At 44.4% G+C, this 57,671-nt stretch carries 41 protein-coding genes and 2 tRNA genes (2 of these 43 running past the window's edge); 20 read left to right on the top strand and 23 right to left on the bottom strand.

Annotated elements, in window-relative coordinates:
• The 7 genes from GJV22_RS16455 to GJV22_RS16425 all read right to left on the bottom strand — a co-directional run.
• A protein-coding gene (locus GJV22_RS16455) for a hypothetical protein (protein ID WP_163716309.1) crosses the window boundary here: on the bottom strand, nucleotides 1-795 show its 5' portion. It extends 114 nt beyond the left edge of the window; 795 of the gene's 909 nt are visible here — the first part of the coding sequence; the start codon lies at nucleotides 793-795; its stop codon lies off the left edge, out of view.
• Nucleotides 776-2,107, bottom strand: a complete 1,332-nt coding sequence (locus tag GJV22_RS16450; protein ID WP_163716306.1) for a polysaccharide deacetylase family protein — start codon at nucleotides 2,105-2,107, stop codon at nucleotides 776-778. Before GJV22_RS16450 ends, GJV22_RS16455 begins: the two co-directional genes overlap by 20 nt.
• A 7-nt stretch (nucleotides 2,108-2,114) precedes the next feature.
• On the bottom strand, nucleotides 2,115-2,804 hold the full coding sequence (gene radC, locus GJV22_RS16445; protein ID WP_163716302.1) for a RadC family protein: 690 nt from the start codon (nucleotides 2,802-2,804) through the stop codon (nucleotides 2,115-2,117).
• Nucleotides 2,805-2,916: 112 nt separating this feature from the next.
• A complete protein-coding gene (gene rpsT, locus GJV22_RS16440) occupies nucleotides 2,917-3,168 on the bottom strand; it encodes a 30S ribosomal protein S20 (RefSeq protein ID WP_163716298.1) in 252 nt (83 codons plus the stop codon).
• Nucleotides 3,169-3,204: 36 nt separating this feature from the next.
• A tRNA-Glu gene (locus tag GJV22_RS16435) sits at nucleotides 3,205-3,276 on the bottom strand.
• 180 nt (nucleotides 3,277-3,456) lie between these two features.
• Nucleotides 3,457-4,398, bottom strand: coding sequence for a hydrogen peroxide-inducible genes activator (locus tag GJV22_RS16430; protein ID WP_163716295.1), 942 nt, complete (start codon nucleotides 4,396-4,398; stop codon nucleotides 3,457-3,459).
• A gap of 38 nt (nucleotides 4,399-4,436) precedes the next feature.
• Nucleotides 4,437-4,964: a TrmH family RNA methyltransferase gene (locus tag GJV22_RS16425; protein WP_163716293.1), complete on the bottom strand. Its 528-nt coding sequence runs from the start codon at nucleotides 4,962-4,964 to the stop codon at nucleotides 4,437-4,439.
• 68 nt (nucleotides 4,965-5,032) lie between these two features.
• On the opposite strand from GJV22_RS16425, the gene GJV22_RS16420 reads away from it, so the two are divergent.
• Entirely contained in the window at nucleotides 5,033-5,821 is a 789-nt protein-coding gene (locus GJV22_RS16420) for a hypothetical protein (RefSeq protein ID WP_163716290.1), read from the top strand.
• A gap of 4 nt (nucleotides 5,822-5,825) precedes the next feature.
• Here GJV22_RS16420 and ppk1 read toward each other — a convergent pair whose 3' ends face one another.
• The 4 genes from ppk1 to GJV22_RS16400 all read right to left on the bottom strand — a co-directional run bounded on the left by ppk1 (nucleotide 5,826) and on the right by GJV22_RS16400 (nucleotide 10,790).
• Entirely contained in the window at nucleotides 5,826-8,222 is a 2,397-nt protein-coding gene (ppk1, locus tag GJV22_RS16415; RefSeq protein ID WP_163716287.1) for a polyphosphate kinase 1, read from the bottom strand.
• A 64-nt stretch (nucleotides 8,223-8,286) separates the two neighbouring features.
• Nucleotides 8,287-8,889 carry a GNAT family N-acetyltransferase gene (locus GJV22_RS16410; protein ID WP_163716284.1) on the bottom strand — a complete coding sequence of 201 codons (603 nt, stop codon included), beginning with the start codon at nucleotides 8,887-8,889 and terminating at the stop codon, nucleotides 8,287-8,289.
• Nucleotides 8,882-9,971 (bottom strand): peptide chain release factor 2 gene (prfB, locus tag GJV22_RS16405; protein WP_394367552.1). Its coding sequence is split into 2 segments (ribosomal slippage): nucleotides 8,882-9,916 and nucleotides 9,918-9,971, totalling 1,089 coding nucleotides; the frame shifts between segments, so codons are not numbered across the junction. Before prfB ends, GJV22_RS16410 begins: the two co-directional genes overlap by 8 nt.
• Before the next feature lie 132 nt (nucleotides 9,972-10,103).
• Nucleotides 10,104-10,790 (bottom strand): hypothetical protein, encoded by a 687-nt coding sequence (locus GJV22_RS16400; protein WP_163716278.1) that lies wholly within the window; start codon nucleotides 10,788-10,790, stop codon nucleotides 10,104-10,106.
• A gap of 270 nt (nucleotides 10,791-11,060) precedes the next feature.
• Between GJV22_RS16400 and GJV22_RS16395 the strand changes: the two genes are divergently transcribed.
• Nucleotides 11,061-11,618 carry a 30S ribosomal protein S16 gene (locus GJV22_RS16395; protein WP_163716275.1) on the top strand — a complete coding sequence of 186 codons (558 nt, stop codon included), beginning with the start codon at nucleotides 11,061-11,063 and terminating at the stop codon, nucleotides 11,616-11,618.
• A gap of 105 nt (nucleotides 11,619-11,723) precedes the next feature.
• Here GJV22_RS16395 and hflX read toward each other — a convergent pair whose 3' ends face one another.
• The 3 genes from hflX to GJV22_RS16380 form a co-directional block, all read right to left on the bottom strand.
• Entirely contained in the window at nucleotides 11,724-12,947 is a 1,224-nt protein-coding gene (hflX, locus tag GJV22_RS16390; protein WP_163716272.1) for a GTPase HflX, read from the bottom strand.
• Nucleotides 12,948-13,020: 73 nt separating this feature from the next.
• On the bottom strand, nucleotides 13,021-13,707 hold the full coding sequence (locus GJV22_RS16385; protein ID WP_163716270.1) for an energy transducer TonB: 687 nt from the start codon (nucleotides 13,705-13,707) through the stop codon (nucleotides 13,021-13,023).
• A gap of 138 nt (nucleotides 13,708-13,845) precedes the next feature.
• Nucleotides 13,846-14,523, bottom strand: a complete 678-nt coding sequence (locus GJV22_RS16380) for an energy transducer TonB (protein ID WP_163716267.1) — start codon at nucleotides 14,521-14,523, stop codon at nucleotides 13,846-13,848.
• A gap of 120 nt (nucleotides 14,524-14,643) precedes the next feature.
• Here GJV22_RS16380 and GJV22_RS16375 point away from each other — a divergent pair.
• Nucleotides 14,644-14,717, top strand: a tRNA-Ala gene (locus GJV22_RS16375).
• 65 nt (nucleotides 14,718-14,782) lie between these two features.
• Here GJV22_RS16375 and GJV22_RS16370 read toward each other — a convergent pair.
• The 3 genes from GJV22_RS16370 to GJV22_RS16360 are packed head-to-tail and all read right to left on the bottom strand — an operon-like array spanning nucleotide 14,783 to nucleotide 19,123.
• Nucleotides 14,783-16,996 carry an APC family permease gene (locus GJV22_RS16370; protein WP_163716264.1) on the bottom strand — a complete coding sequence of 738 codons (2,214 nt, stop codon included), beginning with the start codon at nucleotides 16,994-16,996 and terminating at the stop codon, nucleotides 14,783-14,785.
• Nucleotides 16,997-17,042: 46 nt separating this feature from the next.
• Nucleotides 17,043-17,684, bottom strand: coding sequence for a DUF3267 domain-containing protein (locus GJV22_RS16365; protein WP_163716261.1), 642 nt, complete (start codon nucleotides 17,682-17,684; stop codon nucleotides 17,043-17,045).
• On the bottom strand, nucleotides 17,681-19,123 hold the full coding sequence (locus GJV22_RS16360; protein ID WP_163716258.1) for an oligosaccharide flippase family protein: 1,443 nt from the start codon (nucleotides 19,121-19,123) through the stop codon (nucleotides 17,681-17,683). The genes GJV22_RS16365 and GJV22_RS16360 overlap by 4 nt, the downstream gene beginning before the upstream one ends.
• A 93-nt stretch (nucleotides 19,124-19,216) precedes the next feature.
• On the opposite strand from GJV22_RS16360, the gene GJV22_RS16355 reads away from it, so the two are divergent.
• Nucleotides 19,217-20,344: a glycosyltransferase family 4 protein gene (locus tag GJV22_RS16355; RefSeq protein WP_163716255.1), complete on the top strand. Its 1,128-nt coding sequence runs from the start codon at nucleotides 19,217-19,219 to the stop codon at nucleotides 20,342-20,344.
• Between the two features lie 116 nt (nucleotides 20,345-20,460).
• On the opposite strand, the gene GJV22_RS16350 is transcribed toward GJV22_RS16355, so the two are convergent.
• Entirely contained in the window at nucleotides 20,461-20,607 is a 147-nt protein-coding gene (locus tag GJV22_RS16350) for a hypothetical protein (RefSeq protein WP_163716252.1), read from the bottom strand.
• Nucleotides 20,608-20,634: 27 nt separating this feature from the next.
• Between GJV22_RS16350 and GJV22_RS16345 the strand changes: the two genes are divergently transcribed.
• Nucleotides 20,635-21,255, top strand: coding sequence for a ribonuclease HII (locus GJV22_RS16345; protein ID WP_205461914.1), 621 nt, complete (start codon nucleotides 20,635-20,637; stop codon nucleotides 21,253-21,255).
• Between the two features lie 99 nt (nucleotides 21,256-21,354).
• Nucleotides 21,355-22,542: a glycine C-acetyltransferase gene (gene kbl, locus GJV22_RS16340; protein WP_163716249.1), complete on the top strand. Its 1,188-nt coding sequence runs from the start codon at nucleotides 21,355-21,357 to the stop codon at nucleotides 22,540-22,542.
• Nucleotides 22,543-22,918: 376 nt separating this feature from the next.
• Here kbl and GJV22_RS16335 read toward each other — a convergent pair whose 3' ends face one another.
• The 5 genes from GJV22_RS16335 to GJV22_RS16315 form a co-directional block, all read right to left on the bottom strand.
• Nucleotides 22,919-24,235, bottom strand: coding sequence for a TolC family protein (locus GJV22_RS16335; RefSeq protein ID WP_163716247.1), 1,317 nt, complete (start codon nucleotides 24,233-24,235; stop codon nucleotides 22,919-22,921).
• A 162-nt stretch (nucleotides 24,236-24,397) separates the two neighbouring features.
• Nucleotides 24,398-25,522 carry an efflux RND transporter periplasmic adaptor subunit gene (locus tag GJV22_RS16330; protein WP_163716245.1) on the bottom strand — a complete coding sequence of 375 codons (1,125 nt, stop codon included), beginning with the start codon at nucleotides 25,520-25,522 and terminating at the stop codon, nucleotides 24,398-24,400.
• Between the two features lie 62 nt (nucleotides 25,523-25,584).
• Nucleotides 25,585-26,847, bottom strand: coding sequence for an ABC transporter permease (locus GJV22_RS16325; protein WP_163716243.1), 1,263 nt, complete (start codon nucleotides 26,845-26,847; stop codon nucleotides 25,585-25,587).
• An 18-nt stretch (nucleotides 26,848-26,865) separates the two neighbouring features.
• Nucleotides 26,866-28,119, bottom strand: a complete 1,254-nt coding sequence (locus tag GJV22_RS16320; RefSeq protein ID WP_163716241.1) for an ABC transporter permease — start codon at nucleotides 28,117-28,119, stop codon at nucleotides 26,866-26,868.
• Nucleotides 28,120-28,129: 10 nt separating this feature from the next.
• Entirely contained in the window at nucleotides 28,130-28,855 is a 726-nt protein-coding gene (locus GJV22_RS16315) for an ABC transporter ATP-binding protein (protein ID WP_163716239.1), read from the bottom strand.
• A 297-nt stretch (nucleotides 28,856-29,152) separates the two neighbouring features.
• Between GJV22_RS16315 and GJV22_RS16310 the strand changes: the two genes are divergently transcribed.
• From GJV22_RS16310 to GJV22_RS16245, 14 genes are all read left to right on the top strand, one after another.
• Nucleotides 29,153-30,157 (top strand): bile acid:sodium symporter family protein, encoded by a 1,005-nt coding sequence (locus GJV22_RS16310; RefSeq protein WP_163716237.1) that lies wholly within the window; start codon nucleotides 29,153-29,155, stop codon nucleotides 30,155-30,157.
• Between the two features lie 69 nt (nucleotides 30,158-30,226).
• The gene (locus GJV22_RS16305) at nucleotides 30,227-34,627 is read left to right on the top strand and encodes a hybrid sensor histidine kinase/response regulator transcription factor (RefSeq protein WP_163716235.1); all 4,401 of its coding nucleotides are present in this window, start codon (nucleotides 30,227-30,229) and stop codon (nucleotides 34,625-34,627) included.
• Nucleotides 34,628-34,890: 263 nt separating this feature from the next.
• Entirely contained in the window at nucleotides 34,891-35,223 is a 333-nt protein-coding gene (locus GJV22_RS16300) for a hypothetical protein (RefSeq protein ID WP_163716233.1), read from the top strand.
• Nucleotides 35,224-35,255: 32 nt separating this feature from the next.
• Entirely contained in the window at nucleotides 35,256-36,467 is a 1,212-nt protein-coding gene (locus GJV22_RS16295; protein ID WP_163716231.1) for an oligogalacturonate lyase family protein, read from the top strand.
• 54 nt (nucleotides 36,468-36,521) lie between these two features.
• Nucleotides 36,522-39,392, top strand: a complete 2,871-nt coding sequence (locus GJV22_RS16290; RefSeq protein ID WP_163716229.1) for a glycosyl hydrolase — start codon at nucleotides 36,522-36,524, stop codon at nucleotides 39,390-39,392.
• Between the two features lies 1 nt (nucleotide 39,393).
• Entirely contained in the window at nucleotides 39,394-41,529 is a 2,136-nt protein-coding gene (locus GJV22_RS16285) for a hypothetical protein (protein WP_163716226.1), read from the top strand.
• A 30-nt stretch (nucleotides 41,530-41,559) separates the two neighbouring features.
• The gene (locus GJV22_RS16280) at nucleotides 41,560-44,475 is read left to right on the top strand and encodes a glycoside hydrolase family 2 protein (protein ID WP_205461913.1); all 2,916 of its coding nucleotides are present in this window, start codon (nucleotides 41,560-41,562) and stop codon (nucleotides 44,473-44,475) included.
• Between the two features lie 133 nt (nucleotides 44,476-44,608).
• Complete coding sequence (locus GJV22_RS16275; protein WP_163716219.1) at nucleotides 44,609-48,211, top strand: DUF4450 domain-containing protein; 3,603 nt, start codon at nucleotides 44,609-44,611, stop codon at nucleotides 48,209-48,211.
• 38 nt (nucleotides 48,212-48,249) lie between these two features.
• Nucleotides 48,250-49,341, top strand: a complete 1,092-nt coding sequence (locus tag GJV22_RS16270) for a glycoside hydrolase family protein (RefSeq protein WP_205461912.1) — start codon at nucleotides 48,250-48,252, stop codon at nucleotides 49,339-49,341.
• A gap of 54 nt (nucleotides 49,342-49,395) precedes the next feature.
• Entirely contained in the window at nucleotides 49,396-50,916 is a 1,521-nt protein-coding gene (locus GJV22_RS16265; protein WP_163716216.1) for a rhamnogalacturonan acetylesterase, read from the top strand.
• 24 nt (nucleotides 50,917-50,940) lie between these two features.
• A complete protein-coding gene (locus tag GJV22_RS16260) occupies nucleotides 50,941-52,887 on the top strand; it encodes a rhamnogalacturonan lyase (RefSeq protein WP_205461911.1) in 1,947 nt (648 codons plus the stop codon).
• 7 nt (nucleotides 52,888-52,894) lie between these two features.
• Complete coding sequence (locus GJV22_RS16255; RefSeq protein ID WP_163716214.1) at nucleotides 52,895-54,229, top strand: rhamnogalacturonan acetylesterase; 1,335 nt, start codon at nucleotides 52,895-52,897, stop codon at nucleotides 54,227-54,229.
• A gap of 43 nt (nucleotides 54,230-54,272) precedes the next feature.
• On the top strand, nucleotides 54,273-55,394 hold the full coding sequence (locus GJV22_RS16250) for a glycoside hydrolase family 88/105 protein (protein ID WP_163716211.1): 1,122 nt from the start codon (nucleotides 54,273-54,275) through the stop codon (nucleotides 55,392-55,394).
• A gap of 122 nt (nucleotides 55,395-55,516) precedes the next feature.
• On the top strand, nucleotides 55,517-57,671 hold the 5' portion of the coding sequence (locus GJV22_RS16245; protein WP_163716209.1) for a glycoside hydrolase family 95 protein. The gene runs 380 nt beyond the window's last position; 2,155 of the gene's 2,535 nt are visible here — the first part of the coding sequence; its start codon is at nucleotides 55,517-55,519; its stop codon lies beyond the right edge, outside the window.

Genomic DNA, 57,671 nt, shown 5'->3' with positions numbered 1-57,671 from the left:
GCCTTCAAAGTCGAGCACATAATCTTTACCGGCATGCATTGCAATAAATTGATCAATCAGAAACTGCATGGCACTCAACTCCTTACCCTCTTTACTACTGGCAGCATTCAGGAAGGTCACCCGCTTTTGATACCGCACAAAAAAAACGGCAGCGCAAAGCTTATTCGTTTTATCATAAACGCCATAAACCTCCCCCAGATTTCTCGACAACGAAAAAGCCAATAGATGATGCAAAATCATCAAATCCTGTTTTTTCAATTTGACGGCCGAGTTCTCCTTCTTAAAATCCAGGTAATCTTTCAACGAAAGGCCGCGAATAAAACTGAGTTTGTAGTGGGAAGCCCTTTTCAGTTTTCGTGTCGTGCTTTGCGAATAGCGCGAAGCCAGATCAGTGTATGGCTCATTAATTTTAAGCAATAAGTTATACCTCACTTCAACCTGCATGCCCTGCGCCGGCAAATTCATGGCATTTAGATGAATCTGTGCGAACGAAAAACGTTTAAGTGCCTCTTGGTAGAAAGCATCAATAATTTCTTTTGTTGGCGTTGGGAATATGCCCAGCTGTTGGCAATAAAGTGGTTGATATAAATAATTAAAACCATATTTCCGCCGAAAGGTCAATGGCATGATGTACTGATAATCACCAATAATCAGCGCATCCCAGACCGGGCAAAGTTTATCCAGATACCACGACTGTGCATACACCAACGCATTGGGTGAATTTGCAAGGCAGAGGTCCCACTTGTCGGTATCAACCTCATCGTATTTTAAGTATTTAATTTTGATGTTGCTCATTTCTAAATGCGATTGCGTCGGCGGTCATCTCCTCAAAAACCATTCGCCATCCTTCCCAACGTTCTTCATCACTCAAACTTTCATTGTGCCATAAACTTATAAAAGTTCCACCGCATTTATTGATTTCAACCATCATTTTTTTGAGAAGTGTCAATGCTTCTTCCGGCGTCTTCCCCATATAATCGCGCAGGCTAATATCCATACTTTGAAATGGAAACACCCGGAGGTTTGTCTTTTGCTCTTCTTTCAGATCATAAAAGAAAAACGGGCTGGCAATTCCTGCCCTGAAACCGATGCACTCCGAATATCCCATGGTGTAATCTTCGCGGATTCCGGCTTTAATCAACCGGCGGTAAGTAACCGGAAGAATGAGCTTCAAATAGTGCTGTCGACTTGAATGAACAGGACTGTCAATAATTTCCTCCAAGACCTTTCGCTCTCTGAACAGTTCTCGTTTGACCCGATTCGAACGAAAAGAAGGATGAATACCAACTTTAAATTCTGACGCCAACTTACGAATGAGTTCCCTCAGCTCTTCGTTCCGGGCCGAAACATTCCGATCGTACCGCCCGGGCTTGCCTAACAAAAAGAAAAATTGGAGAAATTGCTCGTTTTCTTTATAAATATTCCTGATGTAGTCGTAAGTGTCGTAGGGATCGTGGTCAGCTCCCTTCCAAACTTTTAACCGCCGTTGAATCTCGCTGAAGTTTCCACAAAACAAATTTTTCAGACTTGCTCCAACCACGCGTCTCAAACTTTTATGCTTATAGGCCCAGGCGTTGTCAATATCTATTGTCGTCAAAAAGTCAAATTGCGGCTTCGGAACGACAAAAGTAGCATCGTGCTCCTGTAATTTCTGAGCAATCAGACGCGCCCATTGATTCACCACCGGCTGATCGAGCACCTTATTGCGCGATAAAATGCTGTGTTTTGACAGGTACCGACCGTGTTTACCAAACTGACGTTCCAAATATTCTTCGTAACGGGTAACAAGAAAAAATCCGGCAGCAAATGGATCGAACGGTAAAAATGAATCTGCTGAACTTGCGAACACGCATAACTGTTCATTACAAGCAAACGATGACAAATCCTGGTATTCCAAGCCGGTTTGAAAAAGCAATCCATGAGGACGCAAGTCCACTTGCCCAACCTGCATCTTCAGGTTTGAGTAATTTAGCTTGACTGCGGTTTCTTTCTCGAAAATATCGCGCTGACTCGTAAAACTCACGGGCACCTTCAATAATTCTTCAAAATACAGTTCGAAGATGTATCGCAGGCGGTTAGTTACTTTTGTAGAATAAACGATGACCATAATGCTGTTATAACAGTGCTTCGTCAGCGAAACTAAAATACTGATGATGCGCGATAATAATGTGATCGAGCACTGAAATTTCCATCAGTTCAGCCGCATTTTTGATTTTTCGGGTAATATTTCGATCTGCTTCGCTGGGACGAGTGTTCCCCGAAGGATGGTTGTGACACAAAATCATAGCCGACGCCAATTTTTCCAAAGCTGTTTTCAGAATGATGCGCACATCTATAACAGTTCCGGTAAGGCCTCCCTGGCTCACCATAAATTTATCGATAATGGTGTTCGATCGATTTAGAAGCAGAATCCAAAACTCTTCTATGGGCAAGTCCTCCAATAAAGGACGAAAGTAATCGGCAGCATCCTGACTTGTTGTGATTGATAGCTTCTCAGTAGGAGCTTGTTCTTTACGCCGGCGTCCCAATTCAAGAGCCGCCAGAATATTTACGGCTTTGGCTTCTCCAATCCCCTTGAATGCCAAAAAATCTTTTATTTCCTTTTTCCCAAGATCATTTAAATTATTATCGGCGGCCGCCAAAATACGTCGTGCCAGCTCAACCGCTGATTCATCTGCATTTCCCGAACCAATTAATATCGCCATTAATTCAGCATCGGAAAGAGATCGGGTTCCTTTTTGCAGCAGTTTTTCGCGGGGACGATCTTCCACTGCCCACTCTTTGATACTTAGTTTCTTATACATCAGGCTAGTCGTTTGAAACTAAGTTATGAAAATTCTACCAAACCGACTTGCTGAAACAAAAAAAAAGCCTCTTCATTGCTGAAGAGGCTCTCTATGCTGTATAAGTAATTTCTTACAACTTGTTCACATGAGAAGCAATACTAGCCTTTAAGTTTGCAGCTTTATTTCTGTGAATGATATTTTTCTTAGCCAATCTGTCAATCATCGAAGTTACTTTAGGCAACTCTGCAACAGCAGCTTCTTTTTCAGTAGCAGCACGCAATTGTTTCAACGCATTACGCATTGTTTTAGCGTAGTATTTGTTTTCAAGACGTTTCTTGTCGTCTTGTCTAATTCTCTTTTTTGAAGATTGATGATTTGCCATTTTATAATTTCCTCAATGTTTTTCTTTTTTTAAAAGTAGCCCGTAGGGGAATCGAACCCCTGCTACCAGGATGAAAACCTGGCGTCCTAACCGCTAGACGAACGGGCCATCATTTTGTTTTCCCTTAATTTTGGGACTGCAAAAATAGTTGCTTTTTTTTAGTCTCCAAATTTTTTCAGGATTTTTTTCTAAAACCAGCTCCGCTTCGTTTAGCAGCGCCATTTTTGATTTCAGCGATGCAAAGAAATGGAAGATTTTTGAATCTGCAAACAAAAATTCCAAAAAAATTTACTTCCAATCAACAATCGTTCCCCTATCTTTATTTAATAAACTCTGAGGCATTGAGTTAACTATTTCCCGCCAAAGCAATTCAATCAGTTTATTTTTAGCAAAGTGACGGGAATACACCAAACTCACCTCCCGAAGTGGCGTCACATCGTCGAAAGCCCTCACATGCAATGAGCGTTCAGTCGACATTTCGATAGAAGCCAGTTCCGGAATCAATGTAATTCCTCCTTCTTTATCGATAATATTCATCAAAGTCTCCAACGACCCGGCTTCAAAGTGAAAAGGCAGATCCTCATTTATGGAGCCTTTGAACGAGCATAAATTGATGACCTGGTGACGGAAACAATGCCCGTCGCTCAATAACCATATCTCCGGAACCGAAATATCCTTCACTCTCACCTCTTCCTTATTGTGTAACGGGTGGTCCTTGTGAGCATACAACATCATCTCCTCGTAAAAAAGCGGCTTCTCATTGATTCGATCTTCTTTCAACGGAGTAACCAGAATGCCCACGTCTAGAAGGTCACGATGCAAATTATCGACAATTTTCTCGGTCGTCAGCTCTTCAACTTTAATGAGGATATTCGGGTACTTGCGCTTGTAGTTCCCAATAAACAGCGGAAGCAAGTAAGGCGCCAAAGTTGGTATTATGCCGATCTTGAGTTCTCCGGAAATGAGGTTTTTGTGATCCTTGACAATATTGTTGACTTTCTCTGTTTCTTGTAAAATGATTCGCGACTGCTCAATAATCCGCTTGCCCACATCAGTTGGGATCAAAGGCTGTTTGCTCCGATCGAAGATGACCACTTCAAGATCTTCTTCCAATTTTTTGATTTGCATACTGAGTGTCGGCTGGGTAATAAAGCAATGCTCGGCGGCACGGCCAAAATGGCGGAAAGTATCCACAGCAACTATATACTCAAGCTGGGTTAGCGTAATCATGGGTTTTTTGTTTTATTTCTGATAAATATAGAAAAAATCTATTTGCCTGCTGCGGTATCAGAAAATAATTGTTGCCGCTGCCATTCGAATAAGCCAACTGCCAGTGCATGTGATATATTCATCGATTTGCATTTGCCGGTCATTGGGATAAACACAACCCGATCGCAACGCTGGATCAGCGCTTCAGGCAGGCCTCTCATTTCACTCCCCAAAAGAAAAACAATTCGCTTCGGCAAACGAGTTTCAAATAAATTCGTCGCTCCGTCGGATGTTTCAATCGCACACACAGCAAAACCTTCCGGAATTTCAGCAAAAAATTGCTCTGACGATTTATAGTGTAGTTCCACGTTCTTATAACTCAAACCTGCTGTTTTTCGAATCGACGCTTCTCGCTTATCATTCTCATCATCCAGCAAAATCAACTCCTCTCCTCCCAAATTATCAACCAAGCGCATGAGGCTACCCACATTCTGCGGATTTTTCACTTTCCATGCAGCAACGAGTGGTTTAATCGGTAGATCCGGTGTATTTTGTAACTTAAAAAATGCCACTGAATTTGTTTCCATCCTGAAAATTATTCTGTTTCTTTGAGCATTCAGAAACTACGAAAGAAAAGATTTTAAATCATTTGTCCATGAAAGCAACCCGTTTTTTTCTTCTTTTTTTACTGGCCATTCATTTCATATCATGTGGAAAATCGGAAAAAGAGCTTGCAACTGAGAAAATACAACAAGCGGAGCAATACTTTCAGCAGGGAGATACATTGAAAGCATTGCAATCGGCCGACTCAGTGCGAATGTTATACAAAGGAGCCATTCAGCAGATTATTGCTGCCGACCAGTTTAAAAGGAAAGTTTACGGGGAGATGCTTTATCGGGCTCAGGACCAACTCGACACAGTAAAAACTGAAATCGCAGAATTGAGCAAAAACTTCATTCAGGAAAAAACCGAATTTGACCGGTATACGCAATACATTCACAAACGTCAGGATTTTCAGCGACGGTGGAATAAATCGTTTATTCAGATTTACCTGGACGAACGAGGTGAGCTCTACATCTCAAGCAACTACTATGGAGATCAATGGCTCAACCACGTTGCCATTCGGGTATATGACGGGGATGTGCAAGCGAAAACAGATACTGTACCAGTTGATTCCCCCTTGAACTACCACAGCGATTTCATGAATACGAAATGGGAAAAAGTTTCGTACGCTGAGGGAAAAGACAATGGCGTGATAAAGTTTATCGCTGAGCATGCTGATCGCAATCTCAAGGCCGTGTTCCTTGGAAAGCGCTATTATTACATTATCCTTGAAGATTACGACAAACAGGCTTTTGTTCAAGCTTTAGCACTCTCGAAAGCATTAAAACTTCAAACAAAACTGGAAAAAGAAATCAAAAATCTCCAGTCGAAAGTAGGCTAACAAACTAGAGAATTCTATCAATCAGCTCAACCGGCTGAGCCCAAACAGCTTTTTTGCCATTCACCACGATTGGTCGTTTCAACAATTTAGGATTGGCCGACAGGATGCTTATCCATTCATCGTCGCTGATTTCTTTTCCCTTGTAATCAGTCCGATACATTTCTTCTTGCGTACGCACTAATTCAATCGCTGTCAGCCCTGTCAGTTTTAGGATTGAACGAATCTCATCTTCCGAAATCCCATCTTTCATATAGTTAACAATCTCAGTGGAATACCCGTTTTCCTCCAAAAACTGCAGCCCGGCACGACTTTTAGAACAACGTGGATTGTGATATATTTTCATGATAAAGTGGTGTTTTTCTTTTATGTATTGATAAAAATCTTCCTGCGCGCGAAAACGTCCTTCAACCTCGACCCTGCTATAAGTATTCGATAGCGAATTATCCAGAATGCGGGACTTCGTGTTATCGCGCAATTGAATTTTGAGCATCTTCCGCAATTCATCCTTGATTTCGTGATTGTAGATTGGACAAGCCACTTCAATACGACGATTCAAATTACGAGGCATCCAGTCACCGGATGAGATAAAGATTTTTTCGTCGCCGCCATTTCCAAAGATAAACACCCGAGAATGCTCCAGGTACTTATCGACGATACTGACTGCTTCAATATTTTCGCGAATTCCTTCTTCTTCTGTTTTCAAACCGAAAATTCCCCGAATAATCAGACGGATTTTGACACCAGCCCGAGCTGCTTCGTAAATTTTGTCCATCATGTCGGGATCAATCAGGCTATTCATTTTTAGAAGCATATACCCCCGACGTCCCGATTTAACGATTTCGATTTCTTTATCAATCAGTTCACTGAAGAAATCCCGCATCCGAAAAGGACTAACAATAATATGCTTGTATTGATCGTTCCGGTAATTGTGCTTGAAAAAAGAAAATAGTCTCGCGACCTCATCCGCAATTCGGGCATCAGCAGTCAGCAGGCCTTCATCTCCGTATACCCGAGCTGTTCCTTCATGGAAATTACCGGTTCCCACATAGGCGTAGTTCCGGAATGCACCTTTTTCCTTCCGCTTGATCCAGGCAATTTTGGAATGCACTTTCAACCCGGGCACACCATTAATAACATGGGCACCTTCTTCCTGCAATTTGTTCGACCAATAAATATTGGCCTCCTCATCGAACCGAGCTTGCAACTCAATCATAACGGTCACTTTCTTCCCGTTTCGGATTGCATTAAGCAACGCATTCACAACTCGTGAGTTATCGGCCACCCGATAAATGGTAATCCCGATTTCAACAACTTTAGGATCGATGGCTGCCTCGCGAAGCAAATCCAGAAAGTGACTAAAACTTTGATAGGGATAATGTAACATGATGTCACCCTGCCGCAATTTCTTCAGAATACTATCATGTGGTGGCAGATTTTTATGCCGAACCGGAGTCAATCTTTTATAATAGTGATGAGGGGCCCCAATCTCCGGGAAATTCATAAAATCCTTGTGGTTGTGATAACGTCCACCAGGAACAGTATCTTCCGGATCAAGGTGCATTTTGCTAATAATAAAATTCAGAAAATCATCCGGCATATTGATATCGTACAGCAAACGCACCGGAGTACCCAATTTCCGCCGCTTCAAGCCCAATTCCATTTTCTCGATAAAGCTTTTCGAGATATCGTCGTCAAGATCAAGCTCCGCGTCGCGGGTAACTTTTATCGTATAAGCTTCGAACTTATCGTATTTAAACAGCGGAAAAATATCCGGCAGACAATAGCGAATAATATCATCAAGTAAAATCACATATTTTTTCCCGTTGCGCGGTGGCAAAACAAGGAAACGAGTAAGCGAAATACTCGGCACACGCACCAACGCGTACGAAAATTTATCAGGCTTATCGGAACGCGATAACTTTATAGCCAGGTAAACTGAACGGTCGCGTAAATACGGAAATTTATGCTCGTCGCTGAGCATGATCGGAACCAGGTTTTGAAATACCTTCTCATGAAAATAGCGTTTCACAAATACGCCCTGTTCGCTGGTCAATCGGGTTTCATCAACAATGAAGATGTTCTCTGCAGCCATCTCCTCCATGATTTCTTTATAAATAACCTGCGATTTGCGCTGGTGAGCATAAACATCTTCATAGATTTTCTCGTGCAGCTCTTCCGGCGTATAATCACCCAAAATGCTTCCATCGTCACCAAAATCAACCATGCGTCGAACAGAGGCTACCCGAACCCGAAAAAACTCGTCCAGGTTATTAGAGAAAATACCCAGAAAACGAAGTCGTTCGAACAAAGGCACAGTTGGATCTTCCGCCTCCTGCAAAACCCGTGCATTAAACGACAACCAACTAACTTCACGATTAATATAAGAATCCGGTTTCTTCATGATAAAAGCCTTTGCTGAATATTACAAGTAAGCAGATTTTTTTGAAATGCTCAAGGAAAACCGACTAAATCTTCACTAAATCCGCCGCATCCCGCATTATTTTATCCCAAACAATATTATCATCAATATCCTTTAGAAGTACAGGTTCAAGAGGCTTCTCATCGGGATCAGCCAACGCCAATTCCCACCACCCAACCTGGTGCCATTTGTTCATTTTATAGCCTACCTGGTTAAAAACAGCACAGGCCTTGAAGCCCATTCGTTCATGCAACCGGGCGCTCCCCTCGTTCGGCAACGTGACAACGGCTAGCAAATTGCCATAATGCTGCATCCTCAGCATCGCGATCAGCGCTGTATAAAGTGCCGTTCCGATGTTCATCCCTTGAAAATCGGGATTTATGTAGACAGTCACCTCGCGATTCCAACGATAAGAAGCCCGGGTTCGATAAGCTGAAGCATAAGCATAACCAACAATCACCCCGTCGATCTCGCAAACGAGATACGGAGCTTCCTCCAGAACCGTCTTTATTCGCTGCCGAAACTCTTCAACAGTTGGAACAAGCTCTTCGAAAGTAACAACAGTGCCGGTAACAAATGGTCTGTAAATCTCTAAAATATCAGCGGCATCGTCAGGCAATGCCATTCGAATGTCAACCTTTCTATTCATCGCCAAATTGCATCAGGAATGCCTTAATAAAGCCATCGATTTCCCCGTCAAGAACTGCCTGTACATTACCGGTTTCGTGAGCAGTTCGCACATCTTTCACCAACTTATAAGGCTGAAGGACATAAGAACGAATCTGCGACCCCCACTCAATCTTCTTCTTTTGCGATTCAATAGCATCGCTTGTTTCGCGACGTTTACGCAACTCCAGCTCGTACAACTGCGATTTCAACAATCGCATGGCGTTTTCCTTATTACCTAACTGCGAGCGGCTTTCGGTATTTTCAATAATAATTCCTGTTGGGGCATGCCGAAGGCGAACACCGGTTTCCACCTTATTCACATTCTGACCTCCCGCACCTCCGGATCGGAAAGTGTCCCAGGTAATATCGGATGGGTTAATTTCAATTTCGATGGTGTCGTCGACCAAAGGAGCTACAAAAACTGAAGTAAACGACGTCATTCGTTTATTTTGAGCATTGAAAGGCGACAGACGCACCAGGCGGTGAACACCATTCTCGCTCTTCAGGTATCCGTATGCGAAATCACCTTCGAATTCAATCGTACAGTTTTTCACACCAACTTCATCGCCTGCATTAAACTCGGAAACTTTGACCTTGTAACCTTCTTTCTCTCCCCAACGCAGATACATGCGCATAAGCATGTCAGCCCAGTCGTTACTTTCGGTTCCTCCGGCTCCTGCGTTGATCCGCAAGATTGCTCCGAGTTTGTCCTCCTCTTTACGAAGCATGTTTTTTGCTTCCAGTTGCTCAATGTGCTCAAGCGTTTCAACGAACTGCTCGTTCATCTCTTCTTCCGAGACTTCTTCAGCTTCGTAAAACTCAAACAACACCTGCAAATCATCAAGTGATTTTTCAATCTGCTCAAAACCGTCAGTCCAAACCTTTATCGAGCGGATCTCTTTCATCTGCTCCTCTGCCTTCTTGGATTCGGTCCAAAAATCAGGATCCTGCGTTTTGAGTTCTTCTTCTTTTAGTTGTAATAGCTTTGCATCGTAGTCAAAGATGCCTCCTCAGCGCATCCCGGCGCTCAGCAAGCTCTTTAAGCTGCTCCTTTAAAATCATAGTCTTTATTTTAGTGAAAGGCAAAATTAGAAAATACAGGCAGATAATTCAATTAAAAGAACTTTATCCCCTAAAAAAAAGCGGATCAACACCAAGGCTGTCCGCTATTTGTATTCAGCTAAATTATTCGTTTTACTCTTGTCCCCAAACGACATCCTGAGATGTGATAGCCTTTGATTGCAAAAAATCACTGGTACTTCCTTCAAGCTGGAAAACATTCAACTCAACGGAATAGGTTATTCCATCCACCGGAGCATAACCATTAGACCATCCGCTTGAGGTAATATAGGCACTTGATGCAGTCGCTGAAAGCGCACTACTATAGTACACTGCATTTTCATTGGCATCGCGCAAAATAAGAACGGCATAATCAACATCCTCGCTTGGATCCCACGTTACTTCAATCCGATTGTTTGTTGTGCTAAATGCACATTTTGTCATTTCAATCGGTTCTATCGCTTCATTAAGTACCACATCACTATTGGTAACAACGTCTCCTTTATCGGGAGTCACCGTAAACGAATATTCTCCAATCTCGGAAAATTCGCTGTTGTTCAACGTTTCCAAATAATATTCATAGGTATAACCACTGGGTGATTTCAGACTGAAAGTTTCTCCCGACTCTGATTCTACCACAACAGAACTCATTGAAACGTTGGCGTAAGTATAAAAGGCCATCCGATACAAATTTACACCACTAACATTTTCTGTTACGATAAAAGCATCGCTGTATGGTTTTGGGATAACTTCTTCACTTGAGCATGAAACCAAGGTGATCATTGCTGCTGCAACGAACAATTTTGCAATTAATTTCTCCATAGCTTTCTATTAAAATTTTTAAGGTCTTTCCAAAGGTAGATGAGAAATGACTAAAAGGGTTGCGGCCGATCTGTATTTTTTTCCTCCTTAAAGATTAAAAACAACTCATCATCGCACTAATCTCCTGAATTTATGCCTCTTATCAAATAAAGAAAAGATTTTTCAGTTAATATTGTTTCTCAATTTCATTAAAACGCAAAAGACTTTTCGACATATAAAATAAAAGACTATCTTTGCGCCACATTTTTTTATCATTTAAAATTTAATTCAATGCCAGCAAAAATCAGATTGCAGCGACATGGTCGCAAACGTTACGCTTATTATCACATTGTGATAGCTGATAGCAGGGCACCACGAGATGGTCGTTTCATTGAAAGGATTGGATCTTATAATCCAAACACAAATCCTGCTACGATCGATCTTGATTTTGATAAAGCTTTAAACTGGCTTAACAAAGGTGCCCAACCAACTGACACTGTAAGAGCTATTCTTTCTTACAAAGGTGTACTGTACATGAAACACTTACTTGGTGGAGTTGCCAAAGGTTCATTCTCTGAAGAAGAAGCTGAAACTCGCTTTAAAGCATGGGTTGCTGATAAAGAAACAAAAATCCAGGCTAAAAAAGATCGCTTGTCTAAAGAGGACACTGATGCAAAAACTGCCCGCTTGGAAGCTGAAGCAAAAATTAATGCTGAAAGAGCTCAAGCAATTGCCAAGAAAAACGCAGAATTGGCTGCTGAAGCTGAAGCTGCTGTTGCTACTGAAGAAGTTGCAGAAGAAGCTCCTGAAGCTGACGCAACTGCTGAAGGCGAAAACGCAGCAGAGTAAAGCAGGGTCGGCACTGTTTTTAAGATTTGAACTTAATACAGAACGACATAAAAAAAGCGATGGAATTTCCATCGCTTTTTTCTTATCCTCTATTTTGAGTTGAATTTAGTCTTCGTCTTTTTCCGGATCAACAATCCACTCCGGATCATACAGAAAGTCATTGTATGGAAAACGGGTCACGTGAATTTTAAGCACTTCCTCGTACAAGGTCTTTTTAAAATCATCTACGTTTTGCTTTTGCACCGCTGAAATAAACAACGACGGCGTATTTTTCTTACCCATCCAGCTATTCTTCCAGTCTTCCAACGAATAGTTTTCTTTTGTCTTCGGACTTAAATCATCTTCTTCCTTGTGCACATAGTCAAAGGCATCAATCTTATTGAAGACGTAGATAGTGGGCTTATTTCCGGTATCAATTTCACTCAGTGTTTGATTGACCGTATCAATCTGCTCTTCAAACCCCGGATGCGAAATATCAACCACATGAACCAAGAGGTCGGCTTCACGAACCTCATCCAAAGTTGACTTAAAGGACTCAACCAATCCATGGGGAAGTTTCCGAATAAAGCCAACTGTATCTGAAAGCAAGAAAGGAATATTTCCAATAACTACTTTACGAACTGTCGTATCCAGGGTGGCAAACAACTTATTCTCGGCAAAAACTTCCGACTTAGCCATCATGTTCATGATAGTAGATTTGCCAACGTTGGTATAACCGACCAAGGCTACCCGCACCAGCTTTCCCCTGTTTTTGCGCTGTGTCGCCTTCTGCTTGTCAATTTTGATGAGCTGTTCTTTCAACCGGGCAATTTTATCCAAAATAATCCGACGGTCCGTTTCAATCTGTGTTTCACCGGGCCCTCTCATTCCAATCCCCCCACGCTGACGCTCCAAGTGGGTCCACATTCGGGTCAATCGCGGCAACATATATTGATATTGCGCCAACTCAACCTGCGTTTTTGCATGAGCAGTTTGGGCACGCTTCGCAAAAATATCCAAAATAAGGTTCGTCCGGTCCAGCACTTTACACTGCAGTTCGCGTTCGATATTCCGCAATTGGGTCGGACTTAATTCATCATCGAAAATGACGCTGTCAATTTCATGAATCTTGATATAATTCTGAATTTCCTCCAGCTTTCCCGATCCCACAAATGTGGCAAAATTGGGAACATCGAGCCGTTGGAAAAATTGTTTTTTCACAACAGCACCGGCAGTGTCTGCCAAAAATTCCAGCTCGTCCAAATACTCTTGTGCCTGTCTTTCGTCTTGATCTTTATTTATAAGACCAACCAGAACGGCTGTTTCCTGTTGTGGAGAAGTGTCAATCATTCAACTTAAGTTTAAAACACAAAAAACCTGGCCTCGAAAAAACGAAACCAGGATTTTTATATTGAAATGCGATTTACTGCAATACAAAACTGATAGGAACCGTATAAGAAACTCTTACAGGTTTTCCCCTTTGTTGTCCTGGCTTCCATTTCGGAAGGCTGTTAACAACGCGCAATGCTTCTTTATCCAATGAACTGTCAACACCACGTGCAATACGTGCCTGTGTAACAGAGCCATCTTTATCAACGACGAAGTTCACGTAAACTTTACCTTGAACACCGTTTTCCTGAGCAATTACAGGATATTTGATCGCATTGGCAATAAACTTACGAAGTGCCAATTCGCCACCAGGGAATTCCGGCATATTTTCTACAATGAAAAATACTTCGCTTTCTTCTTCTTCTTCAGCTTCTTGTTGAATAACCGGAGCCACGTCAATCACCGTATTATCATCGGCTTCAGTGTCTTCAATATCCAGCTCTTCTTCAATCTCTGTGTCATCATCTACAATCGTCAACACTTCAACCACTTTTGGTGGTGGTGGTGGTGGTGGTGGTTTTACCTCTTCTTGACGGGTGATCGGAATGATCTCATCTTCAACATCTTGCTGTACCATCGTTCCCAGAGAAGCAGCTTGCTCCACCCGGGTAGTCCATTCAAAAGCAAGTAATGTTATCCCAAGAGAGATCACAAGACCGATCTGAACAAAAATATTCCTTTTGCTCTCGAGATCAGCTTTTGGTGATTTCTTCAATTCCATAATTCAGTTTTAGAAGTTTATTCTGTGACAGAAACATTTTTACTTTGAGGGGTTAAAGATAGAAAATATTCGACAAAATCAATATTTAGCCCCTCAAAATATTGTTTCCATTACATTTTCTTTTTTTGAGTTATAATTCTATTGCAAAACGAAATTAATCGGCACTGTATACATGACACGAACCGGCTTACCATTCTGCATTCCGGGCTTCCAGCGAGGCATGTTGTTGACCACCCGAAGTGCTTCCCGATCGAGCGAGGCATCCAAAGATCTGACAACCATGGCGTCGGTAATACTTCCATCGGTGTTGACAACAAACCGAACAAAGACCTTTCCTTGCACTCCGGTCTCCTGCGCTAAAGCCGGATATTTGACGGCGCTCGCAATAAACTTTATCAACGATTGCATTCCGCCAGGAAACTGGGGCATCTGTTCGGCAATCACGACAACAGTTGCTTCTTCCGTTTCAGCAGGTCGATTGGATATCACCGGATTTACTTCAAATAAATCACCGACATTCGCTTCGTCAGAATAATTGTCAAAATTGATTTCCTCTTGCCCTTCCTCCAAATCAACAACAATATCCTTGATCGTTAGAGGAGCGATTTCAACTTTCTCTTCTTCAGGTCTGGTAACAGGAATAATGATTTCTTCGGGCGGGTCCCAATTTACGGATTCCACTTCCGGGGCTGCTTCAAGGGGAGATTTAAAACTGAACGCGGCCAGCACCAGCCCAAGCGAAAGAACTAGCCCGACAAAAAAGAAGGTAGAACGATTCCGTTCCAAATCGGCCTTTGGCGATTTTTTCGTTTTCATAGCTTTGATATTTAGGTTTCTAATTGGGGTGAATCGATGCTACAAAAACAAAAATCAAACCAAGATTAGGTTTTCAGTTGCTGTTTTAAAAATATTATTATATTTGCCGGACAAAATAATGGGGGATTAGCTCAGTTGGCTAGAGCGTTTGACTGGCAGTCAAAAGGTCATCGGTTCGATTCCGATATTCTCCACACAAGTAAAAACGCATTACAGAATTTCTGTAATGCGTTTTTAGTTTACGGCACTTGCTCCACAATTACTCTATCGTCTTTTCATCATGGCTGTTGACGAACAAAACAGCATTACTTTCATATCCTTCGAATATTTTGCGGCCATCGTGTTTCAAATGATCACCACGGAAACCGGTAATCACCAATCCGGCATCTATTGAACGCTGATTGATCATCTCTTTGATGTTCACTCCAGCCTTTTCTTCCAGAATTTCGATATTCTTGAGCGTAATTGGCAAACGTCCTTTAACGATCAACTCCTGCAGCTCAACCTTACTCTTTTCAATATCTTCAAGCTTCGAGACTTCAAAAATCTTGATGTTGGTTTTCTTCCAATCGGGATGAGCTCCAATAATGAAACCCAGTAAAATCATGAGATTGGCGTTGTGCTCGTCGGTTCGTTGCAACCACACATGAATATCGTTCCGGGTATCAATCCGTTTTTTGCCTGTCCGAAGGATCAACACATCAAAATCGCCGGCATTTACCAAGGCATAATTGTCTATGATGCGCGCCAAACTATGCTCGTCTTCTACATCACTGTCAAAAATCAGCATATTATTCTCCATCCCTGCAATTCCCGGTAACTGAATGGCTTGGGCAATGGCTGAAGTAAACGAAGGCGAAATAATGGTATCAACATAAACATGGCTTTCAATCCGGTCGAATTGGCTAATCAAACTAGCCAGGTTTTGCCGGGCTTCCAAATTTGTTGACTTCGAGAAATAGCCCTCCATTAAATGAATATAGGTTCCAAAACCGTACTTGTAGGCCAGCCAGTTTTGTAACCGAAAAGCATGTTTCCGGTCGAAACTGCGATCGCTGATACAAATTGAGCTCGGACGCCATTCTTTGAACGAACTTCGTTTCCTGGCTTTTTGCAAAAAAACTTGCATAGAACGGTTGATCTGGAAGATGGAATTGGTGAAGATGATCTCTAATCCTTTCCGATCTTTGTGAAAATAATCGACGATCATGTAAATCACCGCCATGGATGACAAAGCCACCAATGCATAAACAGTATCGATTTTAAACATCACATAAAGAGATGTCACAAAACCAACGAGCGAGAAGTACCAACGTGAGCGAAAAGATGGGCGATAAGATGGAGATGATCCAAAATGGTTTAAGAACGAAATCAAACAAAGTGAACCATAAGTTACCATGAAAAACATGGATATAATTCGGGCTACAATGTTCACATTACCCAAAGCTACAAATACAAAAGCAATAACAATAGTCACAATAGCCGCTTTCTTTGGCTCTCCCTTTTTATCATTTGCTCCCAAATAGTTGTTCACATGTCTGTTTGGAAAAGACTGATCGACCGCCAAAGCCTGCAAAGTACGTGGTGCAACCAGAATTGAGCCAATAGCCGAAGAGATCGTTGATGCAGCCAATCCGATAGGAACAACAATACTCCCGGCAATCGCGATGTCGCCCATAATCAGTTGCTTGTTTAGCAAATCAACTTCGGACGCAGAGGAAGCCAGTTTCCAGGATATAAAGACGTACACGACCATGCCAACAAGTGTGGCCACTGTTGTTCCGATAGGGATCGATTTAGCCGGATTTTTCAGATCTCCGGATAAACCAACACCTGCAGTCATTCCTGTAAAAGCAGGAAAGATGATAGCAAAAATGAAGAAAAACTGGTCCATGTTTCTGAACTCAGCCTTAAAGACGTTAAAGGTCGAAATATCTGCATATTCAGTCCTCCCCATGAAAAACATGACCAAAGAAACAGCGAGGATCCCAACAATAGCATAAAGAGTTTTGACCCCCATATTGGCACCTTTTCTCAGAATAAGCAATGCCAAAATTCCCATTGCTGGCAGACTCACCACTTGCCGTGGCAAATCCCAGCCATAATTATATTTGACTATGTTAAAAAGTTGTTCAAACGATTCGGTAAACGCAATTACATAGAAAGCAACGCTAATAGCCTGCGAAAGATAAAGAGCAATCCCAATTGTTGCCCCGATATTCAACCCAAAAGAACGGGAAATAATAAAATACTCTCCGCCTCCCTCGACCCGCTTATTGGTTGCCAGTTCCGAAATGGCCAAAGCCGTTGGAACAGTCACCAGGTGACCAACCAAAATGATCAGGATAACTCCCCAAAAACCGAGTGTTCCCACACCAAATCCAAATCGCAAAAAAAGGATCGCACCAAGAATGGTGGAAATTGCCGTAAAAAATACCGGCGCTGTTCCAAATGCTTTTGTTTTATCGCTCATAATATATTCAAACTAAAATACAGCTTGCTTGTTTAAAAGCCTCACATTATGACGCCTTTTTAAGCGTATAGAAAAAAGTTTTCCCCTCGGCCAGATCATCAAAATTATAAATTGTTTTATCAGCATGCCTGTAGTAAAAAGAAAGCATCGCAATATCGCCGGCACAAAAAAGCGAATGCAGACACATTAAACTGAAAAAGAAATAGCAAGCGGGATGTTCCCAAAGCCAAATTCCCGGCATAATCGTCAACAAATTAACAACTAAAAATGGCGCTAAAGCGACTCGCTTAAACACGGTAAAATCGACCACTTGCCGGTCGGCAGCCACATAGAAAATAAACTTCCGCCAAAGGGCTCCTGCCTTCAACTTTTTCACTCCATTTAACCGATAAGCTACCGCATGGAACAGTTCATGCAACACGATTAATACGGAAAACGAAAAAACTAATGCTCCAAGCATCCACCAGAGTGGTTCCATTACTCCACGCGTGGCAGACCATATGGAGATCGCAAGTAAAACAACGTAGAGCACCAACATCGCAATCTGGTAGATACCGTAATAACGCAACAGCTTTGTTGGCTCATAAATCTGTTCGTAAATAAAGGATTTGATCTGCCTCTGGTCGACCACCTTCAACAGTTCAAATTCGGAGTCCTTCGTCAAATCATCAGGAGTGTAGTGCCTCATGTTTTCTCGTTTAATATTTCAAGCAATGCGCGCAAGTTTAATAACTTCACCAACATCGCATAGATAGAGCCAAAGAATAAAACAGAAAACGCCCCCAACAACCAGTTCTCGAAGAACAGACTGATTTTACCGGCCAACACCGTAAACAAACAAAATCCGGCGAAGCGTAAGAGCAAAAGATAATTCAATTTCAGTTTGAAATACTTTAACACTAGCAGTATTTGAGCAACAGCGATGCCCAGTTGTGTCAGCATCGCAACTAATGCCGCACCTTCAGCCTGCATCCTTGGAATTAAGAGACTATTCAACCCGACATTGAAAACCATGAAACCCAGAGCAAGCAAGTTTAAAATTTTCAAATTTCCGTTTGCAGTTAACAAGGTGCCGAAAATATATGTCACCGAGATTCCGCCGAAACCGATCATCAATTTAGCAAACAAACCAGCTGATTCCGCAGTATGTTGATGATAAAGCAATGCCATAATTTCTGCGGAGTAAAAATTTGAGATGACCATAATCAGGATCGTTGGCACCATGATCAGTTCAGTCGAAAAACGCAACAGATGATCGATCTCCTCTTTCTTTTTCAACATTCGCGAAAACATGGGCAACAACAGACCGGCAAACAACAAGCCGATCATGGCAGCTGCATCCTGCAAGCGAAATGCCTGTGCATAAATTCCGGCCTGCACACTTCCATTTTCGGGCAAAAAACGCTCAAGCAACACTGAATCAACGCGGCTGTATACCGACATGAAAAGCACCAACAAGGCAAACGGAAAACTCTGCCTTAAAAACGAGGCGTAGATTCGCCAATTGAATCGCAATCGAAATGCTCCGGAATAAAAAATGACGAAACCCAAACTTGTTAGCATCGCTATCCCATAAGCCAACGTTTGCGCATATACAAACCACTCAATCGAGAAATAGCCTCCCAGCCAATTGGTAAAAAGCAGCATGCTGCACAAAACAATCATCAATGTTCGGTCGAGCACCGATAGGAAGCTGTCGGTACGAAAAAAATGGAGCGCACTGATATTTGAACGCAAGTAGAGGATCAATGAAACAAGGAACTGATTAAAAATCAAGAAGTACAACAAATGAATCTGCCGCTCATTATAACCGACAACGAAAGCCACCAGAAGGCAAATGAAGGCATAGAAAATAGCCAGCAAAAATTTCAAACTAACCAGGTAACTCAGGTACTTTGGCAACAGCTGACGATGCCGGGCAATAGACCGGTTATTGAAATTGGTAATGCCAAGATCGAGGAAAATATTCAACACCAGCGAAAAGTTGAACAAGGAAAAATACATCCCGTAGTCTTCAGCTCCCAAGACATTTTGCACCGTCCGGTCGATGCCTAAAATCCAAAAAGGCTTAATCAACAGATTTAAGGTGAGCAGCAAGAGAAGATTAGTGAAAAACTTTCGCTTCAAGGCCTGTTTGCTTTAGCATATTAATTGCTTAAATGTAAAAAAAATTTGACCAGACTTTGTACATTTGAGATAAAACACCATAACTAACGAACCATGATCATAGCGGTCAATACTCGAACATTACTAAAAGGCAAGCTTGAAGGCATTGGCTGGTTTACCCGTGAAACACTCTACCGAATCACCCGGAACCACCCGGAACACCAGTTCATCTTTATTTTTGACCGGCCCTATGACAAAGAGTTCATCTTCTCGGAAAATGTCACTCCGGTTGTCGTTTCCCCGCCCGCCCGGCATCCGATTCTTTGGTTTATTTGGTTTGAATTGCAAATCCCCCGGGTTCTTCGGAAATATAAAGCCGATCTTTTTCTGTCAACCGATGGCTATTTATCGCTAAACACGCGGGTGAAACAATTGGCAGTTATTCACGACATCAATTTTGCACACCGCCCAAAAGATTTACCGTTTTGGTATGCACGATATTACAACTACTTTTTTCCGCGTTTCGCCAAAAGAGCTAACCGCATTGCAACAGTTTCGTTTTATTCAAAGGAAGATATTGTAAGAACGTACCATGTCGATCCGGACGATATTGATGTGGTTTACAACGGGGTCAATACGCTTTATACCCCAACCAGCGCTGACGAACAGGCCGAAACCCGAAATAAATACACCAACGGAATTCCGTATTTTTTGTACGTCGGTTCACTGCATCCACGGAAAAACATTTGCGGACTGTTACGGGCGTTCGATGCGTACCGAACCTCAACCAGCCGCGACACCAAATTACTGATTACCGGCGATGCCATGTTTAAAACCGATGACATTGTAAAAACACATGAAGGTATGCGCCACCGAAACGACGTGGTGTTCACCGGGCGACTGCCCAATGAAGAATTACACCAGGTTTTGGGTGCTGCAATGGCTCTTACTTTTGTGCCCTTTTTCGAAGGTTTTGGGATTCCGGTTATTGAAGGGATGAGTGCCGGTATCCCGGTCATTTGTTCCAACACCACTTCGCTGCCCGAGGTTGGTGGTCATGCCGTTCTTTATGCCGACCCTTTCGCGGTATCGCAAATTAAAGAAGCGATGATCCGGATTGCCGAGGAAGACGGACTGCGCGAAACACTCATCCTGAAAGGCCAAAAGCAACAGCAAAAGTTTAGTTGGGATAAAACCGCCGAAATACTGTGGGGAAGCATCCAGATTTGTTTAAACAGCTAGCGGTTTTGTCCGAAAGCGTCCAGTACCGGTTTTCCATCCCACCAATAAGGAACAAAGCGCAGCGGAATGCAAAAAATCTCGTTCGATTGCATTTCTCTGAGGATTTTTGCATTCCGCTACGAATTTCTCCGTTTCTCCACGGTTTTCTCCGCTCCTCCGCGGATTTTTCCGTTTTGCGGCGGTTCAGTCGCATTCCGTGTTCGGATTTTGCGTTTCGTCGGCGAAAAACCGATTTCGAAACCGGTTCGAAGCAGTTTACTCATTTCCGTTATCTTTGTGCGAAGCAAAACATGATGAAAACAAGAGCAACACCCCTTCAACTCTACTTGCAGGAAGGCCGGCTTGAAGCCGGATGCGACGAAGCAGGTCGTGGCTGCCTGGCAGGCCCGGTAGTGGCTGCAGCTGTTATTCTACCGCCCGACTTTAAAAACGAACTGCTCAATGACTCCAAAAAATTAAGCGAAAAACATCGTTACCAGCTTCGGCCAATTATCGAAGAACAAGCAGTAGCTTTTGCGGTGGGCATCGTCAGCCATACCGAGATTGATGAAATCAACATTCTGAATGCCTCCTTTTTGGCGATGCACCGGGCAGTCGACCAATTAAATTTAAAACCCGAACATTTACTGATTGATGGCAATCGTTTCAAAGCATACCCCGAGATCAATCACACCTGTGTGATTAAGGGCGACGGCAAATTTTTGCCAATTGCTGCGGCCTCTGTTCTGGCAAAAACCTACCGCGACGATTTAATGAACGGGCTTCACGGCAAATTTCCCCATTACGCCTGGGATCGAAATAAAGGCTACCCAACTGTTGCACATCGCAAAGCCATTGAACAATTTGGTGTTTCGCCCCATCACCGCATGACTTTCCGATTATTGGACGATCAATTAAAGCTGAATCTTTAGCGTTTACAGATTTTAGCCCGCCTGCCTGTTTAAGTGCTTTTTATCACCTTTTCGAAACCGGCATTCCGTTAAATTTGTAGTAACTAAAAAAATCGGACCATGTACGGAAAAATCAAACAAGACCTTCTAAACACACTCGAAGAATTAAAAGAACAAGGTTTGTACAAAACCGAGCGGATTATTACTTCGTCTCAAAGCGCACAAATTAAAGTAGGTGAAGGGCAGGAAGTGCTTAACTTCTGCGCCAATAATTATTTGGGTTTGGCCAGTCATCCGGAAGTTGTAAAAGCCGCTCAAGTAATCATGAACGACTGGGGATTTGGGCTTTCATCCGTACGTTTTATTTGTGGTACCCAAGCCATTCACAAAGAATTGGAAAAAAAGACATCAGCGTTCCTCGGAACAGAAGATACCATCTTATACTGTGCCGCTTTCGATGCCAATGGCGGGGTTTTTGAACCGCTGCTGGGCGACGATTCTGCGATCATCTCAGATGAATTGAACCACGCTTCCATCATCGATGGCGTTCGTTTGTGCAAAGCACAGCGTTTCCGCTACAAGCACTCAAACATGAAAGAACTGGAGCAATGCCTGAAAGACAGTCAATCGGCGAAATACCGGATTGTGGTGACTGACGGGGTTTTCTCGATGGACGGTGACTTAGCCAAACTTCCGGAAATTGTAGCGCTTTGCGAAAAATACGACTCCCTCGTGATGGTCGACGATTCGCATGCCACGGGCTACATCGGAGCAACAGGCCGCGGGACAGCCGAGCATTTTGGATTGTTAGGTAAAATTGACATCATCACCACCACTTTTGGCAAAGCATTGGGAGGTGGAAACGGTGGATGTACTTCAGGTCGTAAAGAAATTATTGAAATGCTGCGCCAGCGTTCCCGTCCCTATTTGTTTTCGAACACTTTGGCTCCGGCAACCGTTGGGGCGACCCTAAAGGTTTTGGAAATGTTGACCAGCTCTTCAGAATTACAAAACAAGACCATGAAAAATGCCGATCACTTCCGTGAGAAAATGGAAGAAGCCGGATTTGATCTGGTAAAAGGCGAAACAGCTATTGTGCCCGTTATGCTTTACGATGCCCCCCTGGCGGTAAAATTTTCAAACTTACTGCTGGAACAAGGAATCTATGTCATCGGATTTGTTTACCCGGTCGTTCCGAAAGGGAAAGCAAGAATTCGTGTTCAGTTGTCGGCCGCACATACCTCAGAACAGATTGATCAGGCCGTAAAAGCATTTATCAAGGTTGGTAAAGAACTGGAAGTAATCTAACTGAAGCAAAGAACAAAAAGAAGGCTGTTCTTTGGGGAGCAGCCTTTTTTGTGCCGGAAAATGGAAAGAGACACCACTTAAGCGGTGCCTCAATACCATAATCAATCATAATAAATAAGCTCCCAATGAATCAATCTAACCAACTTTAGAGAGTCCTACTTATCGAATCCTATATGAAAATCTATCACTCCAATTTACGACCTAGTTGACAAAAAATCACTATGACTTATAAAAGATTTCGAAAACCAGTAAAACTTATCGCGTTTAGCCGCTGACCAATTTCACGGCTACAGCCATCAAATTCCGGCAAAAAAAAGATGACACTTAATTAAGCATCATCTCACATCTATCTCGAAAATATTGTTTCGTCTTCAAATTATAGCCGAATCGGTATCCCGTTGTAGAAATCCAGAATCTTTGTGCGGAAAATATATTCATACTTGGACTGAGCCAAATCGCTTTGAGCTTTTGTCAGCTTATTTTTGGCTTCGTTATATTCCACCGTATTCACCATCCCTACGTTGAACTTTTCTTCGGTATAACGAAAAGCCTCCTGCATTGATTCAACCGCTTTTGAACTGGCCATATACTTTTTCAGCGATGCGATCGCATTGGTATAAGCTTGCTCAATTTCCTGGCGAAGTGCATTTTTCGTGTCCTGAACATCCAATTCTTTGCTCATGACATCCAGCTTGGCGTTGCTAATATCTGTTCGACTTTGAAGCTTATTGAAAATCGGAATACTCAAATTAAGCCCGACACTTTTCCCAATGTTGTTTTTAAACTGATCGTACAGCGATCCGCTATTGTAATCTTTAAACACAGAGTTCAAGTTAGCGCCAAGATACAAGCTCGGATAGAGTGATCCTTTGGCAATTGAAACTGAGGTCTTCGACGCCTCAAGTTGAAACTCTGCACTCTTAACCTCAGGTCTAAATTGAACTGCATTTTTAAATACATCCATCGAATTCATCAAGGAACTATTTGCTGCAACAACCGGCAAAATGGGTTTCTCAATAACAAAACTTTCAGTAGCCGGAAGTTCAAGCATTTGGTATAAATTCAAATAAGCCAATTGCTGCCGGTTTTCAGCCTCAACCAAATTCAATTCTTCATTCGCCAATTGCGCTTCGATTTCGAGCAGACTTCCTTTCGCTAAACTTCCTGCTTTCACCAATTTACCGGTGCGATCAACCTGCGACCGGGTAACATCCATTTGATCTTTAGCCACTTGAACCAGCTCGTCGGAAAATAAGATTTCGAGATAAGCTGCAGCTATATTCAGCATCAAATCGTCTTTCGCTTTTTGTAGATCCTGCAATCGAGCCTGGAGCGTAAAATCCGCCTGTGTCACAGCTCTGTTCAAGCGGAAACCATTCCACAAACTCATATTCAGGTCAACCGATCCGGTGACTGTATTTACATCGAAATTTTCATAGGTCCCATCCAGTAATTGAGAACGACCAAAACTGTAATTTCCCCCGAAGCTACTGCTCACTCCCGGCAACCTGTTATATTTAGCTTGCTTGAGTTCATTCTCATAATATGTGGCGTTGAGTTGTTGCTGTTTGACCTGGATATTGTTTTCCAGGGCATAATCAATACATTTTTGCAAATCCCATTTTTCCTGCGCCTGAACAGTCGTGGAAATGAGCAAAAGAAAAGCAATGGTTAATTGATTGATGAGTTTCATTGTGAACTTATTTATTTGTGTGCTAAATTAACGATTCAATTCGAAATCAGTTGATCTGTTTCCTATATGTTCCAATTTAACGGAAGATATCCCTACCTATTTCATGCAATAAGCTATTTATTTCAAAAGAAACATTGTTTCAACCGACTACAAACCTACAATTTAGCTTTGGTTTTTATCTTCTTTCAGTTTTTTAGGATCGATCTTATCCCCTTTGACTTTTTCGTCTTTCGACAAACCTTCGACAATTTCTATGTTAATACCATCAGAAAGACCGGTTTGCACTTTTCGTTTTTCGTAAGTGCTCTCCTCCTCGTTCGTTAAAACTTCAACATAAGCCGAGTCATTCTCAAATTTCAGCATGCCTTCCGGAATCACCATAACACTGTCCTTGCGTTCGAGCACAATGTTGGCATTCGCACTGTAGCCTGCCCGAATAAACTGGTCTTGTTTCAGATCCACATCTGCCTTTATTTCAAACTGAATGGCACCATTTTCTTCAACTCCCTTAGGAGCAATATATTCCAGAATAGCTGCAAACTTATCTTTTTCAATGGCACCGATTTCTAACTCGATCGGCATCCCTACTTTAATTTTACCCACTTCGGTTTCGTCGACCTTTCCTTCAAAAATCATGTCCTGCATGTCTGCAACAGTAGCGATAGTTGTCCCATCGTTAAATGTGTTCGACTGAATAACTGAGTTTCCGACCTTAATTGGAACATCCAGAACCATCCCGTTGATGGTCGACCGAACCAAGGTATTGGTCGCACTCTCTGCTTTCTTCAGCACCCCGTTCTTCACCAGTTCCAAGTTGTTCTCAGCTGCCGACAACTCTTCTTTCGACGAATCGTAAGCCACCTTGGAACTCATATAATCGGCATAAGAAATCACTTCATTATCGAAGAGTTTTTGCTGACGATCAAAATCAATCTTCGCATCTTCAAAATTAATCCGTGCCCGGTTTAGTCGGGACTCGGCAGAATTCAGAGTCACCATATCGGGAATAATTTTGATGCGGGCAATCACCTGATCCTTTTTCACATTATCGCCGGCCTCAATATATAATTCATCAATAATTCCTGAAATTTGTGGCTTAATTTCGATCTCCTGCCGTGGTACAACCGATCCTGTTGCCACCGTTTTTTTAATGACATTTGATACAAATGGTGTTTTGTTTTCGAAAATATCAGGTTGTTTTTTCGATTTTGTATAGAGAAAGAAAATCGTTCCGCCGAAGATGGCTACGATCACCACGATCCCTAAAATTTTAAAAATCTTTTTCATTTTGCTTGGTTTTTATTGTTCTGTTTTCTTGTGAATTCAATGAATAAATTATGAGTCAGCCATCAGCCTTCATCACGTAAAGCATCAATAGGTTTGATGTTAATAGCCCGCTTGGCCGGTATCAGACCGGCAAACATGCCCGAAATTACCAACACGGCCAAAGCCGAAAGTGCCATCTTTAAATCGACCTGCGGATTTCTGAAAAATAGCTCCTCGCCTCCAGCTTCCAGGGCCATGCTTAGCAGTTCCAGTAAGCCAACGCCAAGCGAAAGTCCGACGTACCCGGCCATGACTGTCAGGAAAACACTTTCAGCGACAATGTGCGTAATGATTTTTCCAGGAGTTGCTCCAATGGCCCGTTGAATTCCGATTTCCTGCGTGCGTTCTTTAATAATAACCAGCATGATGTTACTCACCCCGATGATTCCGGCAAACAAAGTTCCGATTCCAACAATCCAGGTTAGCACCTGAATACCGGTGAACAGAGCATTGAACTTGATAAATTCGGCTTCAATATTGAAGGAGCCAACGGCTTGTAAATCATCTGGTGCAATTTTATGCCGTTCTTTCAAAATCGTTTTCAACTTGTCCTGCAAATCGCTCACACTATGCCCTTTCTTTGCTGTTACCGAGAAAAAATGAATCACGTTGCCGTAATTGTAGGCTGTTTGCATGGTCGTGAACGGGATAATGATGGTCTCTTCCTTTTTACCGCCGCCGATATTAATTTTTGTTTCCGGATGAATGACACCAACCACCTGGAAATAGACACCACTAATCTTGAGGTATTGACCGATCGGATCTTCATCTTTCGCAAACATGACTTCAACCACGCGTTCGCCAATAACACAAACTTTGCGTTTTTCGCGCACGTCTATTTCATTCATCAAGCGCCCTTTTATCGGGGTCCAGCCGTCGATCTTGAAATAATCCGGATAGTCGCCATAAATATTGAAAGCTCCGGTGCGTTCGCCACGCACGGTATTGTCACCATCTTGCTGCCATCCAAAAAGGCGAGGCGACAAGTATTCGACTTCCCTTACATTTTGACGAATATATTCGATGTCCTGATTGTCGTAATCCCAGCGTCTTCCCCGTTGAAATCCCTCAAAAGGAACACTTGTACGCTCGGTCCAAAAGAAAGCAGAGTTCGTCGCAAACGATTTCACGCCTTCCAACACGCCATTCTCCAAAGCACGGCCAGCTCCCGACATAATGATGAGCATAAAAATCCCCCAAAACACACCAAAGGCTGTCATAAAGCTGCGCATGCGATTCTGTTTCAGCGCGCTTAGTATTTCTTTCCAGAGATCAAGGTCAAACATGGTTTGTTATTTTGAGGGTTATTCGTCTCTTAAGGCAACAATAGGTTTAATACTGGCTGCACGTTTTGCAGGAATATATCCGGCAATCGTTCCCGCAACAATCAACAGTACCGTCGACGCAACAGCAACTCCAAAATCAACGGTCGGATTCAGAAAAAGGGTATCGCCTTGTTGCGCTCCAACATCTCCGGCAGACTGCACCATCATGAAATTGATCAACTCCATCAAACCGGTTCCCAGTACTAATCCGATGTAACCAGCGATGGTAGTAATCAGAATAGACTCCAGTAAGATCAGCCCAATAACTGAAGATGGACTTGCACCGATCGCTTTTCGGATGCCAATCTCTTTGGTTCTTTCTTTCACCACAATCAGCATAATATTGCTGACACCAACAATACCGGCAATCAGCGTACCGACACCAATAATCCAGATAAATATTTTTATTGCCTGGAAAATACGCATGGTTTGGATATAGTTCTCCAACTTATTATACATGCCCAAAGCACTATCATCTGTTTTATCGAAACGAAGTTTCCGGGAGAACGTATTCCGAATATTCTCTTCAATTTCCTGGCTTTCCTCCAATGTTTTACCGTTGATGGTAATAGCGAAATTATGAAGCCGGTTCGATCCGTTGAAAATCATTTGTGCAGTGCTAACCGGCATAAACGCATTGCGGTTCCTGGTCGATTCCGGTTCAACACAAACACCAACCACTTTGAAAGGTACGTTGTTGACCTTCACATATTCGCCCAAAGCAGGCTTATCTTTAAATAAGGCTTCTCGAATGTCCTTTCCCAGCACAACCACTTTTCGTTTCTCCTGAATGTCAACCTTGTTAATGTACCGGCCTTCCAGCATCACATTCTGATCCACATCGTTCAATTCCGGATGACAGGTAACCGTGGTATATTCACCCGATTCCTTTCCATAAGAGTACCGGGTATTTCCCATGAAGTAACGGCCCGAAACTGTTTCGACCCCAGGTAAGCTTTGTAAAACATCGTAATCATCGTTGTGAAAACGAATTGGACGCCCCGACTTCAGACCTTGATAAGGAATGGTTGTTTCACCGCTCCAAATCCACATGGCATTAACAGCATCTCCCATGAAGTTTTTAGCCACACCGTTACTCAACCCATTTCCGGAGCCCAACAGAATCATCAGCATAAAGATTCCCCAGGCAACCGAAAAGCCGGTTAAAAAGGTGCGCATTTTATTTTTTTTGATGGTGGCAAGAATTTCCTGCCATTTATCGATATCAAACATGGGAAACGATTTAGACAGGTTGCAGTTCTTTTGAATAGCGTTCACGGAAATCGGCTAGCTCGCCATTGAGAATCACTTCATCGATTCGCCCGTCTTTCAAACGGACGATCTTCTGAGTCATCGAAGCAATATCGTGCTCGTGCGTCACAATAATCACGGTGATTCCTGCATCATTAATTTCTCGGAGAATCTCCATCACTTCGTATGAAGTCGATGTATCCAACGCACCCGTTGGTTCATCAGCCAGAATAATTTGCGGTTTCGAAATCAATGCCCGGGCAATCGCTACACGCTGCTTTTGTCCACCCGACATTTCATTCGGCATGTGTTCAGCCCATGGCTTCAATCCCAACCGATCCAAATATTCCATGGCTATCATATTACGCTTTTTTCGGTTCACCCCTTTGTAATAAAGAGGTAAGGCGACGTTTTCCATGGCATTTTTAAACGAGATTAAATTGAACGACTGGAAGACAAAGCCGACCATTTCGTTACGCAATTGGGCAGCCTTCTTTTCCGTCATATTCGAAATTAATTTACCCCCCAGGTGATAACTTCCCTGATCGTAATTATCTAAAATCCCTAAAATATTCAGTAAGGTTGATTTTCCGGATCCGGATGAACCCATAATCGAGACAAATTCGCCTTGATGGATGTCCAGGTCAATGCCCTTCAAAACATGCAGCTTATTGCTTCCCATCTCGTACGATTTGTGAATGTCGGTTAGTTTAATCATGGCTTATCTGTTAAAGTTTCTGTTTTCTAGCTTCAAAATTCACGATTCTAAAATCGTTTTACAGAACTATTTCGATGAACTGCGGATTTTCTGGCGTGAATAACCTTATAAACATGGTAACTTGGATTACCTAATACCTGCTATCATCAGCCTGTATGATCATACGACGATCTAAATGGCGCGACGTTACACCAAAGAGCAATTATTTTTTCTTCCGTCGCTTTGAATCCAAAACCAGAGCGAGAATCGGCAAATTGCTGAAATTTGACCATCTTTGCCGTCTAATTATTTTCGACCATGTTCAACAAATTCCTTCACGCAATTCGCAAAGTTTTACCGGATGGATTTATTCTGGGAATCCTGGCGATGATCCTGCTAGCTAAAATTATTCCCGGTATCGGTGGCGATGGAAGTCTGCTTGAGCTGTCGGTGATAATCAAAGGCGGAATTGCCTTGCTTTTTTTCTTCTATGGGTTGAAATTAAGCCCGGAGAAACTTAAAAACGACTTGAGCAACTGGCGGCTCCATCTTCTCATTCAAGTTATTACCTTTTTGATATTTCCGCTGTTGTTGCTGCTCTTCTATCCAATATTTAAAGGAAGTGAACAGGAAATCCTTTGGCTTGCGGTTTTCTTTTTGGCAGCCTTGCCAAGCACCGTCTCATCATCTGTCGTGATGGTATCCATCGCTGGAGGAAACATTCCCAGTGCTATTTTCAATGCCAGTGTTTCGGGCGTTATCGGCATCATTCTAACACCTGCATGGATGGGCTTGTTCCTGGATCAACAAGCAGAAGCCTTCGCCTTTGCTGATGTCATCCGTGATTTAGTCATCCAAATTCTCATACCGGTTACTGCAGGATTAATCATGCATCGGTTTTGGGGAAATTGGGCGAACCGAAATAAAAGCAGGATCAGCTTGTTTGACAAATCCGTCATTCTGGCAATCGTTTATCGCAGTTTTAGCGACTCGTTTCTGAACGGCATATTCAGCAGTATTCCGGGTTACTCCCTGCTGATCCTTTCGGCCTGCGTCATTGCGCTGTTTTTCATAGTTTTTGAAGGAACAAAATATATCATCTCCCTGATGAACTTTAACCGGGAAGACCAAATCACCGTTTTATTCTGCGGATCTAAAAAGTCGCTCGTCCACGGCTCAGTAATGGTTGGCGTTTTATTTGCCGGCAGCACCTTAGGAAGTCTTTTTCTGGTTCCTGTAATGATCTACCATGCTTTTCAACTGTTCTTCATTAGCATAATTGCCCGAAAATTCAGTCTGGAATCTCGCGTGAAACATTTATAAGATCAAGCTTCTCAGGCATCTTTATCCAATATTATTTCTATTTTAGCAGGTGCTAATCGACCGATTTCAATGAGGAGATACTTGCTGACAATACTACTTTGTTTTGCGGGCCTTGCCTATGCACAGGAGCGTTTTACCTTTGGGCATCTGGCTACAGAAGATGGCTTGGCCAACAATTCCGTTCGTTCGATGCTGCAGGACAAAGATGGTTATTTGTGGTTTGGAACGCTAAACGGCTTAAGCCGCTATGACGGTCAGCGTTTTGAGAACTTTTTCTACGATCCTTCTGATCCCAATTCCATAAGCAACAATAAAGTTCGGGAAATTTTTCAGGATGGAGCCGGCTATATTTGGACAACAACTTACGATGATATTACACACAGGTATGATCCCCGCACCGAAGAATTCATCAATTTCCCATCAGTGTTTGGAAAGGATTTTTCGGATTTCACCGTACATTTCACTTACGAAAGCTCACCCGGAGTTGTCTGGCTTTACATGGCAGGTCACGGTTGTGTGCGAATAGTCTCATCTCCCGATTCACCATATTACACCTGGACCTGGTTCAACGAAAACAACCTGCTTAAGACGAATAGTCTCAATTTCATGCAACGTTCGATTAACGGCGGACTGTGGATTGGAAGCGAAAGCGGACTCAGCTATTTTGAAAACGACCAGATCGATCCCAACAACAAAGCGGCCGCAACCCACTACTTTGCTGAAGATCAGGTTAGTACAACGCAATTATACGAACATCGGGATACCTGTTGGATTGGATGTAAAACAGGTGAATTTTATGAGCTTACTTCCGGAAAAATGAAACTCATCTGGAAAAGCAATCATTCCAATAGTTCATTCAATCAATTTTGTTTTATAAAGGAAAGTAAAGGCGGATTCATTTACGGTGGCACACGAAACGGGATCCTTCAATACAACCCAAAAACAGGTGAAACAAAACACCTTACAGCGCGAACGAGCGACTTGGGAACAAACTATATTACCGGCTGCTATCAGGATCGCAAAGGAGATTTTTGGCTTATTAGTGCATTGCGTGGCGTCATTTGGTTCAGACCCTCAACGATGCAGTTTAAGCACTTTCCATTAAAACCGGAAATTCGGCAGTCGATTGTTGAAGGTGAAAAACAAATCTTTGTTGAAGACCGGAACGGAACCCTTTGGGTTGGAATATACGGAGGTGGAATTTCCCGATTTAATCGGGAAACAGAAACGTTCCAACAATACCTTCACGAAGAAAACAACCCGGCAAGTCTATCATCGAACCTAGTTCTTTCGTTGTTTGCCGACAACTCGGGAAATATATGGGCAGGAACCTACAAACGGGGACTGGACAAAATTAACCTGATACAGAACCACTTCAACAATCGTTCGAACGACTTCAATCAAAACGTGGACTTCCAAAGCGAAATCCGTGCGGTTTTCGAAGATAGCCGCCGTTGGATTTGGACTGGGAATAAGCGTGGTGAGGTCGTTGTTTATAATCAAAAATTAGAAGTTCTTTTCCGTCTAAACGATATTCTGGGGGAACAGGGAATCTCAACAGGTACCTATTGCTTCGAGGAAGATCAGTCCGGTAACATCTGGGTTGGAACAAAAGGCAATGGTATAATCGTTTTAAAAGGATTGCCTAAAACAGGCAACCGCCTGCAAACAGAGCCGGAGATCGTCAATTATGCCAAATACTCGGGCGACAATACGATTTCGCACAACGATGTTTTCGACCTTTACTCCGATCACTTGGGGCAGATGTGGGTGGCCATGTATCACGGAGGGATCAATGTCATCCGCAATCCGCTAAAAGAGGATCAGGAAATCTTGCGTTACCTGCGAAATACGGATGATAAATTCTCGATAACCGATAACCGGGTTCGTTGTTTTTTGGAAGATCACAATCACAACATGTGGATTGGAACAGCTAACGGATTGAATTTTCTGAATCACGAATACCTTCAAAGCGATAACAAAAAGTTTATTCAGATTCAGCAAACGAACCAACCGGAAAGTATCTCATACAACGATATCATCTGCCTCTTTCAAGATTCTCGTAAAACGATCTGGATCGGTACCTATGGAGGCGGTGTCAACCAATTTTTGGGAACAAGAGACGGCCGCAACTTCAACTTCGCGCAGACAACGACTGCTGACGGACTCTCGAGCGACTTAATTCTTGGATTTGTAGAGGACCGAGACCAAAACCTGTGGATTAGTACTGACTTTGGGTTGGGTAAATTCAACCTGATATCCCGGAAAATCGAGAATTTCTACGAGTCTGACGGGCTGATGGAAAATTCGTTTTCAGAAGGCAAAGGAATCTTTAGCTCCGGTGGTTCAGTTATTTTCGGTCACCTATCCGGCTTCGTGTGGTTTCAGCCTTCACAAATAAAAAAACAGGAACGTCAGGTTCCGGTTGTTCTAACCGATCTGCAAATCAATAACCAAACCGATAAAGCGATACTTCGACAAGCCCGCCAACGTATCGAGGATCCAAGAAAGCCAATCAAGCTAAAATATAAACAAAACTTTATCACGTTTGAGTTTGCAGCACTCGACTTTAAAGCTCCGTCAAAAGTTCAGTACGAATTCAAACTCGAAAATTATGAACGCAGTTGGAATAAAACAGGCAATCTGAATAAAGCCATCTACCGGGAACTTCAGCCCGGCAACTACCTTTTCAGGCTTAAAGCCAGCAACAGCGATGGCTTGTGGGTAAACCCCGAAATTCAGCTACCAATAACGATCAAGTCTCCCCCTTGGGCAACAGCCTGGGCTTATCTGTTTTACATTCTGTTTGCAAGCGGAATCCTTTTTCTTGTTCGCAGATTCACGCTGGAGCGAATCAGGCTGAAACATGAAGTAGAATTTGAGAAACAACTAGCCGACGATAAACTAAAATTTTACACCAGTATCTCACACGAGTTCAAAACACCGCTGGCATTGATTTTGGGCCCCGTTGAAGATTTGCTGGCCGATAAAAGCCTCCCTCCGGGTGTATCAAATCCGTTGCGGATGGTCAAACGCAATACCCGCCGCCTGTTGGAATTGATTGAACAACTGATGGATTTCCGAAAAATTCAAAAAGGATTCCTGAAGAATGAAGTTACTCCCGGCAATGTGGTCTATTTCCTTTCCGAGATTGTTCAGGCTTTCCGTCCACTGGCTGAAAAGAAAAAGATTGAATTCCAATACATTCCTTCTGAAGATCGCCTGGACGTCAACCTTGATTTTAAATCGCTGGAAAAGATCATTTTCAATTTACTTTCTAACGCCTTCAAACACACCGGTGAAGGCCAGCGGGTTGAATTACGACTAGACATGGACAAGGACGACCAGAAAGTTGAAATCGCTGTTATTGATGAGGGTGAAGGAATCCGGGAACAAGAAATTCCTCACCTGTTCGAGCGATTTACGTTTGGCAAACGTTCACGCTGGAAAGATGAATCGAGTACCGGTATTGGACTATCGCTGACGAAAGAACTCATCGAGCTGATGGGAGGAGAGATTCGTGTTGAAAGTACGTTTGGCAAGGGAAGTCGTTTCTGCGTTGTGATACCCTACACCGCAACAGAAACTCCAGTTAACCTGGTTCAGGAACTGGATTATACCAGTCAATTTATTTCAACCGAAGAAGAACCTGAAACAGAAACCCCGGAAGCAACGAATGGAAAACGCATACTCAAAAAACAAACAATCTTAGTTGTCGAAGACAATCCAGACTTGAGAAGCTGGCTGGCCACCCAGTTGGGACAAAAATACACGGTCCTTCAGGCTGAGAACGGCAAGATCGGTGTGGAGATTGCGAAGAATGAAGACCCCGAATTAATTATTTGCGACATCATGATGCCAGAAATGGATGGTATTGAATTGACCAGCATCCTAAAAACTGAGTTCCACACCAGCCATATTCCAATCGTTCTGCTGACTGCCAAATCACTGGAGGAACATAAAATTGAAGGAATTGAAACTGGCGCCGACGACTATATCACGAAACCCTTCAACATGATCTACCTGCAAAAACGGATCGAAAACATTTTGCGTCAACGTAAAAAGCTAAGGGAGCGTTTCAGCCGCGACTTGCTGACTAAAACAGATGAACTCAGTCCGTCAACCGCCGATCAGGAATTTATGGACAAAGTGATCGGACTGATAGAAGAAAATCTGACTGATCAGGAATTCTCTATCGACAATTTATTGCCACATTTCAACTTTGGCCGGACAGTATTTTATAAAAAGATGAAAGGCATATCCGGTTACTCACCGAAAGATTTCGTTAAAATCATCCGAATGAAAAAAGCAGGAGCCCTTCTGTCAGATCCATCAACTTCGGTTAGTGAGGTCGCTTTTGAGATCGGATTCAATGATGCCAATTATTTTAGCCGACAATTTAAAAAGCACTTCGGAGAGAATCCGTCCGACTACCAAAAAAGGCAAAAAGTATCCAGTCCATCCGAATAAATCGCCTCCTGTTTTTCATTTTTGCCAAACTAAAATTTAGCATTCAGATCGCCTAAGTTTGTCATTTCAACAATAAGCTTCAGATTCAATCCTTAATTCTGCCGAAATCTCCAAATCCTGCTATACAACCTATGTTTTCGCCCAAAAAACCAGTTTGTCATGGCATTTGTGTACAAAATTACAGGTTCGAAAAGGGTCAATCTGCGATCTTTGTCATGTGCTTCAAACCAAAAAACCAGCACCAACTAATTTGACTATTTGCTATGCTGAACCAACCGAAATACAAATTGCAAAATTCACCAATCAGAATACACACTGATTTGTCTTCAGCAGCAATTGGCACATCAAATTCGACTACTACAATTATTTATATAGAGGCAACAGAAGATTTGGCACTTTGCCGCAAACTTAACTACACAATTCAAGATAATGTCTCCGGATCCTTCATTGAATCCGGAGACCAGTTGCCCAAGCATTTTAGTTCGACGAAAAACTACTACTACAAATACTACTGCTACTACTACTACTCAATTATTTCTCAAGCTGGACAGAACCGGCAATTGGCCCGGGGAGATCAATCGTCATTGCACGAATGATTTTCCCGGTCAGTGCCAAACCAATAAGAACGATGAAAACAAACTTAATCATTATGCTTCTGCTGGTATTGTTCTTTTCTGCCTGCCAAAGCCAGAAGCTACCGGTTATTGAAACCGGTTCGCAAACACCCATGCCTGACGCATGGATTGATCAGGACACCGGTCATAAAATCATTCACCTTGTTAATCGGGAAGGGGACAACAGAAGCTTCTATTTCCACAATAATCCCTTTCTTCCGGCTACTGAAAAGATCAATGAGAAAATGATTTTTTCGGGAAGAGTTGACGATGGATCACAACTGTTTGCAGTCGATCTAAAAACCAACGAAGCGGATCAGATAACCAATAAAAAAGGAGTTTCCGGCGAAATTTTAGGAACCAAAACCCGCAGTGTCTATTACCAATGCGGCGATAGTGTTTTTGTCTCCCAAGTAGAAACTAAAGAAACCCGGTTAATTTTTGTTTTTCCCGATAGTATTCGCGGGCACATAACAACTGTAAATGCCGATGAAAGCTTATTAGCGGGAGCCATTAGCTCGCCGAAGGAACGTGAATTGTTCCGCCAGAACCCGGAGAAAACAGACTATTTCAACATTATATACGAAGCCAAACTGGAACGTTCACTTTTCACGATTGATGTGCAAACCGGTGAGTTGAAGAAGATATTTTCAGATCATGCCTGGTTGAACCACATTCAGTTTTCACCCACCGACCCGGAATTTTTGATGTTTTGCCATGAAGGCCCCTGGCACAAGGTAGATCGTATTTGGACGATTAACATCAATGGAGGGAATCCCAAGTTGATGCACAAGCGGACAATGGACATGGAAATTGCAGGACACGAGTTTTTCAGTCCCGACGGCAAACGCATATGGTTTGACCTACAAATGCCTCGCAGCAAAATATTTTTCGTAAGCGGCACCGATGTAGCAACCGGAGAGGAAAAACGCTACGAATTAACCCGCAATGAGTGGTCGATTCATTTTACGCTCTCACCCGACCAAACACTTTTTGCCGGAGACGGAGGCGATCCCGGTCAGGTTGCAAAGGCTGAAGACGGCATGTGGATTTATCTTTTTCATCCCGAAGGCGATCATTTTCGCTCCGAGAAATTGGTAAATATGAAACATCACAATTACAAATTGGAACCGAACGTTCATTTTTCGCCCGACGGCAATTGGATTATTTTCAGGGCCAATTTTGAAGGACACAGCGATATTTACGCTGTGGAATTGACAAAGTAAGTCGACCCAATAATTGAAAGAACTTAAATCACCCAACGCATAGATTGCATTGAAATGAAAAAAAAACTAAACCAAAAACTAATTCTGGCACTTAAAACAACAACAGCCTTATTGGCTGTTTTATTTGTGATTTCAGCATGCAGCTCTCGCAAACAGGGTCCTGCACCAAGCTGGCCGGATACAACAAACACAACCCACCCATGGACGAGGTGGTGGTGGCACGGAAGTGCCGTCAACCCTTCGGATCTAACCGCTAATATGGAACAGTTGAAAGAAGCTGGCTTTGGTGGTCTCGAAATTACCCCAATCTATGGCGTTAAAGGCATGGAAGATCAAGACATCAGCTTCCAATCCGATAAGTGGATGGATATGTTCGAACATACCCTGAAAGAAAGCAAACGACTAGGAATTGGCATAGACCTGGCAAACGCTTCGGGCTGGCCTTTTGGTGGCCCCTGGATCCAAGCCGATAATGCCTGCAAATACGTAACCCACAAGCAATATCACCTGAGAAGAGGACAAAAACTAACTGAAAAGATTGAATTTATTCAAAAACCAATCTTGCGCACTGTTGGGACAAAACTGACATTGAAGGACGTAAAATTCCCGATTAGCAGCAATACCAATCTGCAGGATATGGCACTTGATCAGGTCCGCTTCGACAAACCGCTTCCGTTGCAAACGCTGATGGCTTATAGCAGCAAAGGCGAAGTTCTGAATCTAACCGATAAAGTTGATGCCAATGGCCAATTGGATTGGACTGCACCCGATGGAGATTGGGAACTTTACGCTGTATTTCAGGGCTGGCATGGAAAAATGGTTGAACGTGCCGGCAAAGGTGGTGAAGGAAACGTCATTGATCATTTCTCGGAACAAGCTGCCAAACATTTTCTGGCTTTTTACAATTCAACAGCTACCGGCCACGATCTATCAGGTTTGAGAGCTTTCTTCAACGACTCGTACGAAGTTGATGACGCATCCGGTGAATCGGACTGGACTCCGCTTTTCTTCGACGAATTCAAGGCGTTTCGGGGCTATGATTTGAGAGATCACCTTCCTGCTTTATTCGGAATGGCGTCTGAAGAAATGAACAGCCGTGTACTTTGCGACTACCGCGAAACAATTTCTGATTTGTTATTGTACCGTTTCACCAAGGTATGGGCCGACTGGGCCAAAAGTCATAATGCGGGAATCCGTAACCAGGCACATGGCTCACCGGCCAACATTCTCGATTTATACGAAGCGAGCGATATTCCGGAAACTGAAGGAACAAATCCCATGTGCATCAAAATGGCAACTTCGGCAGGTCATGTGAGTGGCAAAAAACTGATCGCCTGCGAGGCCGCCACTTGGTTAAATGACCACTTTCTGGCAACGCTTTCCGAATCAAAGGAAAATTTCGACCGCTACCTGGCCAATGGAGTGAACCACATCGTTTACCACGGAACACCGTATTCACCGATTAACGAAACATATCCCGGCTGGATGTTTTATGCTGCGGTTCATTACGCGCCTACCAATTCCTGGTGGACCGACTTGAAAAGTTTGAACCAATACGTGACCAACAGCCAGTCGTTTATGCAACATTCGGCGCCGGACAACGACATGCTGCTCTACTTCCCAATTTATGACGCATGGTCGCAACATGGTCGCAGTATGCTCCGCCACTTTGGAACACACGGCGAAGAACTAACCCAAGAGTTGAGTGAGATGCTGCTGAAAGCCGGCTACTCATTCGATTATATTTCAGACCGTCAAATTCAAACGCTGAAAGGCGAAAAAGATTTAATCAGATCGAAAGGAGCAACCTATAAAACGATTCTGATCCCAACATGCGAATACATTCCGCTGGAAAGTATGCAAAAGTTGAAAGAATTGGCAGAAGCCGGAGCAACAGTAATTTTCGAAAGCAAATTGCCATTGGATGTTCCTGGTGCGTCGAATCTGAAAGAACGACAACAGACCTACGATGAACTGATTAGTTCCATTGATTTTCAACCGGAAAACAACATGGAAGTTGCCCGTGTTGGCAATGGCTTTTTTGTTTGTTGCTCAGATGTTCCCGACATGCTGAAAAGACGCGCCATATATCCGGAAGAAATGGCCTCACTGGGTTTGTGGTTTAACAGGGTAAACAGGGTCGAAGGCAAATGCTATTTCATTTGCAACTGGACTGACAAAGCTGTTGATCAATGGGTGAAAGTTGAATCATCAGGCGAACAAGCTGCCTGGTTCAACCCCATGAATAAGACAATTGGAAAAGCGGAAATCAAAATGATATCCGATAACCAGTCTGAAGTTTACCTGCAATTGCAACCAGGAGAAACCCTTATCCTGCAATGGTATCCCTACGGCTTCGAGCTGAACAGCTATCCATTGTACAACCAGGAAGTCTCTAAAAACAAGTTGACCGGAGACTGGACTGTTTCCTTCATTAACGGAGGACCAACACTCCCTGAAACGATCACCACGAACGAACTGAAATCGTGGCCTGAAATTTCTAACGAACTAAAAGTTTTCTCGGGAACCGCTTCATACAAAATGCAATTTGCCAAACCAGCTGAAAATGCAGCAGCCTATTTGCTCGAATTGGGTGAAGTTTACCAATCGGCAAAAGTGATCTTGAACGGTGAAGAATTACAGACACTCTACGGACCGGTATATCAACTAAGCATCCCGAGTGAAAAATTCAAAGAAAATAACGAACTGGAGATCAGAGTTTCAAACCTAATGGCCAACCGAATGATCCAAATGGACAAAGAAGGCGGTAAATACAAAAAATTCTACAACATTAACTTTGCCGCTCACGATGCGAAGAATCGCGGTAAGGACGGACTTTTTTCCGCAGTAAATTGGGAACCGCTTCCATCAGGATTGGTAGGTCCGGTGTCGCTCTCTCCTCTTGAACCAAAAAACCTAAACTAACATGAAAATAAAACTATTCGCATTAGGGCTGCTGATCACAGCTTTCGGCTGTAGCAAGCATCAGGTTGAAAAAATTGACCGTCACGCTCTGGTAACCAGAAACAATGTACAAGTCGAAGGTTTTGACTCACTGGCAAGCCTTTCGGTCGGCAACGGCAATTTCGCGTTTACGACTGATCTGACAGGACTTCAATCCTTTTATTCTGAATATGAGAATGGTGTTCCACTCGGAACCCAAAGCAACTGGGGATGGCACACAAATCCAAATACAGAAGGCTACGAGTGGTCAGAAACACTAAAATACTGGGATGTTGAAGAACGCCAGGTTCCTTATCGTCACCAACTAAAAGATAATCCTCGTGCCAATGCTGCCTGCAATTATTTCCGGGAAAACCCTCACCGCTTGCACCTGGGCATGATCGGCCTGAAACTGACAAAAACTGACGGCACACCAGCCGTTCTATCCGATATTAAAAATGCCGATCACGAATTGGACATGTGGACAGGCAAAATCAGTAGTTCATTCGAATTTGAAGGAGAACCGGTTAAAGTTGAAGTTTACTGTCACCAGGACCAGGATCAAATTTCAGCCCATATTGAATCCCCCCTAATTGCCAAAGGCCAGTTAGCGGTACAATGGAAATTTTCGGCGGGAGTAGCTGAAAACACGCATGCCGGATATGACTTCAATTCGCCTGAAAAACACCAGTCGATTCTGAAAGAGAATGAAGAGAATCAGGCTAAAATCCATCGCCAATTGGATGAGGATAGTTATGAAGTCGCGATGAACTGGACAGGTGATGCCAGTTTGGCGGAAGCTGAAGCTCACACTTTTGTTCTTCAACCCAAAACAGGCGAAAGTCTTGAATTTAGTTGCTTGTTTGAACCGCGAGAAGGTGAACAAACAATTGCTGATTTTGGAACAACCAAACAAAACAACGAAACGAAATGGCCGGCATTCTGGCAATCCGGAGGTGCTGTCGATTTTTCAGCATGCACCGACCCTCGTGCCAAAGAACTGGAACGAAGAACTGTGCTGTCACAATACCTGATTCAAATCCAAAGTTCCGGCACATTACCTCCTGCTGAAACAGGTCTCACTTACAACAGCTGGTACGGCAAATTTCACATGGAAATGCACTGGTGGCATATTGCTCATTTTGCGCAATGGGACCGTCCGCAATACATGCTCAAGCAACTAGATTACTACAATCAAATCTCTGACAAAGCAAAACAAACTGCAATCGATCAGGGTTACGAAGGCGTACGCTGGCCAAAAATGATTGGACCCGATGGAGAGAATAGTCCTTCATCAGTTGGTTCGTACCTTATCTGGCAACAACCGCATATCATCTGGTTTGCTGAACAAATGTATCGGGCAAATCCAAGCGAAGAGACTATTAATCGCTACAAGAAATTAGTCTTCGCAACAGCTGATTTTATGGCCGACTTCCCCGTATGGAGCGAAGAACAGCAACAATACAACCTCGAACCACCACTCATTCCGGCCCAGGAACATTGGACGCGCGAAACAACAGAAAATCCGCCTTTCGAACTGACCTATTGGCATTGGGCATTAAGCGTCGCTCAGAAATGGAAAGAACGCGCCAATGAATCCAAAAACGAGAAATGGGAAGATGTTCGTTTAAAACTGGCTAAGCCAGATCAAGCTGATGGCGTGTACCTGGGCGTGCAAGGTGCAACCGATTCTTACACGAACCACGACTTGATGGAAGATCACCCGGTTGTTTTAGGAGCCTATGGAATTCTTCCTGACTGGGACAAAATTGATCCTGAGGTAATGCGCAAAACCATGCATGTTATTGCCGAACGCTGGGATTGGCCGTCAACCTGGGGTTGGGATTACCCAATGGCAGCCATGTCGGCTGTGCGTTTAAGTGAACCCGAGCTGGCACTTGACTTTTTGCTGAAAGATGTACAGAAAAATACTTACCTGAAAAACGGACACAACTACCAGAGCGAGCGTCTGCGTGTTTATCTGCCGGGCAATGGTGGTTTCTTAACAACTATCGGAATGATGTGCGCAGGATGGGAAGGTTGTACCGAAACAAATCCGGGCTTTCCGAAAGACGGAAAATGGAACGTAAAATGGGAGAATCTGGAGCCTATGTTTTAGGTAAAAGCTTTCAAATACAGAACTAGAAACATGAAATTTATAATGATGAACACGAAATTTTTGTTGGCTTTATTGCTACTACTAACCAACTACACTATTGATTTGTCAGCCCAAGACCGGAAAGAAACGATATTTCTTTCCGGTACTGACAATGAAAACACCGTAACATGGGACTTTTACTGCACTGCCGGCCGTAACAGCGGCGTGTGGTCTACAATTGAAGTACCCTCGCATTGGGAGCAACAAGGTTTCGGAGAATACGACTATGGCCGAGACTACCGTACCTACGGCAAAAAGTTTAAGTTTTCGGACGAAACCGGTATCTACAAACACAACTTCACTGTTCCTGCGAACTGGGATGGGAAAGATGTTTTCATTGTTTTTGACGGTTCGATGACCGACACAGAAGTGAAAATTAACGGCGAGTCAGCCGGACCGATTCACCAAGGGGCATTCTATCAGTTTCGTTACAATATTACCGACAAACTGAAGGCCGGCGATAACCAGCTAGAAGTGACGGTTCATAAAAATTCGGCAAACAACTCGGTAAATCGTGCCGAACGCTACGCCGACTACTGGATCTTCGGTGGCATTTTCCGTCCGGTTTATCTAGAAGCTTTTCCAAAAAGTTACATCGAACGGGTAGCAATCGCAGCAAAAGCTGATGGTTCATTCAGTTTGGATGCCTTCCCTGTAAACACTGTGAAAAAGCAAACGATACAAGTCGAAATCATCGATGCTGACGGGACCATCGTTCAAACCTGCGAAAGCAAAATCAGTCCGAAAGATTCACTGGTTACCTTAACCTGCAAGCTAGACAACCCGAAAACATGGACGGCTGAAACGCCTAACTGTTATTCGGTAAAAGTTAGTCTGAAAGAAGGAAATACGACCAAATACACACTGAGCCAAAAATTTGGCTTCCGTACCATCGAGATTCGTCAGGGAGACGGCATCTACCTCAACGGGGTCAAAATAAAAATGAAAGGGATCAACCGTCACGTCTTTTGGCCGGAAACAGGTCGTTGCAGTAACGCAACCATCGATTTGAATGACGTGAAACTCATGAAGGAAATGAACCTGAACGCCGTACGCTGCGCCCACTATCCACCCGACAAAAGCTTCCTGAATATTTGCGACTCTCTGGGGCTTTATGTTTTGGATGAATTGGCCGGTTGGCAAAATGCCTACGACACAGAGGTGGGTAGCAAACTGGTTCACGAAATGGTCATCCTCGATGTCAATCACCCATCAATCATTTTCTGGAGTAACGGGAATGAAGGTGGTACCAACAAAGAACTGGATGACGATTTTGCGATTTACGATCCGTCAATCCGCCCGGTTATTCATGCGCATCACCGCCCGGGCAACGACTACAACGGTATTGATTGCAACCACTACGAAAACTACCACAGCTCCGAAAAAATATTGGATGGCGACTTAATTTTCATGCCGACTGAGTTTCTGCACGCTCAGGATGACGGCGGAGCAGCTGCTGGCTTAGCCGACTTCTGGGACTTGTTCTGGAACTCGAAACGCGGAGCCGGAGGTTTTATTTGGAACTTCTCCGATGAAGGCATCGTTCGTACCGACCTGAATGGCACCATCGATGTAAACCGGGTAAATGCTCCCGACGGAGTTTTGGGGCCACACCGCGAAAAAGAAGGCAGTTTCTATGCTTTACGCGAAATTTACAGCCCTGTCAAAATCGACCTGAATAAATTACCCCCCCATTTTGACGGCACAATTGCTGTCGAAAACCGCTTCAATTTCACCAACCTGAATGAATGCAAATTCAGCTGGGAGCTGGTCAACTTTACGCAACCTGAAGCTCGCGGTGCGGGCCACAACGTAATGGAAACCGGAACCGCAACATCGCCGGATATTGCTCCGGTTGCAAAAGGCGACCTAAAACTGAACTTACCTTCAGACTATAAAAAATACGATGCCCTTTACCTTCGTGCTTTCGATCAAAACGGCGACGAACTGTATTGCTGGAGTTGGAAAACCAACGGAAACAAGAAAGAAGTTTTACGCCTGGTCGAAAAACAATTGAGTTCAGAAGAAAAAGCTCTTTTAGAAGAATTGAAGGCGCAGGGGGTTGAAGAAGACAACATCTTGCCCATTGAGCAACAAAAAGGCGATGCTTCAGGCCTCAGCACAAAAGTTGAAGTAACCGAAGGCGACGACCAAATTACACTGAAAGCATCGGGAATCGGTGTAAGCTTCAGCAAAAAAGATGGCACTATCCAAAAAGTAACCAACGATTTCGGTTTGCCGATTCCATTTGGCAATGGTCCCATATTGGTTAGTGGAAATGCAGAACTAACTAGCCTCAGTCACCACGAAATTGATGGTGCACACGTTTTGGAAATGACCTACAGCGGCGACATCAAAAAATTGAGCTGGACCATGTACAACAGTGGATGGTTGGAACTGAATTACGAATACCAGGTAGCCGACAAGCAGTTGTTTACGGGTATCAGCTTCAGCTTCCCTGAATCAGACATCATCAGCGCGAAATGGTTGGGTGACGGCCCCGCACATGTTTGGAAGAACCGCCTCCAAGGTGGCCAGCTGGATGTGTATGAACGCATGTACAATACCATTCTACCAGCTACAAATAGCTGGGGCGAGCAATTTAAAGGATACTACGCCAATATCAACTGGATGGAATTCAACTCCGTTTATGGCAAGTTTACTGTTGTCGTTCAGGAACCGGATTTGTTTGTCCGACTCTTTGATTTCTACGGCATTTCAGGTCCTGAAAACTACCCGAAACTACCTGTCGGAAATATTAGCTTCCTGGATGGCATTCCGCCGGTAGGATCAAAATTAGCTATGGGTATCAGCAACGATACCTGGAACTACGGTCCTTCCGGTGAATTGAATGTGATGGAAAAACCGGTTAACCGAACGATCTACTTTTATTTCGGATTGAGATAAGTAAAAATTGAATATTGTTTTGAAAATTAGTTTACGAATAGTTTGTTCATCATGGCATAAGCAGCAGTTTCGATTGCTGCTTATTGCCTCTTTTTGCGCGCTGTTCACCCTCAATTGCCAGGCACAAACGCCAATGAGACACTGGTCGGAACAAGAACGCAAAATGCGTTACACACCCGAACATGGTGACTTTGTGATCGTGAACGGTGAAAAGCGTTTCAACCGTGCCCTGTACGGCTCGAACACCGGCTTTCGGGTTGAAGCTGGTGATCTACCTGAATTTAGCTTGTACATGCCCCGGCTGGGAGGTACTTTGCGACTTGGGTTGCAGACCTCAACAAGCTCAAAATGGCTAATTGAATGCGACCACATTGAAGCTCGTTACAACAGCGGCAGCATGCGTTATAAAATCAAGGATGAATTGCTCGCCAGCGAAGAACTAAATTTGAAGTTGCTTGCACTTCCTGACGCTGATGGCATGATTTTACAGATGGAAGGTGAAGATCTTCCCGGTGACCTGAAACTTTTCTGGGCTTTTGGTGGCGCTTCAGATAAACGCTTCTCGCGTGAAGGCGACTTGGGCGCTGATCCTGAATCTGTTTTTTACCTAACCGCAGATAAGTGCGCAACCAACGAATACGTCCTCAACGAAAACAATTTCGATCTGTATTACGGAGCCGAACGCAGCCAGTCCGACAACGAAGTTTATGAGAATGATTACACCCCGACTCCTGAAGAACTGGAAGCAAGCCGACTGAAAAGTAAAAAGAAAATATCCGGTGTATTCCCTGAAGGATGTCGTTTGAGACTGTCGGATGCTGCTCACCAGGAAAGCCCAAACGATTTCTTCAACAGCGATGCGGACGATGCTCCGGCCGTTTGTGGACAGCTTGATTTGAAGGACAAGCAGACCGAATACCTGTTACTGCTCAATCCTGAAACAAAAGAAACACCCAATTACGAGGAGTTGCCGGAGCTTTTTGCCAACGCAGAAGAAGCACGGCTTGAACTGGCAAATCATTTCCGAATGAATACGCCCGATGAATACCTTAACGCGGCAGGAGCTGCTTTGGCAGCAGCGGCAGATGGTGTTTGGGACGGCAAAGCATTCATGCACGGTGCCGTTGCCTGGCGCATGCCACTGAATGGATGGCGCGGAGCCTATGCCGCCGACTGGCTGGGCTGGTCCGAACGTGCAGAAACTCACTTCCGTGGCTATTTCAAAGCCCAATATACCGAGCCGGCAGACCGTCCGAGTTCTGCCGATCCGAAAACCCACCTTGCCCGCCAAAAAGAAGAAGCCGGTACCGAACTATTTTCTGATGGTTACATTAGCCGCAACCCCGGAAAAATAAACAAGCCCCATCACTACGACATGAATCTGGTGTTCATCAGCCAGCTGTTGTGGCACTACCGATGGACAGGCGACACTGCTTTCATTCGCGAGAGCTGGCCGGTTTTGGAACGCCACCTGGCTTGGGAAAAAAGAAATTTTGATGCCAACGACGACGGGCTCTACGATGCCTATTGCTGCATTTGGGCCAGCGATGCTTTACAGTACAGCGGCGGCGGTGTCACCCACTCTTCAGCCTACAACTACCGGGCAAATCAAATGGCTGCCGAACTGGCACCTATTGTTGGTAAAGATCCGGCACCCTACCTGGCCGAAGCCGAAAAAATTAAGTCCGCTGTAAACGCGCAACTTTGGCTGCCTGAAAAAGGTTGGTTTGCCGAATACAAAGATTTGATCGGCCTGCAGCAAGTCCATCCGTCGGCTGCCGTTTGGACCATTTACCATGCGATTGACGAAGGACTTGCCGATCCGTTCCAGGCTTGGCAAAGCACCGAATATGTTGACCACGAAATTCCTCGAATTCCGATTCAGGGAGAAGGTGTTCCGGAAGGCTTTTACACCATTTCAACCACCAACTGGATGCCTTACACCTGGTCGATTAACAATGTTGCGTTGGCGGAAGTATTGCACACGGCCCTCGCCTATTGGAAAAGCGGCCGCAGCAAAGAAGCCTTCCAACTCACCAAAGGAAGTGTTCTCGACTACATGTTTATGGGAAGCAGCCCCGGCAACTACGGGCAATTGTCGTATTACGATACCTTCCGTGGCGAGCTTTACCGCGATTTTGCGGATCCCATCGGCGTAGCATCACGCGTATTTGTAGAAGGATTGTTCGGTTTCGAACCAAATCTGATGCAAAACGAAATTAGTCTGAAGCCGGGATGGCCATCCGAGTGGCAGTTTGCGGAGATGGAAACGCCCTACCTGAAAGTCGACTTTAAACGAAACGGAACAATCGACCGCTATACGATTGAAAATCATTTCAGTAAAGAGCTTCGACTGAACCTGGCATTAACAGCCCGTAGCAGCGAAATTCGTTCCATTAAAGTAAACGGAATGGAAACTGAATGGGGTTGCGATGAAAATGCCATTGGCAAGCCTGTGATCCTGGTAAAAACTGATAAAGCAACCAAGTACAAAATCACGGTGGAATGGGGCGAAGAAAAAATCAAAAAATTATGGACAGATTCGGTCTATGCTGACGGGAGCACAATTACCTTGCAAAGCAAACAAGCCGACATTCTCGCAGTTAAAGATCCACAAGCGGTTTTGAAAAATATTCAGCAGAAAAGCAAGGAACTGAAAGCACAATTAACAGGAGAACATGGCGAACGAACCTTTTTTGTCTTGCTAAAACAGGACAAAATTAGCTGGTGGCAACCCATTGCATTCAACCTACAACCAGCAATAAAATTTGAATACGCCAAGAACCAACCTGAAGGTAAAATCGAATTTTCAGTTCGGAACAACAGCCCAAAGGCCATAAGCGGAATACTGGGCGTGAATGATTTTACGAAGAAAATAACCATTCCCGCTAAATCGAAGTCTGTTTTGATTTCCGTTTCAAAAGGGCATTTGACAGCCGGCAGCAATCCAATTGAATTTCAGACTAACAAGCAACGGTTCACCGATGTAATCATCAACTGGCATATTGCGGAAAAAGGTCATTTCGAAACCGTTGCGATGACGGACTATTTCAACGACCGAATAACCAATATTTTTACCGAGCAATACACGTCGCCACGTTCACCCCATCCCACGTTGTCTCTGCCAATTCAAGGCATTGGAGACTGGTGCTCGTACAAAGAACACGAAGAAATTGATGACAGTGGACTGCGAAAGGTAGCCGGAAACGGACAAGTTGAATCGCCGCAAGGTATTCCTTTTGCAACCCCTTCAACCGAAACGAATAACATCATTTTCACTTCGCAGTGGGACGTTTACCCGGAAAATGCAGAACTTGCGTTAAGCGGGAAAGCCTCACGCGCCTACCTGCTAATGGCCGGATCGGTTCACCACATGCGCATTAACCTGGTCAACGGATTGATAGAGGTAAATTATACCGATGGAAGCAGTGATGTTCTGGAACTCAGAAGCCCCGAAAATTGGTGGCCGATTGAGCAGGATTATTACGAGGATGGCTTTGCATTCAACGTAAATGCCCCACGTCCTCCGCGCTTGTTATTGAAAACCGGAGAATGGCGCATGGAAACCTATCCGTTGTTATCAAAAAACCAAACCATCAAGATTGAAGGTGGAGCGGCCAGCTTGCTCGATTTGCCTCTCAACCCGAAAAAGGAACTGAAAAGCCTTCAGCTTCGTACGCTCTCAAATGACCTGGTGATTGGATTGATGGCGGTGACTTTAAAAAGAGATGAATAACGAAACACGATAAGTGAGTACCGGAATTTGAAACTGACATGAGCACACGACGACAATTTATACAGCGCAGCTTGTTAACCGGAAGCCTTCTGATGGTTCCCGGAGTTTCGCTATGGGCCAGAGATGACGGGAAAACTTACGACAAAAAAGATATTTCAGATTTTTCGAAGCGATTGAAACCACTGAACCGAATCTTGGAATTGGAGGGATATTACGTTTGGGGCTGTAGTCCGATCGTAGACGCTGACGGCAAGTTCCATGTTTTTTTTTCGCGCTGGGATGCTAAAAAAGGAATGGGTGGTTGGATTAAAGGAAGCGAGATAGCTCATGCTGTAGCTGATAAAGCAGAAGGGCCATATGAAAATATTGAAACAATTTTGGCTCCGCGTGGTGAAGGTTTTTGGGATGCGACGACCTGCCACAACCCACACATCAAATTTTCACAGGGGAAATATTGCCTCTTCTACATGGGAAACTCTAACGGACGGACCAATACGAAGCGAATCGGTGTGGCTACTGCCGACTCACTAAACGGCCCGTGGAAAAGATCGGAACAACCGATTTTAGAAGCCGGAGAACCTGGTGCCTGGGATGATCATTGCACCTCCAACCCGTCATTCATTAACTATCCTGATGGCGCCTGCTGGCTCTACTATAAATCGTGGAACACCGAAGAATACGAACACCCGGTTGATCCTAAAATCAGGGGAAACCGCAAGTACGGACTGGCCGTAGCAGAACACCCGGAAGGGCCTTACTCCAAATACAGTAAAAATCCGATTATCGATTACTCCCAATTCGGCAATAACCGCCAATTGGAAGATGGGAATGTATTCATGGAGAATGGTAAGTTTTACATGGTGGCCCGCGACATGGGACGTTTCGACCACGAAGTGGGAATTATCATAGAATCAGTAGACGGCATTCACTGGTCGGAACCAAAGATCAGCTATTTCGGAACAGCTCATTACATGGAACAACCGGAAGCGCCACCACATCTGAAAAAATATGGCCGTTTTGAGCGACCACAAATCCTGATGCAGCAAGGCAAACCCACTCATTTATTCGTAACTTCACAGGGTGGAAAATACCAAACTGCCTCACCTTTTGTATTCAAAATCACAACTTAGATTGAAACTTCAAACAAATAACATTCAGGGCTTAACCCTACAAAACAAACAATCATGATACGTTTATTAACCCTAAGTTTACTCGTACTTTTATTGACAAACTGTCAAAGCAAGCGAGAGAAACAAGAAGAAAGTACCACTACCGGAAAAACCAGTCTTTTCATTATTGGAGACTCGACCGTGAAACATGGCCGGGGTGACGGAGCCACAGGCCGATGGGGCTGGGGCGATCCGATTCAACAATATTTTGACACGGCCAAAATAAACATCGAAAACCACGCTTTAGGTGGAACCAGCAGTCGCTCATTCCGCAGCAAAGGATTGTGGGACGAAGTGTTGCGTAAAATCCAGCCCGGTGATTATGTACTCATGCAATTCGGGCACAACGACAACGGCCCAATTAACGATACCATTCGTGCCCGCGGCACCTTTAAAGGTATCGGCGAGGAAACCGAAGAAATTGACAACATGCTGACAGGCGAGCACGAAATTGTACATTCTTACGGCTGGTACATCCGTCAATATATCACCGAAGCAAAAGCCAAAGGTGCGCACCCAATTGTTGTTGCTCCCATTCCGCGCAACGACTGGAAAGACGGAAAAATGATCCGTAATGATGCTAGCTACGGCAAGTGGGCGAAAGAAATCGCCGAGCTCGAAGAAGTTCCCTTCATCAACCTGAACGAAAAGATGGCTTCTGTACTGGATACGATCGGACAGGAAAAAGTAACCGGAACCTATTTCTATGATTGGGATCATACGCACACCACCGCCAAAGGCGCTTCATTGTCTGCAAACAAAGTGGTCGAAGGTCTTCGTGAACTGGATGACTGCTGGTTGAAAGACTACCTGTTGGACAATCCTGTGATTAATTTCCCGGTAAAAAAGAAAGTCTTCATCATTGGCGACTCAACAGTTGCCAACGGTGATGGAACAATTGTCGGTTGGGGACGTGAACTTCCCGGATTTTTCGACACAACACGCGTTGAGATCATCAATAAAGCTCGTGGTGGCCGCAGTAGCCGCAGCTATCGTTATGAAGGACTGTGGGACGAGGTGTTGTCTCAATTAGGTAAAGACGATTTCCTGCTGATCCAGTTTGGTCACAACGACGGTGGCAATATTGACAAAGCCAAGTTCCGTGGTTCACTGCAAGGAATGGGTGAGGAAACCCAGGAAGTAACCCGCGAAAACGACAGCATCGAAGTCGTTCATACTTATGGTTGGTACATGAAAAACTACATTGCAGAAGCTCAGGCTAAAGGAACTCAGGTTATTGTTATCAGCATGATTCCCCGCAATATCTGGAAAGATGGCAAAGTAGAACGTGCCACCGGATCGTATGGAACATGGGCTGCAGAATCAGCTCAGGCTGAAGGTGCATTCTTCATTAATTTGAATGAAGAAGTAGCCGAAGAATACGAAGCAATGGGGGCTGATATCGTCAAGAAGTTTTTCCCCAAAGACCATACTCATACCAATGAAGCCGGTGCACGTTTAAATGCGCTGACGCTTGCCAAAGAAATCAAAGGGTTAAGAGATTGCCCGCTCTATGGCTACGTAGCCATACCGTAATATTTAGCGCGAAAACCTACTACCATGAAACTACCACTACTCACTTTATTACTCTTTCTATCTGGCGTTGCAGCCCAAGCTCAGCGCCAGATGGAATATTTGTCCCGGGGACTAGTCGCTGTTCAGGTCGGACAAGACAGCGTTTTTGTCAGCTGGCGCCTGCTTCATTCCGATGACGAAAACCTGGCATTCAATGTTTATCGGAAAACAGGAGAAAACAACGTTGTTAAGTTGAATGAAAATCCGTTGACCGACGCAACTTCGATCATGGATGTTGACAACTTGCCCGACGGAACATACACGTACCTGGTAAAACCGGTCGTAAACGGATCAGAAAAGAAAGCGGACGGAACCTATCAGCTGGAAAAATCTGCAGAGGGACATCCTTATTTCACGATTCCCATGCAAACACCGGAGAATTACTCACCGGGAGATGCATCGGCAGCCGATCTGGACGGCGATGGAGACTATGAGCTGGTCGTACACATGACTGGTAGAGGACATGATAACAGCCACAACGGACTGACGGACGAACCCATCTTTCACGCTTACAAATTAGATGGCACCTTGTTATGGTCCATCAACTTAGGCAAAAACGTTCGCGAAGGAGCCCACTATACCCAATTTTTGGTGTACGATTTCAATGGCGACGGTCGTGCAGAAGTGGCTATGAAAACCGCTGATGGAACCACTGACGGAACCGGCAAAGTAATTGGTGATGCCAAAGAGGATCACCGAAACGAAAACGGACACGTCCTTGAAGGCCCCGAATTCCTGACCGTTTTTGACGGAATGACCGGAGCAGCTCTCGCAACTGTCCCATTCGCTCCCGCCCGACATTCTTCAATCGAAAATCCAACTCCCAGAGATTTGAATGAAGTTTGGGGAGATGGGCGTGGTAACCGCTCCGAACGCTACCTGGCTTGCGTTGCCTACCTCGATGGCATCCATCCGTCAATCGTGATGTGCCGCGGGTACTACACGCGCGCTACCTTAGCTGCGTTCGACTGGCAAAATGATAAACTCACGCAACGTTGGCTATTCGACAGCGATGATGGCACTCCCGGCAACCGGGCTTACCACGGTCAAGGAAACCATAGCGTCAGCGTTGGCGATGTAGACGGAGATGGTTGCGATGAAATAATTTATGGCGCTGCTGTTATCAACAACGATGGAACCGGTCTGTACTCAACCCAATTGGGTCACGCCGATGCCTTACATTTCTCGGACCTCGATCCTACCCGCCCCGGCTTGGAAGTATTCAACATTCAGGAACGTTTCGACGATGCCGGAATGAACTTCCGGGATGCCAAAACAGGCGAAATTTTATGGAAAGTGCCTTCAGTTAAAGCTGCCGAGTCCGGTGGAGACAAGGGTGAAGGCCCCGGACGTGGCGTTGCGTTCAATGTTGACCCCCGCTATCCGGGTAATGAATGCTGGGCCTTTGGCGCCGAAATCAGCGGCATGTGGAATGCTCAAGGTGAAAAGATATCAGAAACAACTCCCGGAACCTGCAACTTTGCGGTTTGGTGGGACGGTGATCTGCTTCGGGAATTACTCGACAAAAACAGAGTCATGAAATGGGACTGGGAAAACAAGAAACTCAATACTATCGTCGAAGCAGAGAACTGCTGGAGCAACAACGGCACCAAATCGACTCCTGCACTTAGCGCCGATTTATTTGGCGACTGGCGGGAAGAGGTCGTTCTAAGGACGAGAGACAACCAATCACTCCGCATTTATACCACAACTATTCCGACAGAACATCGGTTCGTTACACTCATGCAAGATCCTATTTACAGGCTAAGCATTGCCTGGCAAAACATTGCCTACAACCAACCTCCTCACCCGGGATTTTACATCGGCGATGAAATGGAAAGACCGTCAAACCCGGAATTGAATCTCATCAAATACCAGCCGAAAAGCGAGAAACAAGCCAACCTTATAATCGAAAATAAAACGATAAAATAGACGACTCATGAAAAGCCAATTAAAAAAACTACTCTTTCTGCTTCCGGCAGGCTTACTCTGCTTTCAGAGTTTAGTTGCCCAGGATGCAGTTTATAAATTCGACTTCGGAAACGGAGAATTAAAGAAAGGCTATACGGCTGTCGACCAAAATACGCTATATACTCCCTGTTCAGGCTTTGGTATTCTTAGCGAAAGCACAGTAGAACAGGGGTCAACAAACGGAAAGGATAAGTTGACCAGTGACTGGATCACATCCGACAAGCCCTTCTATTTCAAGGTTGACTTGCCGGAAGGCCGATACAAAATCACGATCACGTTGGGAAATCCGGAAGAATCAACAGCTACCACAGTAAAAGCGGAATCGCGCCGACTGATGCTGGAAAATATTCAAACAAAGAAAGGCGAAGTGCTTACCAAAACCATTATTGTTGATGTACGCACACCTCGTATCAACGATTCGTTGGAAGTGCGCCGCAAAGCGCGCGAAATGGCCTATCTGAACTGGGACAACAGCCTGACCCTCGAATTTAACGGTCCTAACCCGTGCGTTTCATCCATTGTAATTGAATCTGCCGATAGCCTGCGGGCTATTTTCATTGCCGGAGATTCTACCGTTACAGACCAGGAAAATGAACCATGGGCTTCGTGGGGACAAATGTTTCCGCGATTCCTGAAACAAGATATTGTGGTTGCCAACTACGCCGAATCCGGCGAAACGCTGAAAGCTTTCCGTCGCGAAAATCGCCTGAAAAAAATAATCAGTGTGATGAAACCCAGCGACTATCTGTTTATCGAGTTCGCACACAACGATCAAAAACCGGGAGGCAACCATGTCGATCCGTTTACAACCTACCAGGACCAATTGCGCTATTTCATCAGTGAGGCGCGCAAAAAAGGTGGAAAGCCGGTACTGGTAACCTCAACCAATCGCCGCGCCTTCGACGAAAACGGTAAGATCATCAACACCCTATTGGAATATCCCGACGCAATGCGCCAACTGGCCAAAGAAGAAGATGTTCCCCTGATCGACCTGAATGCTATGACTAAAGTTTTCTACGAAGCACTTGGTGTTGAAAACTCAAAACGGGCTTTGGTACACTATCCGGCAAATACCTACCCCGGACAGGACGAACCGCTGGCCGACAACACCCACTTCAACCCATACGGCGCTTACGAATTGGCCAAGTGTGTCGCTCAAAGCATTCTGGATCAAAAACTGGATTTAGCTCAATATATCGTAGACGATTTCGGGAGCTTCGATCCTTCACAACCGGACTCTTTCGAAGACTTCTTTTGGCCCGAAAGCCCTGCTGCCGATGTAGCAAAACCGGATGGAAATTAGTATCTATGTATCGGATTATTTAATGTTTAAACTTAATTATACGATGAAATCAAAAATCATGATTTATCTGCTTCTGTCGGTGGCTTTTGCATCCTGCCAGGCTAAGCAGGAAACATTTCCCACCAAACAGGAAGTACTGGATAAAATGGTGCTGACCAACCAATACTTTATGGACAAATGGCCGGATACGGGCAAAAGCATCATTACCAACAAAGAACGTCCCAGCAACATCTGGACCCGCGCCGTTTACTACGAGGGACTGATGGCTTTGTACAGCGTCGATCCCGATCAAACTTACCTGGACTATGCGATTTCATGGGGCGAGAATCACCAATGGGGATTGCGCGACGGAATCACAACCCGCAATGCCGACAACCAGTGCTGTGGTCAAACATACATCGATCTGTACAACATCGAACAAGATTCAGTTCGTCTCCATGACATCAAAGCTTCGATTGACTCGATGATGGTGACCGATAAAATTGATGACTGGGACTGGATTGACGCCATCCAGATGGCAATGCCTGTGTTTGCTCAACTAACCGAACTGACCGGTGACACTGCATACTCAGAACGTGCGTACGATATGTACATGGACTCCAAAGTAACGCAAGGACTTTGGAATGAAGAAGACAGTTTGTGGTGGCGCGATGCAGACTTCTTGCCTCCGTATACTGAGCCGAATGGTGAAGACTGCTACTGGTCGCGCGGAAACGGTTGGGTTGTTGCTGCTTTGGTTCGCGTTATAGATATACTACCAAACGATCCACACCGCGACGAATACCAGACCACCTTGCTGAAAATGCTCGAAGCCTTGATTCCTCTTCAGCGCGAAGATGGTTTCTGGAATTGTAGCTTGCACGATCCAAATCATTTTGGCGGAAAAGAAACTTCCGGAACATCCCTGTTTGTCTACGGAATGGCCTGGGCAGTTAACCAAGGCTTAGTTGACGAAGCCACTTACAAACCCATCATTCAAAAAGCATGGAATGCGATGGCCAACGAAGCGGTTCACGAAAACGGATTCTTAGGCTACTTGCAGGGTACCGGTAAAGAACCCAAAGACGGTCAACCGGTAACGTATACCAGTGTTCCCGATTTTGAGGACTATGGCTTGGGTTGTTACCTGTTAGCCGGAAGCGAAGTTTACAAAATGGCTGAATAAAACAAGTCTAAAGAAATACCTGAAAGGGTGAAAAAATGTGGTCACGAAACATTTCTTCACCCTTTTTTATCAAATAGGGCACACCCTACTTCCCATTTTAGTGTATTTTTGGATTCTTATCAATGAAACGAATCATGGTCCAAAAAACCTTCCTTTACTTAACACTTGTCGTATTTCTGTGCGCTTGTCAAGCAAAAACTGAAAAACCCGATTTAAAATTATGGTATAACCAGCCGGCTGGCGAATGGATGGAGGCCTTGCCCGTTGGAAACGGAACGCTTGGCGCCATGGTTTACGGCCGAACCGATACCGAGATTATCAAACTGAACCACGATGAATTTTGGGCCGGTCATCCACGCGACCTCACCAATCCCAATGCTGCGGGCGTTGCCGACCAGGTTGCCCAATTGGTGAAAGAACGCAAGTATGCGGAAGCCAACAAACTAATCCGCAAAATACAAGGCCCCTACAGCGAGCCCTACCAACCTCTTGGCGATCTGCTGCTGGAAACTAATCACCACCATACAGTCAACTACAACCGCTACCTCAACCTGTCCGGCGCTACTGCCGGTGTCAGCTATCAGAACAACGATGTTACCTACACCCGCGAGTTGTTCTCCAGTTTTCCCGACAAAGTGATTGCGATTCGTTTAACCGCTTCCGCAGCCGACTCCCTCAACTTCAAATTAAGCCTGAAAAGCCAGGTTCATTATAAGCTGAAAGCCGATGGCGATGTGTACAAAATGGTCGTTAAAGCAGACAAGGACATTCTGCCCAACTACCGGGTCCAGAATGATGAAGCGAGAGATTACGCTGGCTGGGACGGCGAAGGCATGGAAGCACAGGTTGATGTTCGGCTAATTGCCCCCGGTGCCGACATAACAGTTTCGGATGAGGGCATTCAGCTCGCTAAAGGAAAAGAAGCGCTGATCTTGGTTTCAGCGGCCACCAGCTTCAACGGCCCCTTTAAATCGCCTGCCTTTGAGGGTAAGGATTACGCCGCCATTGCCGACAGCATCATGCAACAGGCAGCCGCTTCAGACTGGACGAAGCTGAAACAAAAACACACCGCCGACTATCAGTCACTGTTCAACCGGGTTTCGCTCGATTTAGGACAGCTACCCGGCACGGATACTATCCCAACGGATCAGCGGATCATCAACTTCCACCAAAACGAAGATCCGGCGATGGTTTCGCTGCTCTTCCAATATGGTCGTTACCTGCTTATTTCCAGCTCGCGGCCCGGATCGCAAGCAGCCAATTTACAAGGAATCTGGAGCCGCGCCGTGCAACCGCCCTGGAATTCGAACTACACCCAAAACATCAATGTGGAAATGAATTATTGGCCGGCCGAGCTCACCAACCTCAGCGAATTGACCGATCCGTTAATGAACCTGATAAAAACCAATGCCGTAAAGGGCGAAGCGGTTGCCAAATCGTACTATAATCTCGATGGCTGGGCCAGTCACCACAACGGCGACATTTGGGGTCATTGTGCTCCTGTAGGCGACAACGGACACGACGATCCGATGTGGGCTAACTGGCCAATGGGTGGCGTTTGGATGCTCAGCCATGCATGGGAACATTACCTGTTTACCGCCGATACCACCTTCCTGTCGGATATGTATCCGCGCCTGAAAGGTGCCGCCCGTTTCCTGATCGGTATGCTAGCCGAAGACCATGAAGGCTACCTGCAAACCCGTTTTGGCACTTCGCCCGAAAACCAGTTTCACGACCCGGTAACCGGAGAGCCGGTATCGGTTTGTGCCGGACCTGCCAGCGACCTGGCCATGACCAACGAACTGCTGAACAACTGTCTGAAAGCAACCAAAATATTGAATAACGATCCGGAGTTCCGGTCCGAACTAGAGAGCCTTATTCCACGCCTGCAACCTTTCCGGGTTAACACCAACGGCGTATTAATGGAGTGGAATGAAGACTTTGAGGAAGTTGATCCTCATCACCGCCACATGAGCCATTTATACGGCTTCCACCCGGCAAACCAAATCAACCTTTGGGATACGCCGGAGTTGTTTACCGCTGTGCAAAACTCACTATTGAGACGAGGCGACGAAGCGACAGGCTGGTCGATGGGCTGGAAAACAAACATGTGGGCCCGCATGCTCGATGGCGACCACGCGCTGAAAATTATAAGCAACCTGTTTACCCCCATCGACTTCGGGCCACAAAAAATACACGGAGGAGGCTTGTACAAGAACATGCTCGATGCACACCCGCCATTTCAAATTGACGGGAACTTTGGCGTTGCAGCCGGTG

Source organism: Mangrovibacterium lignilyticum, assembly GCF_010882175.1.
Classification (GTDB): Bacteria; Bacteroidota; Bacteroidia; order Bacteroidales; family Prolixibacteraceae; genus Mangrovibacterium; species Mangrovibacterium lignilyticum.
This window is presented reverse-complemented; position numbering and strand designations above follow the sequence as displayed.

Coding starts and splice junctions, on each gene's coding strand:
- GJV22_RS16450 (WP_163716306.1), bottom strand. CDS start 2,107: ATGGTCATCGTTTATTCTACAAAAGTAACTAACCGCCTGCGATACATC.
- radC (WP_163716302.1), bottom strand. CDS start 2,804: ATGTATAAGAAACTAAGTATCAAAGAGTGGGCAGTGGAAGATCGTCCC.
- rpsT (WP_163716298.1), bottom strand. CDS start 3,168: ATGGCAAATCATCAATCTTCAAAAAAGAGAATTAGACAAGACGACAAG.
- GJV22_RS16430 (WP_163716295.1), bottom strand. CDS start 4,398: ATGATTACGCTAACCCAGCTTGAGTATATAGTTGCTGTGGATACTTTC.
- GJV22_RS16425 (WP_163716293.1), bottom strand. CDS start 4,964: ATGGAAACAAATTCAGTGGCATTTTTTAAGTTACAAAATACACCGGAT.
- GJV22_RS16420 (WP_163716290.1), top strand. CDS start 5,033: ATGAAAGCAACCCGTTTTTTTCTTCTTTTTTTACTGGCCATTCATTTC.
- ppk1 (WP_163716287.1), bottom strand. CDS start 8,222: ATGAAGAAACCGGATTCTTATATTAATCGTGAAGTTAGTTGGTTGTCG.
- GJV22_RS16410 (WP_163716284.1), bottom strand. CDS start 8,889: ATGAATAGAAAGGTTGACATTCGAATGGCATTGCCTGACGATGCCGCT.
- GJV22_RS16400 (WP_163716278.1), bottom strand. CDS start 10,790: ATGGAGAAATTAATTGCAAAATTGTTCGTTGCAGCAGCAATGATCACC.
- GJV22_RS16395 (WP_163716275.1), top strand. CDS start 11,061: ATGCCAGCAAAAATCAGATTGCAGCGACATGGTCGCAAACGTTACGCT.
- hflX (WP_163716272.1), bottom strand. CDS start 12,947: ATGATTGACACTTCTCCACAACAGGAAACAGCCGTTCTGGTTGGTCTT.
- GJV22_RS16385 (WP_163716270.1), bottom strand. CDS start 13,707: ATGGAATTGAAGAAATCACCAAAAGCTGATCTCGAGAGCAAAAGGAAT.
- GJV22_RS16380 (WP_163716267.1), bottom strand. CDS start 14,523: ATGAAAACGAAAAAATCGCCAAAGGCCGATTTGGAACGGAATCGTTCT.
- GJV22_RS16370 (WP_163716264.1), bottom strand. CDS start 16,996: ATGAGCGATAAAACAAAAGCATTTGGAACAGCGCCGGTATTTTTTACG.
- GJV22_RS16365 (WP_163716261.1), bottom strand. CDS start 17,684: ATGAGGCACTACACTCCTGATGATTTGACGAAGGACTCCGAATTTGAA.
- GJV22_RS16355 (WP_163716255.1), top strand. CDS start 19,217: ATGATCATAGCGGTCAATACTCGAACATTACTAAAAGGCAAGCTTGAA.
- GJV22_RS16350 (WP_163716252.1), bottom strand. CDS start 20,607: ATGAGTAAACTGCTTCGAACCGGTTTCGAAATCGGTTTTTCGCCGACG.
- GJV22_RS16345 (WP_205461914.1), top strand. CDS start 20,635: ATGATGAAAACAAGAGCAACACCCCTTCAACTCTACTTGCAGGAAGGC.
- kbl (WP_163716249.1), top strand. CDS start 21,355: ATGTACGGAAAAATCAAACAAGACCTTCTAAACACACTCGAAGAATTA.
- GJV22_RS16335 (WP_163716247.1), bottom strand. CDS start 24,235: ATGAAACTCATCAATCAATTAACCATTGCTTTTCTTTTGCTCATTTCC.
- GJV22_RS16330 (WP_163716245.1), bottom strand. CDS start 25,522: ATGAAAAAGATTTTTAAAATTTTAGGGATCGTGGTGATCGTAGCCATC.
- GJV22_RS16325 (WP_163716243.1), bottom strand. CDS start 26,847: ATGTTTGACCTTGATCTCTGGAAAGAAATACTAAGCGCGCTGAAACAG.
- GJV22_RS16320 (WP_163716241.1), bottom strand. CDS start 28,119: ATGTTTGATATCGATAAATGGCAGGAAATTCTTGCCACCATCAAAAAA.
- GJV22_RS16315 (WP_163716239.1), bottom strand. CDS start 28,855: ATGATTAAACTAACCGACATTCACAAATCGTACGAGATGGGAAGCAAT.
- GJV22_RS16310 (WP_163716237.1), top strand. CDS start 29,153: ATGTTCAACAAATTCCTTCACGCAATTCGCAAAGTTTTACCGGATGGA.
- GJV22_RS16305 (WP_163716235.1), top strand. CDS start 30,227: ATGAGGAGATACTTGCTGACAATACTACTTTGTTTTGCGGGCCTTGCC.
- GJV22_RS16300 (WP_163716233.1), top strand. CDS start 34,891: ATGCTGAACCAACCGAAATACAAATTGCAAAATTCACCAATCAGAATA.
- GJV22_RS16295 (WP_163716231.1), top strand. CDS start 35,256: ATGAAAACAAACTTAATCATTATGCTTCTGCTGGTATTGTTCTTTTCT.
- GJV22_RS16290 (WP_163716229.1), top strand. CDS start 36,522: ATGAAAAAAAAACTAAACCAAAAACTAATTCTGGCACTTAAAACAACA.
- GJV22_RS16285 (WP_163716226.1), top strand. CDS start 39,394: ATGAAAATAAAACTATTCGCATTAGGGCTGCTGATCACAGCTTTCGGC.
- GJV22_RS16280 (WP_205461913.1), top strand. CDS start 41,560: ATGAAATTTATAATGATGAACACGAAATTTTTGTTGGCTTTATTGCTA.
- GJV22_RS16275 (WP_163716219.1), top strand. CDS start 44,609: ATGAGACACTGGTCGGAACAAGAACGCAAAATGCGTTACACACCCGAA.
- GJV22_RS16270 (WP_205461912.1), top strand. CDS start 48,250: ATGAGCACACGACGACAATTTATACAGCGCAGCTTGTTAACCGGAAGC.
- GJV22_RS16265 (WP_163716216.1), top strand. CDS start 49,396: ATGATACGTTTATTAACCCTAAGTTTACTCGTACTTTTATTGACAAAC.
- GJV22_RS16260 (WP_205461911.1), top strand. CDS start 50,941: ATGAAACTACCACTACTCACTTTATTACTCTTTCTATCTGGCGTTGCA.
- GJV22_RS16255 (WP_163716214.1), top strand. CDS start 52,895: ATGAAAAGCCAATTAAAAAAACTACTCTTTCTGCTTCCGGCAGGCTTA.
- GJV22_RS16250 (WP_163716211.1), top strand. CDS start 54,273: ATGAAATCAAAAATCATGATTTATCTGCTTCTGTCGGTGGCTTTTGCA.